Origin of the sequence: Streptomyces sp. NBC_00873 (genome assembly GCF_045207415.1) — a bacterium.
Taxonomy (GTDB): domain Bacteria; phylum Actinomycetota; class Actinomycetes; order Streptomycetales; family Streptomycetaceae; genus Streptomyces.
The window spans coordinates 4351533-4409203 of sequence record NZ_CP108803.1 but is presented as its reverse complement, the minus strand read 5'-3'; the positions used below and the strand labels follow the sequence as shown (position 1 = coordinate 4409203).

The 57671-nt window shown below is 70.2% G+C and carries 40 protein-coding genes, 1 tRNA gene, 3 rRNA genes, 1 pseudogene and 2 riboswitches (1 of these 47 only partly in view); of the genes and pseudogenes, 23 read left to right on the top strand and 22 right to left on the bottom strand.

The annotated features are described in order from the left end of the window. Nucleotides 1-456: 456 nt before the first annotated feature. On the bottom strand, nt 457-2088 hold the full coding sequence (locus OH809_RS20160; RefSeq protein WP_406421105.1) for an adenosine deaminase: 1632 nt from the start codon (nt 2086-2088) through the stop codon (nt 457-459). A 364-nt stretch (nt 2089-2452) separates the two neighbouring features. Continuing rightward, nucleotides 2453-6052 (bottom strand): cobaltochelatase subunit CobN, encoded by a 3600-nt coding sequence (gene cobN, locus OH809_RS20155; protein WP_406425091.1) that lies wholly within the window; start codon nt 6050-6052, stop codon nt 2453-2455. 92 nt (nt 6053-6144) lie between these two features. Next, nucleotides 6145-6220, bottom strand: a riboswitch (cobalamin riboswitch). A gap of 303 nt (nt 6221-6523) precedes the next feature. Between cobN and cobG the strand changes: the two genes are divergently transcribed. Genes cobG through OH809_RS20140 form a run of 3 tightly spaced genes read left to right on the top strand, consistent with a single transcriptional unit; the run spans nt 6524 to nt 10016 of the window. Beyond that, a complete protein-coding gene (gene cobG, locus OH809_RS20150; protein ID WP_406421106.1) occupies nt 6524-7816 on the top strand; it encodes a precorrin-3B synthase in 1293 nt (430 codons plus the stop codon). A 56-nt stretch (nt 7817-7872) separates the two neighbouring features. After that, the gene (locus OH809_RS20145) at nt 7873-8499 is read left to right on the top strand and encodes a precorrin-8X methylmutase (protein ID WP_266983401.1); all 627 of its coding nucleotides are present in this window, start codon (nt 7873-7875) and stop codon (nt 8497-8499) included. A gap of 2 nt (nt 8500-8501) precedes the next feature. Next, nucleotides 8502-10016 carry a precorrin-2 C(20)-methyltransferase gene (locus tag OH809_RS20140; RefSeq protein ID WP_406421107.1) on the top strand — a complete coding sequence of 505 codons (1515 nt, stop codon included), beginning with the start codon at nt 8502-8504 and terminating at the stop codon, nt 10014-10016. A 41-nt stretch (nt 10017-10057) separates the two neighbouring features. On the opposite strand, the gene OH809_RS20135 is transcribed toward OH809_RS20140, so the two are convergent. After that, nucleotides 10058-10804 (bottom strand): cobalt-precorrin-6A reductase, encoded by a 747-nt coding sequence (locus OH809_RS20135; RefSeq protein WP_406421108.1) that lies wholly within the window; start codon nt 10802-10804, stop codon nt 10058-10060. A gap of 15 nt (nt 10805-10819) precedes the next feature. On the opposite strand from OH809_RS20135, the gene OH809_RS20130 reads away from it, so the two are divergent. After that, nucleotides 10820-11935, top strand: a complete 1116-nt coding sequence (locus OH809_RS20130) for a cobalt-precorrin-5B (C(1))-methyltransferase (RefSeq protein ID WP_406421109.1) — start codon at nt 10820-10822, stop codon at nt 11933-11935. Between the two features lie 20 nt (nt 11936-11955). On the opposite strand, the gene cobM is transcribed toward OH809_RS20130, so the two are convergent. The 3 genes from cobM to OH809_RS20115 all read right to left on the bottom strand — a co-directional run bounded on the left by cobM (nt 11956) and on the right by OH809_RS20115 (nt 14644). Beyond that, the gene (gene cobM / locus OH809_RS20125; RefSeq protein WP_366134491.1) at nt 11956-12705 is read right to left on the bottom strand and encodes a precorrin-4 C(11)-methyltransferase; all 750 of its coding nucleotides are present in this window, start codon (nt 12703-12705) and stop codon (nt 11956-11958) included. Then, nucleotides 12702-13982 (bottom strand): precorrin-6y C5,15-methyltransferase (decarboxylating) subunit CbiE, encoded by a 1281-nt coding sequence (gene cbiE / locus OH809_RS20120; RefSeq protein WP_406421110.1) that lies wholly within the window; start codon nt 13980-13982, stop codon nt 12702-12704. Before cbiE ends, cobM begins: the two co-directional genes overlap by 4 nt. A gap of 254 nt (nt 13983-14236) precedes the next feature. Further along, nucleotides 14237-14644, bottom strand: coding sequence for an SSI family serine proteinase inhibitor (locus OH809_RS20115; RefSeq protein ID WP_406421111.1), 408 nt, complete (start codon nt 14642-14644; stop codon nt 14237-14239). A 257-nt stretch (nt 14645-14901) separates the two neighbouring features. On the opposite strand from OH809_RS20115, the gene OH809_RS20110 reads away from it, so the two are divergent. Next, a complete protein-coding gene (locus OH809_RS20110) occupies nt 14902-15504 on the top strand; it encodes a DUF5994 family protein (protein ID WP_406421112.1) in 603 nt (200 codons plus the stop codon). A gap of 45 nt (nt 15505-15549) precedes the next feature. After that, nucleotides 15550-16053: a DUF5994 family protein gene (locus OH809_RS20105; protein ID WP_406421113.1), complete on the top strand. Its 504-nt coding sequence runs from the start codon at nt 15550-15552 to the stop codon at nt 16051-16053. A gap of 129 nt (nt 16054-16182) precedes the next feature. Here the strand turns inward: OH809_RS20105 and OH809_RS20100 are convergent, their stop codons facing one another. Together OH809_RS20100 and OH809_RS20095 are read right to left on the bottom strand one after the other, a co-directional pair. Next, a complete protein-coding gene (locus OH809_RS20100) occupies nt 16183-16431 on the bottom strand; it encodes a hypothetical protein (protein ID WP_406421114.1) in 249 nt (82 codons plus the stop codon). A 73-nt stretch (nt 16432-16504) separates the two neighbouring features. Further along, on the bottom strand, nt 16505-17890 hold the full coding sequence (locus OH809_RS20095; RefSeq protein WP_406421115.1) for an FAD-binding oxidoreductase: 1386 nt from the start codon (nt 17888-17890) through the stop codon (nt 16505-16507). Nucleotides 17891-18428: 538 nt separating this feature from the next. Between OH809_RS20095 and OH809_RS20090 the strand changes: the two genes are divergently transcribed. Next, nucleotides 18429-19532, top strand: coding sequence for a sulfite oxidase (locus OH809_RS20090; protein WP_406421116.1), 1104 nt, complete (start codon nt 18429-18431; stop codon nt 19530-19532). 74 nt (nt 19533-19606) lie between these two features. Here the strand turns inward: OH809_RS20090 and OH809_RS20085 are convergent, their stop codons facing one another. Next, nucleotides 19607-20023 carry an SHOCT domain-containing protein gene (locus tag OH809_RS20085; protein ID WP_406421117.1) on the bottom strand — a complete coding sequence of 139 codons (417 nt, stop codon included), beginning with the start codon at nt 20021-20023 and terminating at the stop codon, nt 19607-19609. A gap of 195 nt (nt 20024-20218) precedes the next feature. On the opposite strand from OH809_RS20085, the gene OH809_RS20080 reads away from it, so the two are divergent. The 6 genes and pseudogenes from OH809_RS20080 to OH809_RS20055 form a co-directional block, all read left to right on the top strand. Beyond that, a complete protein-coding gene (locus OH809_RS20080; protein ID WP_327245217.1) occupies nt 20219-20440 on the top strand; it encodes a hypothetical protein in 222 nt (73 codons plus the stop codon). Between the two features lie 97 nt (nt 20441-20537). Continuing rightward, on the top strand, nt 20538-21740 hold the full coding sequence (locus OH809_RS20075; protein ID WP_406421118.1) for an SPFH domain-containing protein: 1203 nt from the start codon (nt 20538-20540) through the stop codon (nt 21738-21740). A 247-nt stretch (nt 21741-21987) separates the two neighbouring features. After that, a tRNA-Met gene (locus tag OH809_RS20070) sits at nt 21988-22061 on the top strand. A gap of 236 nt (nt 22062-22297) precedes the next feature. Next, nucleotides 22298-23452, top strand: a complete 1155-nt coding sequence (locus OH809_RS20065) for a PP2C family protein-serine/threonine phosphatase (protein WP_406421119.1) — start codon at nt 22298-22300, stop codon at nt 23450-23452. A gap of 260 nt (nt 23453-23712) precedes the next feature. Next, nucleotides 23713-23865: riboswitch (cyclic di-AMP (ydaO/yuaA leader) on the top strand. Nucleotides 23866-23876: 11 nt separating this feature from the next. Next, on the top strand, nt 23877-24995 hold the full coding sequence (locus OH809_RS20060; protein WP_406421120.1) for a M23 family metallopeptidase: 1119 nt from the start codon (nt 23877-23879) through the stop codon (nt 24993-24995). A gap of 88 nt (nt 24996-25083) precedes the next feature. Continuing rightward, nucleotides 25084-25230 (top strand): annotated as a pseudogene (locus tag OH809_RS20055) (aldo/keto reductase); the annotation flags it as partial. A gap of 7 nt (nt 25231-25237) precedes the next feature. On the opposite strand, the gene OH809_RS20050 reads toward OH809_RS20055, so the two are convergent. From OH809_RS20050 to OH809_RS20035, 4 genes are all read right to left on the bottom strand, one after another. Continuing rightward, entirely contained in the window at nt 25238-26800 is a 1563-nt protein-coding gene (locus OH809_RS20050; protein ID WP_406421121.1) for a PrsW family glutamic-type intramembrane protease, read from the bottom strand. A gap of 198 nt (nt 26801-26998) precedes the next feature. Continuing rightward, nucleotides 26999-27808, bottom strand: a complete 810-nt coding sequence (gene trmB, locus OH809_RS20045) for a tRNA (guanosine(46)-N7)-methyltransferase TrmB (RefSeq protein WP_406421122.1) — start codon at nt 27806-27808, stop codon at nt 26999-27001. Next, complete coding sequence (lhgO, locus tag OH809_RS20040; protein ID WP_406421123.1) at nt 27801-29057, bottom strand: L-2-hydroxyglutarate oxidase; 1257 nt, start codon at nt 29055-29057, stop codon at nt 27801-27803. Before lhgO ends, trmB begins: the two co-directional genes overlap by 8 nt. A 161-nt stretch (nt 29058-29218) precedes the next feature. Further along, nucleotides 29219-30745, bottom strand: coding sequence for a sporulation protein (locus OH809_RS20035; protein ID WP_406421124.1), 1527 nt, complete (start codon nt 30743-30745; stop codon nt 29219-29221). A 1034-nt stretch (nt 30746-31779) separates the two neighbouring features. Here OH809_RS20035 and OH809_RS20030 point away from each other — a divergent pair. After that, complete coding sequence (locus OH809_RS20030; protein WP_406421125.1) at nt 31780-33891, top strand: asparagine synthase-related protein; 2112 nt, start codon at nt 31780-31782, stop codon at nt 33889-33891. 374 nt (nt 33892-34265) lie between these two features. Beyond that, complete coding sequence (locus OH809_RS20025; RefSeq protein ID WP_406421126.1) at nt 34266-34466, top strand: BTAD domain-containing putative transcriptional regulator; 201 nt, start codon at nt 34266-34268, stop codon at nt 34464-34466. Here the strand turns inward: OH809_RS20025 and OH809_RS20020 are convergent. Together OH809_RS20020 and OH809_RS20015 are read right to left on the bottom strand one after the other, a co-directional pair. Continuing rightward, nucleotides 34453-36447: a sigma-70 family RNA polymerase sigma factor gene (locus tag OH809_RS20020; RefSeq protein ID WP_406515423.1), complete on the bottom strand. Its 1995-nt coding sequence runs from the start codon at nt 36445-36447 to the stop codon at nt 34453-34455. The genes OH809_RS20025 and OH809_RS20020 overlap by 14 nt on opposite strands. 462 nt (nt 36448-36909) lie before the next feature. Continuing rightward, nucleotides 36910-37776 carry a TetR/AcrR family transcriptional regulator gene (locus tag OH809_RS20015; protein ID WP_406515422.1) on the bottom strand — a complete coding sequence of 289 codons (867 nt, stop codon included), beginning with the start codon at nt 37774-37776 and terminating at the stop codon, nt 36910-36912. A 336-nt stretch (nt 37777-38112) separates the two neighbouring features. Between OH809_RS20015 and OH809_RS20010 the strand changes: the two genes are divergently transcribed. Continuing rightward, nucleotides 38113-39519 (top strand): NAD(P)/FAD-dependent oxidoreductase, encoded by a 1407-nt coding sequence (locus tag OH809_RS20010; protein ID WP_406421129.1) that lies wholly within the window; start codon nt 38113-38115, stop codon nt 39517-39519. 233 nt (nt 39520-39752) lie between these two features. After that, nucleotides 39753-41462 (top strand): SpoIIE family protein phosphatase, encoded by a 1710-nt coding sequence (locus tag OH809_RS20005; RefSeq protein ID WP_406515421.1) that lies wholly within the window; start codon nt 39753-39755, stop codon nt 41460-41462. Here OH809_RS20005 and OH809_RS20000 read toward each other — a convergent pair. Further along, a complete protein-coding gene (locus OH809_RS20000; protein WP_406516267.1) occupies nt 41456-42811 on the bottom strand; it encodes an MFS transporter in 1356 nt (451 codons plus the stop codon). The two genes, OH809_RS20005 and OH809_RS20000, sit on opposite strands and share 7 nt — an antisense overlap. A gap of 133 nt (nt 42812-42944) precedes the next feature. Between OH809_RS20000 and OH809_RS19995 the strand changes: the two genes are divergently transcribed. The 6 genes from OH809_RS19995 to OH809_RS19970 all read left to right on the top strand — a co-directional run bounded on the left by OH809_RS19995 (nt 42945) and on the right by OH809_RS19970 (nt 50543). Continuing rightward, nucleotides 42945-43502 (top strand): MarR family winged helix-turn-helix transcriptional regulator, encoded by a 558-nt coding sequence (locus tag OH809_RS19995; protein WP_376340257.1) that lies wholly within the window; start codon nt 42945-42947, stop codon nt 43500-43502. Nucleotides 43503-44227: 725 nt separating this feature from the next. After that, a 16S ribosomal RNA gene (locus tag OH809_RS19990) occupies nt 44228-45753 on the top strand. A 299-nt stretch (nt 45754-46052) separates the two neighbouring features. Further along, nucleotides 46053-49175 (top strand): 23S ribosomal RNA (locus OH809_RS19985). Nucleotides 49176-49254: 79 nt separating this feature from the next. Beyond that, nucleotides 49255-49371: ribosomal RNA gene (gene rrf, locus OH809_RS19980) — 5S ribosomal RNA — on the top strand. Together the 16S, 23S and 5S rRNA genes form the textbook arrangement of a ribosomal RNA operon. Before the next feature lie 100 nt (nt 49372-49471). Next, nucleotides 49472-50032, top strand: a complete 561-nt coding sequence (locus OH809_RS19975; protein ID WP_406421131.1) for a GNAT family N-acetyltransferase — start codon at nt 49472-49474, stop codon at nt 50030-50032. A gap of 82 nt (nt 50033-50114) precedes the next feature. Continuing rightward, nucleotides 50115-50543 (top strand): DUF5959 family protein, encoded by a 429-nt coding sequence (locus OH809_RS19970; protein ID WP_406421132.1) that lies wholly within the window; start codon nt 50115-50117, stop codon nt 50541-50543. A 29-nt stretch (nt 50544-50572) separates the two neighbouring features. On the opposite strand, the gene OH809_RS19965 is transcribed toward OH809_RS19970, so the two are convergent. The 6 genes from OH809_RS19965 to OH809_RS19940 all read right to left on the bottom strand — a co-directional run. Then, nucleotides 50573-52090: a type IV secretory system conjugative DNA transfer family protein gene (locus OH809_RS19965; protein WP_406515420.1), complete on the bottom strand. Its 1518-nt coding sequence runs from the start codon at nt 52088-52090 to the stop codon at nt 50573-50575. 1 nt (nt 52091) lies between these two features. Next, nucleotides 52092-53510: an ATP-binding protein gene (locus OH809_RS19960; protein ID WP_406421134.1), complete on the bottom strand. Its 1419-nt coding sequence runs from the start codon at nt 53508-53510 to the stop codon at nt 52092-52094. Between the two features lie 19 nt (nt 53511-53529). Beyond that, a complete protein-coding gene (locus tag OH809_RS19955) occupies nt 53530-55080 on the bottom strand; it encodes an SCO6880 family protein (RefSeq protein ID WP_406421135.1) in 1551 nt (516 codons plus the stop codon). Further along, nucleotides 55077-56462, bottom strand: a complete 1386-nt coding sequence (locus OH809_RS19950; RefSeq protein ID WP_406421136.1) for a hypothetical protein — start codon at nt 56460-56462, stop codon at nt 55077-55079. The genes OH809_RS19955 and OH809_RS19950 overlap by 4 nt, the downstream gene beginning before the upstream one ends. After that, nucleotides 56452-57330, bottom strand: a complete 879-nt coding sequence (locus tag OH809_RS19945) for a hypothetical protein (protein WP_406421137.1) — start codon at nt 57328-57330, stop codon at nt 56452-56454. The genes OH809_RS19950 and OH809_RS19945 overlap by 11 nt, the downstream gene beginning before the upstream one ends. A 189-nt stretch (nt 57331-57519) precedes the next feature. Continuing rightward, on the bottom strand, nt 57520-57671 hold the 3' end of the coding sequence (locus OH809_RS19940) for a hypothetical protein (RefSeq protein WP_037695745.1). It continues 163 nt past the right edge of the window; the window shows 152 of its 315 coding nt (coding positions 164-315); the start codon falls outside the window, past its right edge; it ends in the stop codon at nt 57520-57522.

Sequence of the window (57671 nt, the reverse complement as noted above, 5' to 3'; positions counted from 1 at the left end):
AGCAGGTGGCGGCGCCGGTAGAAGAGGCGCTGAGCGCGCGTCACGGCGTCCCTCCCAGCTGGGTGACGAGCAGGCGGAGACGCGCGCTTTCCGCTCGCTCCGCCGCCAGATCAGCGCGCAGCGTGGCCAGCTCGGAGCCGGCTGCTGTGCAGGATCGCGCCGCCTTGCGCGGGGCACTGCTGAGGGCGCCCTGGGATCTCGACGCGGAGGCCGCGGAGTGGATCGTTGACTCGGGAATCGGATACTTGACGCTGACTGTCTGAGGACGATCGTCAGAGCCTGCGCAATGCGGGAGCGGACGCCCTTGGACGGGGTGCTCGCGGACCCCCTGAGGCTGTCCGAGCCGGACGGGGCGCTCCCTCGTTGACGGGTACCCGCTACATGCGCGGGCGCTCTCCGGCACATCCGTGTGCCAGAGGGCGCCCGTGGCGTCCGGAGCGGGGTGAGTCCTGCCCGTCAGCCTGCCGCGGTGGTGGCGATCCGCCGTTCGAAGGCCGAGAACGCGGCTTCCTGGCGCCACTGGACCCGGGCCTTGGTGCTGGCGTCCAGGAGGCGTCGGCACTGCTGCCGGGGGTTGTGCGTACCGGGGATGTCGTGGCGGCAGGGGCCGGCGAGGCGGTAGCCGTCCCGGGTCGGGTTGCCCTGCCAGAGGCCGGCGCCCGGCAGGAAGGCGTACTCCAGGGAGGCCCGCGCGAGGTCCTTCAGGTCGCGGTAGCCGAGGTCGTACGTCGTGGCGGCGTACTGGTACTCGTGGCTGATGTCGATCCGGGAGACACCGGGGTCGTCGGTGGCCAGCACGACGGGCACGCCGTAGGAGCGGTAGGTGGTGAAGGGGTGGTCGGCGCCCTTGACCCCGAGGATCTGCGCGTTGCTGCTGAACGGGACCTCGACCGCGATCTGCCGGGCGGCCATGGTGCGGGCGAGCTGCCGCCAGTTGTCCTCGTGGACCAGGTCGACACCGTGGCCGATGCGCTCGGCGTGGGCGACGTTCACGGCCTCACCGATATGGAAGGTCAGGTCCTCGGGCTTGACCAGGCCCGGCCACAACTCGCCCGCGTGCAGGGTGATGTGCGCCTTGGGATACACGCCGTGCAGGTAGTCGAGCATCCGCATCTGGAGGCTGTAGTTCTGCAGGGAGCTGTCCCAGTCCTCCGGCTGCACCAGATTCACGGCGACGAACCGCTTGTCCCGTTCGGCGAGGCGCAGTCCCAGGTCCATCTGTGTGAAGACCCGCTCGGGCGAACTGCCTCGCGACACCTGGGAGATCCACCGCACCGGCAGCCGGCAGCCGGCCTCCGCGCGGGGCGTGCCGCACTGTGCTGCCGTGCGGAACTCCGCGTCGGACTCGTCCGTCTCCCGGCTCGCCTCGGCGACCAGCTTGTCGAGTTTGCCGTCGGCCAGCAGCTTGCCGTGCAGCTTTGCCAGGTCCGGGTCCCAGCCGACCTCGTCGGCCAGTTTCTTGGCGCCGTCCGACGCCGGGGTCACCATGGTTTCCAGATAGAACTGGTTCTGCCTTGCGACGGTGGTGGCCACTTCTGCGAGCATCTTGCCCCGGTGGCGCCAGGTGACTTCGCCGAACTTGCCGAACGTGTCGAAGAAGTGGTCGTGCCCGGACTGCCCCGGCGGGAAGTCCTGCATCGACCACGCCTGCAGCACCGAGCGGCGGAAGGGGCCATCGGACAGGGCGTCCGACGCCGGCCGCCGGCCCGGACCGCACGGCGGCACCACCGCGGTCAGCGTCGTCTCGTCGACGCACAGACCGTCTTCCGCGGCGAGCGAGATCAGGTACTCGGTCGAGACGGCGCCGGACAGGTGGTTGTGCAGGTCCCCTCCCTTCGGCAGTGCCGTGAAGAAGGCCTTCAGCGCGGCCGGATCGTGCCGGATCGCGGCGAGCCGCGCGGAGGCCAGGGACTCCCCGCGGGTGGGCGGGGGCAGGGGTGCGGTAGCGGGGAACCGAGTGGCGGCCACCGGCTGCGCGGCGGCGGCCAGCGAGCCCGGCAGCAGGGACAGGACGGCGAGGGCGCCGAGACCGATCGGGGCCAGGAGGCCACGCCGGCGGCGCACGGAGCGGCGGTTCACGGAGATCACCTGCGCATGATCCCGAGTTCCGCCGACGCTGAACGCGCGACGGGCGGTCACCTGGCCGGGACCACCCGGCCGAGTGATCACGTCGGACGTCCTGCTGTCCCTTCCCGGAGGTCCACGCGCGTCCGGCGCACGCCACAGTCCGTCGGCTGCCTGCTCCTCGGCCGGTGCGGGTCCGGTATTGCCTGTGCCCTCGCGGACGGTCGGCCGACCGTCCGTCGGGGGGATTGCCGGCCGGGCGGCTCACACATGACCGGCGGCGGTGCGGTCGGACCGGGCGCCGGGGAAGTCGACGAGAGGGCGGCGCCGGGTGGGTGTGGCGCCCCGTGCGGAACGGGGCGCCACACCCACGTACGCCTGTCGGCCCTCAGTCCTCGCCCTCCAGGTCCCCCTCCGTCTCCAGGAACGCCTGGCGCAGCGCCTCCAGTACCGCAGGGTCAGGCTTGGCCCACATGCCGCGGGACTCGGCCTCCAGGAGGCGTTCCGCGATGCCGTGCAGGGCCCAGGGGTTGGCCTGCTGCAGGAATTCGCGGTTGGTCGGGTCCAGGACGTACGTCTCGGTGAGCTTGTCGTACATCCAGTCGGCGACCACGCCCGTCGTCGCGTCGTAGCCGAAGAGGTAGTCGACCGTCGCGGCGAGTTCGAAGGCGCCCTTGTAGCCGTGGCGGCGCATCGCCTCGATCCACTTGGGGTTGACCACGCGGGCGCGGAAGACGCGGGACGTCTCCTCGACGAGGGTGCGGGTGCGGACCGTCTCCGGGCGGGTGGAGTCGCCGATGTACGCCTCCGGGGCCGTGCCGCGCAGGGCGCGGACCGTGGCCACCATGCCGCCGTGGTACTGGAAGTAGTCGTCCGAGTCCGCGATGTCGTGCTCGCGGGTGTCCGTGTTCTTGGCGGCCACGGCGATGCGCTTGTACGCCGTCTCCATCTCGTCGCGGGCCGGGCGTCCGTCGAGTTCGCGGCCGTAGGCGTAACCGCCCCAGACGGTGTAGACCTCGGCGAGGTCGGCGTCGGTGCGCCAGTCGCGGCTGTCGATGAGCTGGAGGAGGCCCGCTCCGTAGGTACCGGGGCGGGAGCCGAAGATGCGGGTGGTGGCCCGGCGTTCGTCGCCGTGTTCGGCGAGGTCGGCCTGGGCGTGCGCCCGGATGTGGTTCTGCTCGGCCGGTTCGTCGAGGGACGCGGCGAGGCGTACCGCGTCGTCGAGCAGGCCGATGGTGTGCGGGAACGCGTCCCGGAAGAAGCCGGAGATGCGCAGCGTCACATCGATGCGCGGGCGGCCCAGCTCGGCGAGGTCGATCGGTTCCAGGCCGGTGACGCGGCGCGAGGCGTCGTCCCAGACCGGGCGGATGCCGAGCAGTGCGAGTGCCTCGGCGACGTCGTCGCCGGAGGTGCGCATCGCGCTGGTGCCCCACAGGGAGAGGCCGACCGAGGTGGGCCACTCGCCGTTGTCGGTGCGGTAGCGCTCCAGGAGTGAGTCGGCCAGGGCCTGGCCGGTCTCCCAGGCGAGGCGGGACGGGACCGCCTTCGGGTCGACCGAATAGAAGTTGCGGCCGGTCGGCAGGACGTTGACCAGGCCGCGCAGCGGGGAGCCGGAGGGGCCCGCCGGGACGAAGCCGCCGTTCAGGGCGTGGACGGTGTGGTCGAGTTCGGCGGTGGTGGCGGACAGCCGGGGGACCACCTCGCGGGCGGCGAAGTCGAGGATGTCCGCGACCGGTCGGGGATGCGATGCCGTTACGGTCGCGACCGCCGCCGGGTCCCAGTCCGCGTCCTCCATCGCCTGGACCAGGGCGCGTGCCTGCTCCTCGGCCTCGTCGGCGGTGGTGCGGGTGGCGGCGGACTCGTCCAGCCCGAGTGCCTCGCGCAGGCCGGGCAGCGACGCCGTACCGCCCCAGATCTGGCGGGCGCGCAGGATCGCCAGAACCAGGTTGACCCGGTCCGCACCGGCCGGGGCACCGCCCAGCACGTGCAGGCCGTCGCGGATCTGGGCGTCCTTGATCTCGCAGAGCCAGCCGTCCAGATGCATGATGAACTCGTCGAAGCCCTCGTCGTCCGGGCGGTCGTCGAGCCCCAGGTCGTGGTCGAGCTTGGCGGCCTGGATCAGGGTCCAGATCTGGGCGCGGACCGCGGGCAGTTTCGCCGGGTCCATCGCGGCGATCTGGGCGTGTTCGTCGAGGAGTTGCTCCAGGCGCGCGATGTCGCCGTAGCTGTCCGCGCGGGCCATCGGCGGCACGAGGTGGTCGATCAGGGTGGCGTGGACGCGGCGCTTGGCCTGCGTGCCCTCGCCCGGGTCGTTCACCAGGAACGGGTAGACGAGCGGGAGATCGCCCAGTGCGGCGTCCGGGCCGCAGGCGGCGGACAGGCCCGCGTTCTTGCCGGGCAGCCACTCCAGGTTGCCGTGCTTGCCGAGGTGGATCATCGCGTCGGCCCCGAAACCGCCGTCGTCCTGCGCCGCCGCGATCCAGCGGTACGCGGCCAAGTAGTGGTGCGAGGGCGGCAGATCGGGGTCGTGGTAGATCGCGATCGGGTTCTCGCCGAAGCCGCGCGGCGGCTGGATGAGGATCAGCAGGTTCCCGCGGCGCAGGGCGGCGAGCACGATGTCGCCCTCAGGGTTGCGGGAGCGGTCCACGAACATCTCGCCGGGCGGCGGACCCCAGTGCTGTTCGACGGCGTCGCGGAGTTCGTCCGGGAGCGTGGCGTACCAGCGCCGGTAGTCGGCGGCCGGGATACGGACCGGGTTGCGGGCCAGCTGCTCCTCGGTCAGCCACTCCTGGTCGTGACCGCCGGCCTCGATCAGGGCGTAGATCAGCTCGTCGCCGTCGCCGGAGACCAGGCCGGGGAGTTCGTCCTCGGGCCCGAAGTCGTAGCCCTCGGCGCGCAGTCGCCGCAGCAGGGCGACGGCGCTGGCGGGGGTGTCGAGCCCGACGGCGTTGCCGATACGGGAGTGCTTGGTCGGGTAGGCGGAGAGGACGAGTGCCAGGCGCTTGTCCCCGGCCGGGATGTGGCGAAGCCGTGCGTGGCGTACGGCGATTCCGGCGACGCGTGCGGCGCGTTCGGTGTCGGCGACGTACGCGGGCAGCCCGTCCTCGTCGATCTCCTTGAAGGAGAACGGGACGGTGATCAGCCGGCCGTCGAACTCGGGGACCGCGATCTGGCTGGCCGCGTCGAGCGGGGAGACGCCCTCGTCGTTGTCCTCCCAGTCGCTGCGCGAGCTGGTCAGGCAGAGAGCCTGCAGGATCGGCACGTCGAGTCCGGTGAGCGCACCCGCGTCCCAGGACTCGTCGTCGCCGCCCGCCGATGCCTCGGCAGGCCGGGTGCCGCCCGCGGCGAGGACGGTGGTGACGATGGCGTCGGCGGCGCGCAGTTCGTCGATGAGTGCGGGTTCCGGGGTACGCAGCGAGGCGACGTACAGGGGGAGGGCGCGGGCGCCCGCGTCCTCGACCGCCCGGCAGAGCGTGTCGACGAACGCGGTGTTCCCGCTCATGTGGTGGGCGCGGTAGTAGAGCACCGCGATGGTCGGTCCTTCGGCGGTGCGCGCAGTGCGCTCCAGGGGCCCCCAGGACGGTGCGGGTGCCGGGGACTCGAAGCCGTGGCCGGTCAGCAGCACGGTGTCGGAGAGGAACCGGGCCAGCTGGTCCAGGTTGGTCGGGCCGCCGTGCGCCAGGTAGGCGTGGGCCTCGGCGGCGATCCCGATCGGGACGGTGGAGGCGGCCATCAGCTGGGCGTCGGGGGCCTGTTCGCCGGTGAGGACGACGACCGGCCTGCCGGTGGCGAGGACCTGGTCGAGCCCTGCCTGCCAGGCGCGGACACCGCCGAGGAGACGTACGACGACGAGGTCGGTGCCGTCGAGCAGAGCGGGGAGGTCGTCGAGCGGCAGGCGCGAGGGGTTGGCGTAGCGGTAGGTCACCGGACCGTCCGCGGCGCGGGCGCTGAGCAGGTCGGTGTCGGACGTCGACAGGAGCAGGATCATGCGGCGTCGGGCCTTCCTCGGGGTGTCCACGCCCCGGGCGGTGTCGGAATGGGGTCTCCCCTGCTCGAGCGGGGTCGAGAGCTCGGGGAAGGGAGTTCCTGACTCGCCCGGCCGCCCAGGCCGGACTCACAGTGGCGGGACCGCGCCGGACTCGCACCGGGCTTCCTCCCCTATCGCCGTCTCCGGCGATGCCGGGCCGGGTGGCCCGTTGCTAGGCATAGTAAGGGCCTGAGACCGGCCAGCAATTGGGGGGCGGCGTCACGGGGCTGGGGCACGCACCTCGCGGCGTTGTCGTCCATCACCAGGGCTCCTTCCCCAAGCTCTCGGCTTCGCTCGAGCAGGGGAGACCCCATCTGGCTCGATCCTCCGCCTTGCGATTCACGCACCCCAGCGCCGCTCCTTCACCCACCCCCCAATTGCCGGCCGGTCTTACATCGGATGGGATTCATACAGCTCAGAATGATGGTCGGTATGCTCGCCGCCATGTCCACTTCCGACACCCCGCCGTCGGCCCCGGGGGAGCCCGTCTCCCGTGACCGCGGCGATGCCTGCCCGGGGTCGCTGCGGCTCCACCGGGCGGACGACGGGGCGCTGGCGCGGGTCCGGATCCCCGGCGGCGTGCTGACTGCCCGACAGGCGGACGCGCTCCACGGTGCCGCGCGGGAGTTGGGCGACGGTGAGCTGCATCTCACTTCGCGGGGCAATGTCCAGTTGCGCGGCCTCGGCCAGGAGTGCGGCGGACGGCTCGCCGAACTCCTGGGCGGGGCGGGGCTGCTGCCGTCCCGGAGCCATGAGCGGATACGTAATGTCGTGGCCTCCCCGCTCTCCGGGCTCGACGGCCGGGGCCACCGGGATGTCCGGCCGTGGCTGACCGCGCTGGACGCGCTGTTGTGCGGAAGTGACAAAGCGGCCGGGCTGTCCGGCCGCTTTCTCTTCGCGCTGGACGACGGCCGTGGTGACGTCGATGCCCTGGGTGCGGATGTGACGTTGCTGGGGCAGAGCGACGGGAGCGCGCTCCTGCGGATCGGGGCTGCGGAGGCAGTGCTGAGGGTCTCCGGGGACGATGCGCCGCGCGCGGCGCTCATCGCCGCCGAGATGTTTCTGGAGGCGGCGCAGGAGACGGGCGCCTGGCGGGTTAACGAACTGCCCCTTGCCGCCGAAGAGTTGCTGGAGCCGGTGCGGGCGGCGCTGCGGGTGGCCGGTGCTGCGGAGCGCGTACCGCCGGCGACGGCGACGCAGGAGCCCGCGTACGGCGTCGTGGGCACCGCGGCCTGTGTGGGGGCGCCGCTCGGGCGGCTCACCGGTGCGCAGTGGAAGAGCCTGTCCCGCGTGGGCCGCGAGCTGCGGCTGACCCCGTGGCGGAGCGTCGTCGTGACGGGCGTGACGCCCGGCGACGCGGCTGCGCGGCTGTGCGAGTGGGGCGCGGCCGGACTGATCGTCGGGCCCCACTCCGCGTGGACGGGGGTCGGTGCGTGCATCGGCCGGCCCGGCTGTGCGAAGTCCCTGGCAGATGTGCGGGGCGACGCGGAGGCCTTCGTACGGACCGTTGGAGAGCCCGCTGCCGGGCAGCTCCCCGTCCACTGGTCCGGCTGCGAACGCCGCTGCGGTCACCCCAAGGGCGCCTGGGCCGACGTCGTCGCCGTTCCCGGCGGGCACCAGGTGGCCCAGGTCCGCGGCGGCGAACGGGGCGCTCCCGTGACGGTCCACGGCAGCCCGTCCGACCTGGCCACCGCGGTGAACGCCGCCCGCCGCACCCGTACCTGAACCAACGACCCGAGGGCGCTGCAGCCCGCCCACCGACCGGAGAGAGCGAAACCACCGTGTTCCAGTACGAGAAGGACGGACCGGCGATCTACCGCCAGTCCTTCGCCACCATCCGCGCCGAGGCGGATCTCGCGGGGCTGCCCGCCGACGTCAGCCAGGTCGCGGTCCGCATGATCCACGCCTGCGGCATGGTCGACCTCGTACGCGACATCGACTTCACCCCGGGGGTCGTGGCCGGTGCCCGCGCGGCGCTGCGCTCCGGTGCGCCGATCCTGTGCGACGTGGCCATGGTCGCCAGCGGGGTCACCCGCAAGCGGCTGCCCGCCGACAACGAGGTCATCTGCACCCTGTCGGACCCCACGGTCCCCGATCTCGCCAGAAAGCTCGGCACGACCCGCAGCGCCGCCGCGATGGAGCTGTGGCGGGACCGCATGGAGGGGGCGGTGGTGGCCGTGGGCAACGCACCGACTGCCCTGTTCCGGCTGCTTGAGATGATCGAGGAAGGCGCTCCGCGCCCGGCCGCCGTCATCGGTGTGCCCGTCGGCTTCGTCGGAGCCGCCGAGTCCAAGGACGCCCTCGCCGACCACCCGTCCGGTCTGGAACACCTGGTCGTACGGGGCCGTCGCGGCGGCAGCGCCATAGCCGCGGCCGCGCTCAACGCGATCGCCAGCGAGGAAGAGTAAGAGTGAGCGAGCAGAACACGGGCCGGCTGTACGGGGTGGGGCTCGGTCCCGGCGATCCGGCACTGATGACCGTACGCGCCGTGCAGACCATCGCCGAGGCCGATGTCATCGCCTATCACAGCGCCCGTCACGGACGGTCCATCGCGCGCTCCATCGCCGCCGAGCACATCCGCGCGGACCACATCGAGGAGAAGCTGGTCTATCCGGTCACGACGGAGACCACCGACCACCCGGGCGGCTACCGGGGTGCGATGGAGGAGTTCTACGGCGAGGCCGCGGCCCGGCTGGCGGTGCACCTGGACGCCGGGCGGACGGTGGCGGTGCTCGCCGAGGGCGACCCGATGTTCTACGGCTCGTACATGCACATGCACAAGCGGCTCGCCGACCGGTACCCCACCGAGGTGATCCCCGGGGTCACGTCGGTCAGCGCCGCCGCCGCGCGGCTCGGCACCCCGCTCGCCGAGGGCGAGGAGGTGCTGACGATCCTGCCCGGCACGCTGCCGGAGGAGGAGCTGACGGCCCGCCTGGCCGCCACCGACGCCGCCGTGGTGATGAAGCTGGGGCGCACGTTCCCCGCCGTGCGGCGCGCCTTCGAGGCCTCCGGGCGGCTGGACGAGGCGTACTACGTGGAGCGCGCCACGATGGCCGGGGAGCGCACCGGCGATCTCGCGGACACCGACCCGGACTCCGTTCCGTACTTCGCTGTTGCGGTGCTGCCCAGCCGGATCGACGCGCCCCGGCCGGAGGCGGCCGAGGACGCGGAGCGCGTGGGTGAGGTCGTGGTCGTCGGGACCGGTCCCGCCGGTCCGCTGTGGCTGACCCCGGAGTCCCGCGGGGCGCTGGCCGTCGCCGACGACCTCGTCGGCTACACCACGTACCTGGACCGCGTCCCGGTCCGCCCGGGACAGGCGCGCCACGGCTCCGACAACAAGGTGGAGTCGGAGCGTGCCGAGTTCGCCCTCGACCTGGCCCGGCGCGGACGCCGCGTGGCCGTGGTCTCGGGCGGCGACCCGGGGATCTTCGCCATGGCGACCGCCGTGCTGGAGGTCGCCTCGCAGGACGCGTACGCGAAGGTGCCCGTGCGGGTGCTGCCCGGGGTGACCGCGGCCAACGCCGCCGCCGCCCGCGCGGGCGCGCCGCTCGGCCACGACTACGCCACGATCTCGCTCTCCGACCGGCTCAAGCCGTGGGAGGTGATCGCCACCCGGCTGCGCGCGGCCGCGGTGGCGGACCTGGTGCTGGCGCTGTACAACCCGGGTTCGCGCACCCGCACCGAGCAGGTCGGCAAGGCCCGTGACCTGCTGCTGGAGCACCGTTCGCCGGATACGCCGGTGGTGGTGGGCCGGGATGTGGGCGGGCCCTCGGAGAGCGTACGCATCGTCACCCTGGCGGAGCTGGAACCGGCCGAGGTCGACATGCGGACGATCCTGCTGGTCGGTTCCTCGCAGACGCGGTCGGTGCGGCGGGGGGACGGTCAGCAGATCGTGTGGACGCCGCGGCGGTACCCGGAGGCCTGACGGCCTCCCCCGCGGTAGGGAGTGGCCTGAGGTCCGGCCTCTCAGCCGTGCAGGCCGGACAGCCAGTCCACGGCGAGTTCCGGCGTGGGGACCACGGGGACGCCGTCCGGGACCGGCGGCCGGCGGACCACCACCACCGGAACACCGGCCTCCCGGGCCGCGGTCAGTTTCGGGGCGGTGGCGTCACCCCCGCTGTCCTTGGTGACGAGGACGTCGATGCGGTGACGGCGGATCAGTTCGCGCTCCCCGTCGACGGTGAACGGCCCCCGGTCCAGCAGGACCTCCATCCGCGCCGGGCGCGGTCCGTCGGGGGCGTCCACCGACCGCATCAGGAACCACTGCGAGTCGAGACCGGCGAAGGCGGCGAGCCCCATCCGGCCCGTGGTCAGGAAGACCCGCTGCCCGAGCCCGGGCAGCGCCTGCGCCGCCTCGGCCAGGGAGCCGACCGGGTGCCAGCGGTCGCCGTCCGTGGGCACCCAGCCGGGGCGGCGCAGAGCGAGCAGGGGAACATGGGCGGCGGCGGCGGCCGACGCCGCATGGAAGCTGATCGTCCCGGCGAAAGGATGGGTGGCGTCGATGAGCGCGTCGACCCGGTGCGTACGCAGCCACGCGGCGAGCCCCTCGGCTCCGCCGAACCCGCCCACCCGCACCTCGCCGGGCGGCAGCTTCGGACTGGCCACCCGGCCGGCCAGCGAACTGGTGACCCGGGCCCCGGACGGGAGCGCCCCGGCCAGGTGCTCGGCGAGACGGCGGGCCTCCGTGGTGCCACCGAGGACGAGTACGTGCATGGGATCGGTCCAGACATGAGTGAGGCGAAGGGCGGGCGCAGCGCCCAACTCAAACACACCGGTCTGCGGCCGGGCTGGACGACCGGTGCCTGTGCGACCGCGGCCACGACCGCCGCGTACACCGCCCTGCTGACCGGCGACTTCCCCGACCCGGTGACCATCGTCCTGCCCAAGGGCCAGAGCCCGGCGTTCGCGCTGGCGGTGGAGGAACTCGCCGGGGGCCGGGCGACGGTCGGCGTGGTCAAGGACGCGGGAGACGACCCGGACGTGACGCACGGTGCGCTGGTACGGGCCACGGTGCGCCGACTGCCGCCGGGTTCGGGTGTGGTGTTCCGGGCCGGTCCGGGTGTGGGCACCGTGACCCGCCCCGGTCTGCCGCTCGACGTCGGCGAGCCCGCGATCAACCCGATGCCGCGGCAGATGATGCGCGACCACGTCGCGCGTGTGGCGGCGGACCACGGGGACACGGGCGACGTCGAGATCACCGTGTCCGTCGATCACGGCGAGGAGATCGCCCGTTCCACGTGGAATCCGCGCCTCGGCATCCTGGGCGGCCTGTCGATCCTCGGCACGACCGGGATCGTCGTCCCCTACTCCTGCTCGGCGTGGATCGACTCGATCCGCCGGGGCGTGGACGTGGCTCGCGCCGCGGGGCACACGCATGTGGCGGGGTGCACGGGGTCGACCTCGGAGAAGACCGTCGTCGCCGAGTACGGCCTGCCGGAGATCGCCCTGCTCGACATGGGCGACTTCGCGGGGGCGGTGCTCAAGTACGTACGCAGGCATCCGGTGGACCGGCTGACGGTCTGCGGCGGGTTCGCGAAGCTGTCGAAGCTCGCGGCGGGCCATCTGGATCTGCACTCCGCCCGCTCCCAGGTCGACAAGGGGTTCCTCGCCGAACTCGCCCGGCAGGGCGGCGCGGACGCGTCGCTGACCGCCGAGGTGGCGGACGCCAACACGGGTCTGGCCGCCCTTCAGTTGTGCGCGGCGGCCGGGGTCCCGCTGGGCGACCTGGTCGCGGTGGCCGCCCGCGACCAGGCGCTGTCGGTGCTGCGCGGGGCGCCGGTGGCTGTGGACGTCATCTGCATCGACCGGGCGGGCACGGTCGTCGGCCGCAGCGACGTGCGCTGACGCGGGCGGCGCCGCCCGCGTCAGCAGACGTGCCGGTCGCGCTCGGCCGAGTACAGGTGGCTGTCGCGGAACTGCTCGGCGCCCAGCGTGCGGCCGACCATGATGACGGCGGTACGGATCACCCCCGCGGCCTTCACCTGCCCGGCGATGTCACTCAGCGAACCGCGCAGGATCAGCTCGTCCGGGCGGGACGCCATGGCCACCACGGCGGCCGGGCAGTCGGCCCCGTAGTGCGGCAGCAGCTCCTCGACGACCCGGTCGACGTACCGGGCGGCCAGGTGCAGCACGATCAGCGCACCGCTGCGGCCGAGCGTGGCCAGGTCCTCGCCGTCCGGCATGGCGGTGGCGCGGTGGGCGATCCGGGTGAGAATGACGGTCTGGCCGACGGTCGGCACGGTCAGCTCCCGCTTGAGGGCTGCGGCAGCGGCCGCGAACGCCGGTACACCGGGCACCACTTCGTACGGCACACCTGCCGCGTCGAGCCGCCGCATCTGCTCGGCGACCGCGCTGAAGACGGACGGGTCGCCGGAGTGCAGCCGGGCCACGTCCTGCCCGTTCTCGTGGGCGCGCACCAACTCGTCGGTGATTTCGTCGAGGTTGAGCTGCGCCGTGTCGACGAGGCGGGCGTCCGGCGGGCATTCGGCGAGGAGTTCGCGGGGGACCAGGCTGCCCGCGTACAGACAGACCTGACAGGCGGCGAGCGTCCGGGCACCGCGGACCGTGATCAGGTCGGCGGCGCCGGGGCCGGCGCCGATGAAGTACACGGTCATCTGTTCTCTCCTGACGAGGACGGTATCGAGGGGGTGCCGACGGGCTTGCGCACGGACCACTGGGTGACCGGCATGGCCTGGCGCCAGCCGGTGAAGCCGCCGACCGGCACGGCGTGCGCCACCGCGAGCCGCACCAGCTCGCCGCCGTGGCGCCGGTACCGCTCGGCGAGCAGCGCCTCGGACTCCAGCGTGACGGTGTTGGCGACCAGCCGTCCGCCGGGGGGCAGTGCGTCCCAGCAGGCGTCGAGCAGCCCCGGCACGGTCAGCCCGCCGCCGATGAAGACGGCGTCCGGCACCGGCAGTCCGGCCAGTGCTTCCGGTGCCCGGCCGGTGACCACGCGCAGCGCGGGGACGCCGAGCCGGTCCGCGTTACGGGTGATGCGTCCGGCCCGCACCGGGTCGCGTTCGACGGTGACGGCACGGCAGGACGGGTGGGTGCGCATCCACTCGACGGCGATCGACCCGGAACCGCCGCCGATGTCCCACAGCAGCTCGCCGGGCGCCGGGGCCAGTGCCCCGAGCGTGGCGGCGCGGACATGCCGCTTGGTGAGCTGACCGTCGTGCTCGTACGCGTCGTCCGGCAGCCCGGGTACGGCGCCGAGCCGCAGCGCGTCCGGGTCCCGACGGCACTCGACCGCGATGACGTTGAGCGGATCGCCCGCCGGATGCGCCCACCCGTCGGCCGTACCCGTGACGCAGTCCTCGGCCTCGCCGCCGAGCTGTTCCAGCACCCGCATCGGGCTGGGTCCGAAGCCGCGTTCGCGCAGTAGCGCGGCCACGTCGGCGGGGGTTTTGGCGCCTGCGCTCAGCACCAGCAGGCGCCGGCCCTCGTGCAGGGCGGCGGCCAGGCGGGCGGCGGGCCTGCCCACCAGCGTGACGACCTCGGTGTCCTCCAGCGGCCAGCCGAGCCGGGCACAGGCGTAGGAGACGGAGGACGGATGCGGCAGGACGCGGAGGTTCCCGGCGCCCAACTCCTCGCAGAGGGCGCGCCCGATGCCGTAGAACATCGGGTCGCCACTGGCGAGTACGGCGATGCGGAGCCCCTGGTGCGCGGCCAGCAGACCGGGTACGGCGGGCCGGAGCGGCGAGGGCCAGGGCTCCCGCTGTCCTGCGCACTGCGGCGGCAGCAGCTCCAACTGCCGTGCACCGCCGATCAGCACCTCGGCGCGGAGCAGTGCCGTGCGTGAGGTCCCGGGCAGTCCCTCCCACCCGTCGGCACCGATCCCGACGACGGTGGGCGCAGGGGGCGGGGGTATTGCGGGCTCTGCGGGGATCACGGCCGGTACCTCGGTGTTCGGGGGGTTTGACGCAGCCGAAACTCTACTGTTCGCGCCGACCGCCGAGATCGTTCCGGGCGGGTGAGCATCGCCATACGTACGTCGGAACGCCTCGGGGCGGCCGACGCTTCTCCCTGGGCCGGCTGTCATGCACTCGCGCGTCGCGGATCGGATGGCTGTGGTGGCCCGCTGACCGCGGAAAGCCCCCTGCCCGGTCCGCGCGCCGGGCAGGGGCGTTGGGGGTCGGCGCCGGGTCAGAAGTCGAAGACGGGCCCCGCGGTCGCCTCCATGACGCAGGCGTTCGGGTAGGTGCGCTGCCAGTCCACCGTGGCGCCGTTGTACGTCCCCTGCGCGGTGACCGTGACGGGGTCGTGGATCAGCAGGCACGGGTGCGGGTTGCCGGGCAGTTCGTCGAGGTCGCCCCCGGCCTCGTTCAGGGCGGCGCAGGCCTCCGCCGCCTTCGGGTGGTGACTTGGGGAGGTGGGCGGACACTGGAGGCCGATGCCGCGGATCCAGGTGTTCTCGCTGCCGGAGACGGTCAGGAAGAGGCTGCTCTCCCGGGCGTCGGCGTGCGCCGCGGGAGCCAGGAGCAGGGGTGTGGCCAGGGCGGCTGCGGCCAGCGAGGCCGCGGCCAGACACCGGGCGACGGAAGAGATGATCATGGTCTGAGTAACGAACAGCCGGTCGCGAGGACACGAGCGGCGTCCTTTCCGGGCGGGGTGAGTGGAGGCTTCCGGCATGCCGTTCGATCCGTTGGGGACAGCTCATGTCCGCAGGGCCGCCGCACTCCGCCGGGTGCCGCGCCGGAGTAGCCTGGACCTACCGAGGACCTTCCGTACATGAGTTTCCGAGCCTGTGTCGTTCTCGGCGATTCACCACACCGGGCCGGTGTACACCGGCCCGGGGCAGGGTCCGCGCAATGACTGCGACCATTGTGTACAAGCCCGCGGTCGACGACCGGACCTTTTCTTCGTCCTCGTTGCCGCCGCGCCTCTCGCTGGCCCCGGCCGGCACCGCTCCCGCTCTGCTGGACGGTGCGTGGTGGCCGCGTTCCCGCGATCTGACGGCGGAACTTCCCGCGCTGACAGCGGTGCTCGACCCGCTGTGGGGGCGGATCACCCGTGTGACGGTGAACCCCACCGTCTGGCCCGTGATCCCACGGAAGGTGCCCGTCCAGGGGCATGTGGTCCACGTCGGCTGGTTCAAGCCCGAACAGGACCCGAACACGTTGCTGCTCCTCTCCTACACCATCGGCCGCTGGGACCTGCTGGTGATCCCGCCGCAGACGGCCCCGGGTACCGCCGCCTGGCTGCTGACCGCAGCCGCTGATCCGGCGCGGAGCCTCACCGCGAGCGGGCTGATGCGGGAGGCCGAACTCTTCCGGGCCGCGGCCGAGGCCGACTGGGACCTCGTCCGGGAGACGGTCTGGGACTCCGAAGGCGGCCACAGCGCCCGTCCGGCCTCGCGACGCCTTGTCGGAGCAGCCGTCGCCCGGGCGCCGGGCCCGACGGAAGGGATGTGAGGGCATGGTTTTCATCGACGTGCGCGTGCGGAGGAGTGGCTCGCCATGACGTCGGAAGCGCACGCCCATACCCGTACCGATGACGCGGCGCCGCTCCTGCTCCTCTCGGACACGAGCAGCCAGCCGATCGTTCCCGGGATCGCGGTGCTGCGGATGGAGACGACCTCCAACCGTGAGGGGACCTTCGACGGTGCGTGGTGGCCGCGTTCCCGCGACATAGCGTCCCAGCTGCCCTGCCTGATCGACGCCTTGGTCGCCCGGCTGGGACCCGTCGCGCGGGTCGGTCTGGACGCGAGCGCCTGGGACGATGGGCCGGGCCACCTGGTGATCGGTGGCCGGACCGTCCGTATCGACTGGTCCGCCGTCGACGACAGCACGATGATCGTCACGCGTGGCCATCAGGACCACTTCTCGTTCCTGGTGATCCCGCCACAGGCCACCGAGGCCGCTGCGCGCGCAGCGATGGCCTTGGCCGTGCAGGACGGCAACAGCGCGTCCGCGGAGCAGATCCTCATGGGCACGGGCATCGTTCCCGCTCCACCGAGCTGATGCGCACATGGAAGCGGCTCCGATGGTCTCGCCACCGGAGCCGGCCCTTCCAGGGCGCAACACGTGAGAGTGCGCGTCCCGCTATTTACGATACACCCATAATCCGGTCTTAATCGGGTCATTTTCGGTCTACTCCGCATTGCCGTGCCACTGCCCCTCGACACGGAACCAGAGCCCCGGCGCATAGATCGCATGGATGACCGGGGCTTCCCCCTTCGCCACCTGCAGGATTCTCAAAATTCCGCTCGGGAGCACGTCGTACTCGTAGACCATCTCGGAGTCGCCCTCAGTGATGTCCGCGTAGGAGATGTCCGCCACGCCCCCCTCCGCGTATTCCTTGGGGGGACGATTCTCCACCAACTTGATGAAAACACCCATGCTTTGACGGTAGGACCGCCGAAGCCGCCGCGCTCGCCGGGCGGCACCCGACGGCCGAGGAACCGGAGGGCGGTCAGTGTCGGCCGGCCGGCTTGATGTTCTGGTTGGTGTGGAAGAAATTGTCGGGGTCGTACGCCTGCTTGACGGCCGCGAGCCGGTCGTAGTGGTCGCCGTAGGTGGCCCGTACCCGGTCCTGGGACTCGTCCGCGCCCATGAAGTTCACGTACGTCCCGCCCATCGACTGCGGATGCAGTTCCTCCCAGTAGTCCACGCACCACTGCCGGATCGTCCCGGCGTTGTCCGGGTCGGGGTCGATGCCCGCGACGACGCCGGACCAGACGGCGTCCCGGTACGCCCAGGCAGTGTCGTCCGGGCCGGTCCGGTGAGCGGCCCCGTCGACCGGGTACAGGTGCGTCGTCGACAGGTCCGTGGGGAGGTTCTCGGCGTACTTGGCGTGGACGGCGATGGCATCGTCCGTGATCCGGTCGAAGAAGTTGCCCCGCCAGTACCACTGCAGTCCGCTCGGGAGCAGTGCGTCGAACATGGTCTGGAGCGCCGGATAGGGCATCGGCGAGGTGAAGCGGAAGGCGGGCGGGCCCGGTTCGTCCACGGCCTTCAGGGCGGCTTCGAGGAGCTCGGGGGCGCCGGTGCAGCACCAGACGACGCCGCACATCCTCTGGCCGTGGATCTCCTCCGGGAACGGCGGACCGGGCGGCACGGTGAGCGCCGCGAAGAAGCCGTTCAGGTCCTCGGGGGCCTGCGGCAGGAAGTCCCGGTACCACTCCAGGACTTCGCGGATCCGGTCGACCGGCCACACGGTGATCGCGACCCCCACGGTGTCCACCGGGTGCAGCTGGAGGTCGAACGAGGTGACGATGCCGAAGTTCCCGCCGCCGCCGCGCAGCGCCCAGAAGAGGTCGGCGTTCTCGGTCTCGTTCGCCGTGACGTGGCTGCCGTCGGCCAGGACGACGTCCGCCGTGAGGAGGTTGTCCACGGTCAGGCCGTACCTGCGGGTGAGATAGCCGTGGCCGCCGCCGAGGGTGAGGCCGACGACTCCCGTCGTCGACAGGATTCCGGAGGGCGTGGCCAGGCCGAACGCGTGGGCGGCGTGGTCCAGATCGCCGAGCAGGGTGCCGCCGCCGACCCGGGCGGTCCGGGCGGCGGGATCGATGTGCGCCCAGCGCATCGGTGACAGGTCGAGAGTGATGCCGTCGTCCACCAGGCACAGTCCGGCTCCGCTGTGTCCGCCGCCCCGCACGGCGAGTTCGAGACCTTTGCCGCGGACGAAGTCCACCGCGGCCATGACGTCCCCCGCGTCCGCGCACCGCACCACGGCCGCCGGGCGCCGGTCGATCATGGCGTTGTAGATCGTGCGGGCCTCGCGGTACTCCGAGTCCTGCGGGCCGATGACCGGACCGCGCAACGCGGCCCTCATCGCTTCGAGCGTGGCGGAGTCCATGGCCGTCTCCTAGCCGCGGGTGCAGCCCGCTGTCCTCTCCACGCTCCCGCCGGTCGGAGGGCCATGCAATCGGCAGGCGCGGCGCAAAGAGCGGGATGCGGTGTCCGGCAGGTGAGGAGCGGTGGTCGGGATGCCCGGACGGGAGCACCATGAATCCATGGACCGACCGTTCCTGAGCAGTGAGCAGGAGTGAGTCCTGCGCGCTGGCACGCCCGGAACGGTCTTGGGCGCACTGGTCGTCCGCTTTCGCAACCGGGCGGCGACACGGATCCTGTCCGTGGTCCGAGCCGGAAGGACGGAGTCCCTCACGACCTGGCCATATGGACGCGGCCAGAGGCGACGGGGAGGCCCTGAACCATCTCGCTGGTGGAGCAGGGGCCCCGCACGCTGGCACCGCACCCGGCGTCCCAGATCGCGCTGATCACATTACTCCGATCAGCCCAGACCACCACAAACCCACGAGCCGACCATCACACGATCGAGTTAAACCGTTCTCGTGCGCCACTCACCGGCAAGCAGTTACCGACCCCTTGGTGATGTGAGCCCGCCAGGGCGCCTCGCCGAGCCCGGCGAGGGCATCAGCCCGGAGGAACTCGCGCTCGCCGCCCGCAACCACGGTCTGCCGTTGGAGGCGCTGCGCTACGACATCACCCCGCCCGGACTGCACTACGTGCTGGTCCACTACGACATCCCCGAGATCCCGGACGGCTCCGCGCAGCTCACCGTGCACGGCAGGGTCCGGACGCCGCTGGCGCTGAACCTGGCGGCGCTGCGGTCGTTCCCGGCCGTCACGCTGCGCGTCACGATGGAGTGCGCGGGCAACGGCCGGGCCCGGCTCGTGCCGCGGCCGGTGAGCCAGCCGTGGCTGGTCGAGGCGGTCGGTACGGCGGAGTGGACCGGGGTGCCGCTGCGGCTGCTGCTCGCCGAGGCCGGGGTGGAACCGGACGCCGTCGAGGCGGTGTTCTGCGGGGCCGACCACGGTGTCGAGCGGGGCGTCGAGCAGGACTACCGGCGGAGCCTGCCGGTGGACGTGGCCACCGGCGACACACCGGAAGTGCTGGTGGCGTACGCGATGAACGGTGGTCCGCTGCCGCCGCAGCACGGCCATCCGCTGCGGCTGGTGGTGCCCGGCTGGTACGGCATGGCGCACGTGAAATGGCTTCGGGAGATCCGGCTCACCGAGACCCCGTTCACCGGCTTCCAGCAGACGACCGCCTACCGCTACCGGCAGGAGCCCGACGATTTGGGTGAACCCGTCACCCGGATCGCCCCGCGGGCGCTCATGATTCCGCCCGGGTTCCCGGACTTCATGTCCCGGACCCGTTTCGTACGCCCCGGCCGGGTGCTGCTCCGGGGCCGCGCCTGGTCGGGGGAGCCGCCGGTCACCCGGGTCGAGGTGAGCACGGACGACGGCCGCTCCTGGTACGACGCCGAGCTCGCCCCGCCGGACGGGGGCGGCAGGCACCCCTGGGCCTGGCAACGGTGGCAGGCGCTGTGGAAGGCGGTGCCCGGCACCCATGTCCTCAGCGCCCGTGCCACCGATGCCGGAGGCCGGGTCCAGCCCCTCACCCAGCCGTGGAACCGCGGCGGCTTCGGTAACAACCTGGTCCAGCGGATCGCCGTCCACTGCGGGCCGGGGTGAGCTCAGACGAGGAGTCCGGGGTGAGCTCAGACGAGGAGTCCGGGGTGAGCTCAGACGAGGAGTCCGGGGTGAGCTCAGACGAGGAGTTTCGTCTTCGCCCGCTGGAACTCCTCGTCCGTGATCGCGCCACGGTCCTTCAGCTCGGCAAGTTTCGCCAGGTCCTCGACGCTGCCGCCGCTGGGTTTCGCCGGGCCGGTCGTGTCACCGGTGGCGGCGGCTTCCCGTACGTACGCCTTGAAGGCGGCTTCCCGCTCCCTGGCTTCCTGGATGTCGCGCTTCCCCATGGATTTACCGCGTGCGATCACGTAGATCAGGACGCCGAGGTACGGCACGACCAGGGCCAGGATCAGCCAGCCCGCCTTGCCCCAGCCGCCGAGGTCGTCGCTGCGGAAGATGTCCGTGATGACCTTGAAGAGGAGGAAGAGCCACATGATCCAGAGGAAGAACCAGAGCATGGTCCAGAAGAGATTGAGCAGGGGGTAGTTGTCCACGATCCGCTCCCTGGTCGTCGCGTCGTTCGACTCGCCGCTTCGTCTCGGCGACACAGCCCTGAACGGCTGAATCGTAAATCAGTCATATCACTAGATTTCAGCCCTCGCTCGCTGTCGTGCGGACCGTTCTTCAGGGGCCGTTCCCGCGGAGGTGGCGCGGAGTACCGTGGAATGACCGAGGGAGGCGTGTGGCGTATGAGCGCCGCAGATGGGTCCGCCTGGAGCCCGATCGGGGCGGTCGGCCGCGTCACCGTGCCGATCCCGCCGAACGGCCCCGGCGAAGTACTGGTGGCCGTACGGGGTGGGTCGGAGGCCTACACCGCATGGTCGGCGACGTCGATCGACAGGGACGCACGCGTCGTTGTCGTCGACTCGGTCTCGGCACGGGGCGTGATCGTCGAACGCCTGCCGTCCTGAACCGGCAACCGACGCCGGGGAGCGACGTCGGGGAAGGCGATGTACGGCACCGCACCGGGACATCACGTCGAGAAAGGCGTACGGCAGGAGTCCGCTCATGTTGTTCTGGCACGTTCCCGCCCCCAACGAGGCGATGCTCATCTCCGGATCGAAATCGAAACGGCAGACCCAGGACACCCAGTTCCGGATCGTCACCGGTCACGGCAGCTTCGTCGTACCGGTGAAGCAGAAGGCGCGCATGCTCTCCCTCGCGCTGCGCGAGGCGGAGATCACCGAGGACTGCGTCACCCAGCAGGGCATCCGCCTCAACGTCCGCGCCGTCGCCGTCTTCAAGGTCGGTGACGACGCCGTCTCCATCGCCAACGCCGCCCGTCGCTTCCTGTCCGAACAGGACCAGATGGAGGAACTCGCAGGCCGGATCTTCGCCGGACACCTGCGTTCCATCGTCGGCGGGCTGACCGTCGAGCAGATCATCCGGGAGCGGAACCGGGTCTCCCAGGAGGTCATCGCGGGCAGCCACAGCGAGATGGAGAAACTCGGCATCGTCGTGGACGCCCTCCAGATCCAGGAGATCGAGGACTCCACCGGCTACATCAACAACCTCGCCGCCCCGCACGCGGCCGCCGTCGCCAGCCAGGCCCGGATCGCCCAGGCCAGAGCGGACCAGGAGGCGTCCGAGCGGGAGCAGCAGGCCGCGGCGCTCAAGGCCGAGTACGAACGGGACACCGCGATCAAGCGGGCCGGTTTCCTCGCCGAGACCGAGCAGTACAACGCCCGCGCCGCTCAGGCCGGACCGCTCGCCCAGGCCAGGGCCTCGCACGAGGTCGTCGAGGAGCAGACCGCGCTGGCCGAGCGGCAGGCGGCGCTGGCGGCGCAACGGCTGGAGGCGGAGGTCAGGCGTCCGGCGGACGCCGAGGCGTACCGGCAGCGCACGCTCGCCGAGGCCGCCCGCGACCAGGCGAAGTTCCAGGCCGACGGCAGTGCGTACGCCGAACGGGCCGTCGCCCAGGCGCAGGCCGACGCCAACACCGCGCGTGCCGCCTCGCTCCGGGACGGGAATCAGGAGCTGATCGCGGCCAACCGCATCGTGGAGAACCTGCCGGCCCTGGCCGACGCGGCCGCCCGCGGGATGTCGGGGGCCGACCTCACCGTGCTCAACGGCACCAACGGTGTCAACGAGATGGCGGCGGGCGTGGTCAGTCAGGGGCTGGCGATCCTCCACGCAATCCAGCGCGGTGCGAACACGGCGAAGCCGGCGGTCGACGCGAAGCGGGCCCCGCACATCACCGACTCGAACTGAGACCGACCGGCAATTGGGGGGTGCGTGCCCCAGCCCCGTGACGCCGCCCCCCAATTGCCGGTCGGTCTGAGCCGGGCTACTTCTCCGCCCCGGAGGGTGCGGCAGATACCTTGCGACAGAAGGCACTTCGTCGGCAGCTGCTTCTCGAATTCGGTGCCTTGGAGCAGTGGATGGGAGCGGATGGGCGCAGGCGGATCAGTAAATGGTCAACCGTCCGTCCCGGATGGCGTAGAGTTGTGTTTACCGACGCGGGGTGGAGCAGCTCGGTAGCTCGCTGGGCTCATAACCCAGAGGTCGCAGGTTCAAATCCTGTCCCCGCTACTGAAGATTCAGGCCCGGCATGCATAGAGCGTGCCGGGCCTGATTCGTGTTTTCGTGTTTCCGTCCCCCCTTCGGCCGATGCGGAGTCGCCGCGCGGCGCCGCTCCGGCAAGCCTGGGGGAGTGGGGTGCGGCACCGTCCGCAGCCAGGCGCGTACCGGGCAGGAGACCGCGGGGCGTATCGGGCAGGAGACCGCAGGAACCGCTGCGCGTACCGGGCAGGAGACCACAGGTGGGGATGGCGGAGAAGCTGCGCGGGGCGCGGGGCGGGGGCGGCAGACCTTCCCGGCGGTTCGTCGGCGCGCTGCCGGCGCTGCTGATCGCCGTCGGGCTCGTGTTCGACATCCTCACCCCGCCACCGTTCACCGCCGTGCCGCTGTTCGTGGCGGCCCCGCTGGCCGCCGCACCGTTCTTCTCACGGGCGGGCACCGTCCGTATCGGCGTCGCCTCGCTGCTCTCGATCCTCGTCCTGCGGAGCCAGAGCGGCGCGCTGCTGCAGGTCGTGCCGTCCCTCGAGGTCCTCACCGTGTTCACCGCCTCGGCCCTCGCCCTCTTCATCAACGGAGTCGTACGGCGTGGCAGTGAGCAGCTGGCTTCGGCGCGGGTCATCGCGGAGACCGCCATGCGGGCCGTGCTGCCGAAGCCGAACGACTGGATCGGCGGGCTGCACGTTGCCGCGCGGTACGAGGCGGCGCAGGCGGACGAGTTCGTCGGCGGCGACCTGTTCGCCGTGGTGGACACCCCGCACGGCGTGCGGCTGGTGGTCGGGGACGTGCGGGGCAAGGGGCTCGACGCGGTCGAGGCGGTGGCGGTGATCATCGGCGCGTTCCGGGAGGTCGCCGAGCACGAGGCTTCGCTGGAGGGCGTGGCGCAGCGGCTGGAGCGGGCGCTGGCGCGGGAGGGGGAGCGGCGCGGCGGGATCGATCCGGTCGAGGGGTTCGTCACCGCCGTACTCGCCGAGATCCCGCACGGTGCGGCCGAGGTGCGGATCGTCAACCGCGGCCACCCCGAGCCGCTGCTGCTCCACCCCGACGGGGGGGTGGAGGTGCTGGTGCCGAGCGTGCCCGCGCTGCCGCTCGGCATGGGTCTGGGGGTGTGGCCGGACCTGGCCGACGTCTGGAGTCTGGCCGCCGGGGCCACGCTGCTCGTCTACACCGACGGTCTTTCCGAGGCGCGCGACAGGCGTGGGGTGTTCTACGACCCGGCGGCCCGGCTGCGCGGGCGGATCTTCCCCGGGCCCGAGGAGCTGCTGTCCGCGCTGACCGATGACGTACGGCTGCACACGGGCGGCAAGTCCACCGACGACCTGGCGCTGGTCGCGGTCGTACGGCCCGCGGAGGGGCAGCCGGAGCGGCGCAGGACCGTGAAGATCGTGGGCCGCCGGCAGGAATGAGGCGCGGCGGCGGTGAGCACACGAGGACGATGCCACCGTGTGTAATCGAAGAGTGCCGCTCTGCATAACGTTTGACGCAACGTCAGAAAGACAGTAGTGACTGAGTCCGGGTCAACTCGCCCGATTCCACCCGGTTGTGTCCCGTAAAGTCCAGGCCAAGACCGTGAACGATCAGAGGGAACAGCTTGGAATCAGGCCCGTGTGTCTATTAACGTTCGATAACGCAGCGCGGTCGTCCCAGCCGTCGTCAGTGGCGGCACCGTGCGCGAGCGCCGAATTCCGCAAGGGAACCGGGGAACCACCTACATGGGGTGAATCGGACATCTGTGTCTCGTGAGAGGCAGAGGGATCCGTAGGAGACCTTCCTGCTCCGAACCCGTCAGCTAACCCGGTAGGCGAGAAGGAAGGAAAGGAGTGCGCCCCCGTGGCGTCCAACAAACCTGCCCCCGAAGCCCCTTCCCGGTTCGGCTCCGACTTCACCACTGAGTACGGATCCGGGACGGACACCGAGTTCGCCACCGGGTTCACCACCGAGTCCGGGACCGAGGGCTTCGGAGAGACCGACCGGGCCCGGGAGGAATGGAACCCCACCGAGGAGTCCGTCCGCCCCGTACGTGGCAGGCACCGCGTCGCCAAGCAGCGCAATGGGCTCGCCCGTAGTTCCACGGTTCTCGGCGTCGGTGTCATCGCGGCCGTCGGCGCGGGCGGTATGGCCACCGCGCAGAGCAAGCCGCCGGTCTCCATCTCCCTTCCCGATTCCATCGCCGACAAGCTCCCCGACGCCAACTCCCTCCCCGGCGTGGGCGCGCTGCTCTCCGAGGAGTCCGCCACCGACCAGGCCCAGGCCAAGACCGCCGCCGCCCCGCTGACCAGCGCGGGCATCACCACCGCCGAGGCCGAACAGGGCGCCACCGACGCCGGCGAGGCCCTCCGCGCCCGCATCCTCCAGCAGGCCGAGCAGCAGCAGAACGCCGCCGACGCGGAGGCCAAGGCGGCCGAGGAGAAGGCCGCCGCGGAGAAGGCGGCAGCCGAGGCGAAGCAGAAGCAGGACATCGCGGCGGCCAAGGCCGAGGCCGAGAAGAAGAAGGCGGAGGAAGCGGCGAAGGCCAAGGCCGAGGCCGAACGGCTCGCCAAACTGGCCGCCAGCTACGCCATCCCCACTTCCTCGTACACGATCACCTCGACCTTCGGCCAAGCCGGTTCGATGTGGTCCTCCGGCCACCACACCGGTCTCGACTTCGCGGCGCCGACCGGCACCCCGATCAAGGCCATCCACACCGGCACCATCAAGTCGGCGGGCTGGTCCGGCTCCTACGGCTACCGCACGGTCCTGGAGCTCGAGGACGGCACGGAGCTGTGGTTCTGTCACCAGTCGTCGATCGACGTCAGCGCCGGCCAGAAGGTCACCACCGGTGAGACCATCGGCCGCGTCGGCGCCACCGGAAATGTGACGGGTCCCCACCTCCACCTGGAGGTCCACACCCCGAGCGGCACGGGCATCGACCCGATGACCTGGCTGCGCGACAAGGGCCTCACGGTCTGACCCGATGAACGCGGGCCGCGGCCCGCCACCGATCCCCGGCAGTCCTGACGCTCACCCCCCGACGTCAGGGCTGCCGGTCCGTTTGGCCGTCGCCCTGGCCCGGCTCGCCGCCCGTCCGACCGTAGCCGCCCCGATCGCCTCGGCCCGCACGGTCGAGCAGCTGCCCGCACTGGTGGCCGTCGCCGGCCTCCGGCTGACCGAGCAGGAGCCGGCGGAACTCACCGAGGCGTCCGCCCGACCCGTCACCAGGGATGCCGGGGCGGCCGGTTCCCGTAGATCTGCTGTCCGTGGGGCGGCTGGTGATACGGCTGCCCAGGGGGCGACAGGTACGGGTTGTGACCGCCGTACGGCTGGTACCGCCGCGGAACCGGCGCCGGGGCCATGGAGTGCGGGCGCAAACGGCCCGTCGCCTGTGCCGCGTACGCCAGGGCGGGGGCGGCCACCTCCCGGCGCTGCCAGAGATGGTGCAGCAGTTCCAGTTCACGTGCGGTGAAGTCCGGTTCCGCCGCCCCGCGGCCTGCCTGGCGGCGCAGGAACGCCAGGGACGTGGCGAACGACTCGTACTCGGCGACCGCCCGCGCCGCAGCCTTGCCGCGCGCCCTGGCCTGCGCCTTGGCGTGGCTCCGTATCTGCGACGCGATCCGGCTGTGAGCGCCGTGGGCGGGGCCGTAGGCAGGGGCGTACCCGTAACCCGGGGCTCCGTACCCCGCTTGCGCGTGCTGCCGGCGCGCCACGTCCCGGGCCAGGCCTCGGGCCCGCATCGAGGAGAGCGCGAGCGGCTCGGCCGGGGTCAGCCAGCCGGCGGCCGCGTACGCGGGCAGCTCGGTCGCCAGGGTGCGCAGCTCCCGCTGGCGCGACCAGATCGCCAGCCAGGTGACCAGTCCGAAGACCGGGACCATGAACACCCCGTACACGACATAGAAGCCGTACGGACCGAACGTCCCCGAGCCGTTCCACAGGGCGTGCGTGCCCATGGCGAGGATCAGTCCGAGCAGCGGCAGCGCGATGCGGCGGATGCGGTGGCGGCGTGCGCTGAGCGCCGCGAAGCCGAAGCCCAGGCCGGTCAGCACGGTGAAGAGGGGATGCGCGAACGGCGTCATCACCCCTCGTACGAAGAAGGTCGCGGCCGTCACCGACGCCAGGCCCGAGTTGCCGATCTGCTGGTCCTCGCCGAACGCGTTGCCCAGGTAGAGGATGTTCTCGGTGAAGGCGAAGCCCGTCGCGGTGAAGCCGGCGACGACGACGCCGGCGACGACACCGCCGAAGTCCCGTCGCCGGAACAGGAAGATCAGCAGGACGGCCGCCGCCTTCGCGCTCTCCTCGACGACCGGCGCTATGACCGTGGCCCCGAGGGTGTCCGCGCTCGCCGGGTCCGCGGTGGCCGTCGCGATCCAGCGGGTCGCGAACGAATTCGCGATGATCGCGACCAGGGCGGCGGCGCATGCACCCCAGGCGAAGGCGAACAGCAGATTCCGCCAGGGTCCGGGTTCGACCCGGTCCAGCCAGCGGAACGCCGTCATCAGGAGCGGGACGGGCAGCACGGCCAGACCCAGCCCGACCAGGAACCCTTCGGTGCCGGTCTGGGCGCGGACCAGGGCCAGGATCACCAGCCCGCACAGCGCGAGCACCGTGAAGACAGCAGCGATACGGAACGTCTTGCTCCGCCAGACCATGCCGACGCGGCGCGGACGGTAGCGCCACTGGCCCCGCTCCGGCACGGCCGCCAGGATCTCGCCGACCCGCTGCTCCTCGAGGAGCGGGACGGCCGGCTGCGACTGTTGCTGCTGGACAGACCCGTCGGACACCCCATGACCCTAACCAGGGGGACTGACAGCTGACCATGGGGCGGCGAGGTGCGCGTACCGACCCATCAGGAAATCTGCAAGCTCGGAGGCTGTCGGGCTACCTTCGATCGGGAAGCGCGCGTGCCAGGGCACGACTGCCCGATCAGAGGTGGCCCGACAGCCTCTCAGCCACGGGTGAGGACCCACGCGGTGGAAAGGTCAGCTGCGGAGGAAGAGCAGGTCGTGCACGACATGGCCCTTGTCCAGGCCCTGCCCCTCGAACCGGGTCAGCGGACGGAACGCGGGCCGCGGTGCGTAGCCGCCGTCCGCCGCCGTGTTCTCGAAGAGGGGGTGCGCGGTGAGCACCTCGAGCATCTGCTCGGCGTACGGCTCCCAGTCGGTCGCGCAGTGGAGCACGGCGCCCGGCTTCAGCCGCTGCGCCGCCAGGTCGAGGAACTCCGGCTGGATCAGCCGCCGCTTGTGGTGGCGCTTCTTGGGCCACGGGTCGGGGAAATACACCCGCAGCCCGTCGAGTGCGTCCGGCGGCAGCATCTCGCGCAGCAGGATGATCGCGTCACCGTTGGCCACCCGGATGTTGGACAGTCCGTTCCGGTCCGCGAGACCGAGCAGGTTGCCCTGGCCGGGGGTGTGCACATCGACGGCGAGTATGCCGGTGCCCGGGTCGTCGGCCGCCATCTGCACGGTGGCCTCGCCCATCCCGAAGCCGATCTCGAGCACGACCGGAAGCCCGTCGAACAGCTCGGGCAGGTCGAGGACCGACTGCCCGTCGATGTCCAGGCCCCACTGGGGCCAGAGCCGCTGCAGCGCGTCCTCCTGGCCGGGCGTGACACGGCTGCGGCGCGGCTGGAAGCTGCGGATCCGGCGCTCGTGGTGTGACCCGGCCGGGTCGGCGGCGGGTCCGCCGGGGAAGCGCGGCTCCTGACGCAGCCTGCGCTGCCGCTCGAAGGCTGCGGCGCGCAGATCGTGGGCCTCGTCGGTCTCGGGGGCGGGGTTCAAGGACTCAGACACAATGCCCCGATTCTACGGCGGGCGGCTTCCACCCCGTTCCCTGTGCCCGGAGCAGCGCCCTGCGTGCCACCTCCCGCCCGATGGGCAGCGAGGCCGTCGCGGCGGGCGACGGGGCGTTCAGCACGTGCACGGTGTGCGGGGCCTCGCGGATCAGGAAGTCGTCCACCAGCGTGCCGTCGCGCATTACCGCCTGGGCCCTGACACCGGACGGGGCGGGGCGCAGGTCGTCCTCCGTGACCTCGGGCAGCAGCCGTCGGACGGCCGCGGTGAATGCGCTCCTCGACAGCGAACGGTGCACCTCGCCCGCCCCGTACCGCCAGTGTCTGCGTGCGATCTGCCAGGAGCCCGGCCAGGTCAGCGTGTCCGCGAGCTCACGCGGGCGTACGACCGGCCAGCCGTACCCCTCGCGGGCCAGCGCGGGCACCGCGTTCGGCCCGACGTGGACGCCGCCGTCATGGCCCCGGGTCAGGTGCACCCCGAGGAACGGGAATGCCGGATCCGGCACCGGGTAGACCAGCCCGCGCACCAGCTCCGGCCTGGCCAGCTCGTAGTACTCACCGCGGAAGGGCACGATCCGCATGCCCGGCTCGTCGCCCGCGAGCCGTGCCACCCGGTCGCAGTGCAGCCCCGCGCAGTTGACCAGGACCCGGGCCCGCACGACGCGGCCGTCCGCCGTCCGCACCGCCACACCCCACGGGCGGCGGTCGATCGCCGTGACCTCCGCCCCGAACCTGATCAGCCCGCCCGCGCCGCGCACCTCGGCCGCGAAGCGCTCGGCAACCGCCTTGAAGTCGCACACACCGGTCGTCCCGACCCGGATCGCCGCGAGCCCGCGCACCTGCGGCTCGTACTCCGCGATCCCCGCGGGCCCCAGCTCCCGCACCGGCAGCCCGTGCTCCCGGCCGCGCTGCACCAGGGCGTGCAGCCGGGGGAGCTCGGACCGCTCGGTCGCGACGATCAGCTTGCCGGTCACCGCGTGCGGAATGCCGTGCTCCGCGCAGAAGCCGACCATCTCGGCGGCGCCGCGCACCGCATAGCGGGCCTTCAGCGAACCGGGGCGGTAGTAGATGCCACTGTGGATCACCCCGCTGTTGCGCCCCGTCTGGTGGCGCGCCGGGCCCCACTCCTTCTCCAGTACCGTCACCCGCGTGCCCGGAGCGGTCCGCGTGAGGGCATACGCCGTCGACAGGCCGACGATCCCGCCGCCGATCACCAGCACATCGCAGTCGTACGCCGCGTGAGTCATCATCACGCCACCTCCCTCCCCGATAGTGCACTGACCCACTGACATCGCACTCAAACCAGCGGAGGCCAGCGTGGCGCCCGGAATTCCGCCCCCGGCCGCCTGCGCGTCGCCCGGAGGACTCCGCGCGGGCATCCGAGAGGTGCGGGCGCCCCCCGGGGAGGCCGCTACGCCGGCGCCACCAGCAGCGGCCGTGCCCGCTCGCGCAGCTCGGCGACGCGTGGCTCGTCCCCGTACGGTTCGAGGCGGTGCAGCAGGTCCCGTACGTACTCCGTGGTCCGCGCCGACGAGATGCGGCCGGCCACCTCGACCGCCCGGGTGCCCGCCGCGCAGGCCGCGTCCAGGTTGCCGGACTCCAGCTCGGCGACGGCCGAGACCACCAGCCGCAGCCCGTGCGAGCGCACGAACTCCTCGGTCGGCCGGGACAGCGCCTGTTCGGTGAAGTGCCGCACCTGCCGCGGGGCCTTCAGATCGCGGTAGCACTCCGCGGCGTCGGCGGCGAACCTGTCGTACGAGTAGAAGCCCAGCCACGACGGGTCCGCGTCGCCGTCGCGGGAACGCTCCAGCCAGCTCTCGGCGGCCTTCAGCGCGGCCCCAGCGGCCGGGGCGTCGCCCGCCTTCGCATGGGCCCGGGCCTCCACCAGCCGGAAGAAACTCATGGTGCGGGCGGTGGCGAGCCCGCGGTTGCGTTCGACGGCCGCCTGCGCGAGGTCGACCCCCTCGTCGGCGAAGCCGCGGTAGGTCGCCTGAAGCGACATCGACGCGAGGACATAGCCGCCGAGCGGCACGTCGGCCGCCGCCCGCGCGAGCCGCAGCGCCTGGATGTAGTACCGCTGGGCGGCCTCCTGCTGCCCGGTGTCGAACGCCATCCACCCGGCGAGTCTGGTCAGCTCGGCGGCGGCGCCGAAGAGCGCCCGGCCCACCTCGTCGCTGTACGAGCCGAGGAGCAGCGGTGCCGCGTCCACCCGTAAACACTCCGGGACCATGGAGGAGCGCCAGTCGCCGCCGCCGTACTTGGAGTCCCAGCGGCGCGCGTCCTGGGCCGCCTCGCGGAGTTTGGTCACATCGCTGTGGCCGACGCGCAGCGGCGAGATGTCGTTCATGGAGTCCGGTCCCGGCTGTACGGGAATGCCGGCCGCACCGCCCGGCGCACCCGGCGGTGGCGGTGTACCGTGCGCGCCCTGCGTGCCGAGGATCGCCGCCTCGGCCGCCGACGAGTCGCGTGCCACCGACGGGTCGGCGGGGGTTATCAGCCAGCGCGACGCGGGCGTCGCGTACGCGCTCACCGAGAACGAGCCCGCCAGCGACTGCCAGATCCCGCCGCTGCCCGCCCGGCGCCCGGCCAGATCCAGCCGGTACAGCTCGGTCGCCGAACGCACCGCCTCGCCCACGTCGCGCGGGAAGGCCAGGCCGACCTCCGGCGCCGGATCCGCGTCCGCGAGCCCGATCTCGTGCAGCGGGACCGGCCGGCCGAGCTTGGCGCCGATCGCCGCGGCGATGAGATGGGGTGCGGCACCCTGCGGCACCATGCCCTTCGAGACCCATCTCGCCACCGAGGTCTTGTCGTAGCGAAGTGTCAGCCCGCGCTGCGCCCCGAGGTCGTTGACCCGCCGGGCGAGCCCGGCGTTGCTGATTCCCGCGAGGGCGAGAACGGTTCCGAGCTTCTCGTTCGGTCCGCGTTGCTCCCTGGACATGCGCCACCCCTCGACACACAGACGGCAGCCGCGTCACCGAGGAGGCGCGCGGCATTCGTACCGTGTTCTCCCCAGGGACGGGCCCCGGCACTCCGGCCGCACACGCATGTGGCCGAGCCCCGAGGAATATGCCGCCTGCAGAGAACCTCAGTAAACCCAGCGTAGTTCGTCGCATCCCTACCGTTAAGGGGCAGACGTCCGTATGGCGGGATTGTTGTCCGTGCGGACGGTCGGCGTACGGGGGGGGCGGTCCCACCGTGACGATCCGGTCGCTCTGCCGGACTCGCCGGGACGCCGCTCCGGACCCGCCGGGCGAGCCCCCCACGTGCTCCTGTCGTGTGGCCGTGCGCCCGGCCGTGCGCTCTGGCCCGGTCGGCGGGGGAGCACTTCCATGGGTGCTGCGTGGGTCGGCCCACTGCACTGGACTCAGTGGGCCGGGGGACACTGCCGCCTCATTCCCCGCAGGCGGCGGACCGGTCCGGGAGGCGAACCACGTCTCCCGGACTGTGCGTTCGGCGGGCCGCCGGAGCGGACCGGGGCCGGTACGGGAGCGGCGGGGGGTCGTCGCGGAGCCGGTCAGGCAACCTCGTGGCAAAGCGGGATGAAATGGAACATCGTGCGTGCGGGGGAATCGGTTCCGACGCTTGCTGTGCTCTCCGAGAATGGCCGAATGGCGTCGGTCCGTGGTGGTTGGGCCGGGCGATTCGCGGACACCCGGCGGGTTACCGGCCCGCGGTCGGCGGGCAGTTCGGGAGGTGGCCGGATTTCGGCCGGTACGACCCGGGGTGACGGGGAAGGCAAGAAGCGGAGCCTATAAGTCCGTTGTGGCGTCCCGCAGTGCGCGGGGATCGGGCGTCCCCGGCCCGCCCTCCGGCTTTTGCCAGGGGCGCATGCGCTTCCGACGTGCGCCCTCCGTAGCCACTCCTGCGCGCCGTTGTCGTGGCAGCATGTTCCGCAACGGCGCCGCGTGTTTTCGCAGTTCTCCCGATATGAACCAGGTGCGCCGTTTTTGTCCACAGCCTGTGGAGGCGGCGATGCGTTGGTTGGTGGGGTGGAGCAGTATCGCCGCGAGCTTCGGCACGGTCGGCGCGGTCGGCGGAGCCGACGAGGGACGCACCGTGCACCCTGTGGGCTCCCAACTCCTTTGGGGCGATCCGGATCCGCTCTGGGCGGTCGGCGACTGGCGCCCCGACGAGATCCGGATCGCCTCGGTCGAGACCGCCGAAGGCGCACCCACCGCCCGCCTCGCGGTCCTCGGCTGCTGCAGCGCCACCGACGAGCAGCTCCGGCTCGGCCTCCTCGCCGCCCGTGGCGGCGCCCTGCGCCATCTCACCGCATGGCCGGGCAGCTACACAGCCGTCGTCCGGATCGGCCGGAGGATCACCGTCGTCGGGGACCTCGCCGGAGCCCGCCCGGTCTTCTACACGCCCTGGGCGAGCGGTACGGCGTACGCGACCGCCGCACTCCCGCTCGCCGACCTCATCGAAGCGCAGCTGGACATCGGCCACCTGGCCGCACTGCTCGCCTGCCCCGAGACGCCGGAGGCGCTGCGCGACGGCACTCCGTACGTGGGTGTGAAGCGCATCCCGCCGGGACACGCGCTCATTCTCCGCGAGGGCTCCCGCGAGATCACCGGGTACGAGCCGGTCGCCTCCCTCGCCGTCGCCGCCCCCCAGCTCGACCCGGTGAGCGCCGTGGACGGGGTGCGCGACGCGCTGCTCGAAGCGGTACGCGCCAGGCTCATGGCCCCCCGCCACGCGCCCGAGACCCTGCCGCCCGACCCCGGACCGGTCCCCGGCATGGGGCCCGCCGAACGCCGCGCCGCCCGCGGCGCGCCCGTCCCCGGCATCGGCGCCGACCTCTCCGGAGGCAGCGCCTCCGCCACCCTTGCCCTGCTCGCCGCGGGCCTGCCCGGACTGCCCGGCACCCTCCTCGGCCACGGCACGGGCGCGGGCGAGCGGCTGCTCGCCGTCACCTTCAACGACCTCACCACCCGCGACCACGAGGACGAACTCGAACGCGCCGCGGTCATCGCCGCCAACCCGCGGCTGCACCACGTCGTCGTCGCCGCGGGCGAGGAGGCGCTGCCCTACGCCGGCCTGGGCAGCGGCCCGCTCACCGACGAACCGGCCCCGTCCCTCGTCGTTGCCGAACGCCACCGCAGACGCCTTGCCGCGGGCAGCGCCGACCACTTCGTCGGCGACGGCGCCCGGCAGGTCCTCGACGCCCACCCGGCCCGCCTCGCCGACCTCCTGATGGACCGCCGCCGACGGCACCTGCTGCGCCCGGTCGCCGCCCTCGCCAGAGCCGAAGGGCCGTCCGCACACTCGCTGTTCGTACCGCTGACCGTCTACCGCGCGGCCCGGCGCCTGGCCCGTACGTCATACCGGACGGGTCTCGAAACGGCAGCCGACCGGCTCCCGGACGCCAACCGCCGCACGCCCGACCTCGACACCCCCGCCGACGCCTCGCTCGCCGCGCTCACCTGGTCGCGGCCGGGGCCCGCCGCCCGCTGGCTGACCGGGGAGGCGCTCGCGGAAGTGTCGGTGCGCCTCCAGGAGGCGGCGATCCGCCCCACTTCGGTCCAGCGTCCCGGCGAGGCCCGCGCCCGCGCCGCGCTCGCCCGGCACGCCGCCGACCACCGGATCCTGGAACAGGCCGCCGAGATCCGCAGCCAGCGGCTGCACGCCCCGTTCCTCGACAACCAGGTGGTACGCGCCGCCCGCGCCCTGCCCGAATCGCTCCGCGTCCAGCCGGGCGCCCGCGCCGCCGTCCTGCGCCGGGTTCTCGCGGGCGCGGGCATCCACGAACTGCCGCCGGGCTGGGGCACCCCCTCCCAGGCGACCTCGACCGCGGTCGGCCGCACCGGTCTGCGCACCGCGCTCCCCGACCTGATCGCCCTCTTCGACGCACCGCTGCTCGCCGACGCGGGCCTGATCGAGGCCCGGGTCGTGCGGAAGGCCCTGCGCGCGGCCTCCGAGGGCGAACCGCTGCCCCTGGATGGCCTCGCCGACCTGGCCGCCACGGAGCTCTGGCTCCGCCGTCTCGTCTCCCGCCGCGGCACCTGCTGGACGGGCACGGCGGCGCCCCGCCGGCGCGCGGTGGCGGGCGGAGTGGTCCCGGCCCGCCGCACCCTGCAACGCTGACCGCCACCCGATACCCGACGCCGCTCCCGGCCGCCGGAATCCCGGCGCACGCGGCCGGTGCCGCAGTCCACAATGACCGGGTGCGGTACCTGATCCTGGGCGTCACCGAGTCGTGAGACGAGCACGGTGGCACGCTGCCCGTCGGGGGCACGCGGCTGCGCGCCCTCCTTGCCGCGCTCGCCCTGCGCAAGGGCCGCCCGGTCCCGGTCGCCGATCCGGTCGACGACGTATGGGCGGGCGATCCTCCGTACGACGCGTCCGCCGCATTCCAGGCGCTGGTCGGCCGGCTGCGCCGCGCACTGGACCGGGGCGCCGTCACCAGCACTCCCGGCGGCTACCGCCTGGCAGTCGCCCCCGACTACATCGACCTGCATGTGTTCGAGCAGCCGTCCCAGCGGGGAGCGGCCGAACTGGAGTCCGGGGATCCCGAGGCGGTCGCCGCGACGCTCCGTACGGCGCTCGCTCTCTGGCGCGGACCCGCCCTGGCCGACCTCCCCGGCGCCGGGGGGAGCGGCCCGGATCCCCGCATCGGTTCCGACGGGAACAGCCCTGGCCCCCGGATCAGCGGCAGCTGATCCTCGACTCCGCCCAGTCGGCCAGCGCCGCCCCGCCGAACGGGGCCGCCGGTTCCACGACGAGCCGGATCCGCTGCTGCCCCGCGATGCCGACCCCCATGGGTACGGCCGGATCGGTGCCGTTCATCAACGGGGATTGCCACAGCTGCACCCCGGCATCGGTGAACACGGAGAAGCGCACCGAGCCGAGCCCCGCCGTCAGATCGTCGACCCCGACCATCGCCTCGTAGCGGGTGCATGCCCGGTTCAGCTCGATGGTGACCGACGAACGGCCGTGCACGGTCACTCCGTGCGCGTAGCGCGTGCCGCCGATCGACAGGCCTGAGCGCCGCCAGACCCAGCTGCTCTCACCCATCGACACCTCCGGCTCCGTGTGGTCGCCGAGGAAGGAGTTGCGCAACTCGCTGACCTGGTAGACGACGGTCGGCGGCGCGGGTGGCGGAGGTGTGGGCGTCGGTGTCGGTGTCGGTGTGGGCTTCGGCGGCGCAGGGACCGGCGGCTTCGGCTTCGGCTTGGGCGTAGGCGTAGGCGTAGGCATGGGTGTGGGTGGGGGTGTCGGTGTCGGTTTCGCCCTCGGCGGCGGAGTCGGCGTGGGCGCGGGCGGTGCGGGCGCGCTCGGAGGTTCGGGCTCCGGCGCCGGCTTCGGGGGCGGTGGCGACGGCACCGCGGGTGCCACCACCGGCGGTTTGGCCACGGGCTCGGCCTCCGATTTCGGCTGCTCGTCACCGACCAGCGCCCAGACCAGACCGGCCGCGGCAGCGACGGCCACCGCCGCCGCGATACCGGCCTTGACCGGAGCGCCCAGCCCCTCCGAGGCCACGGCGCCACCGGCCGCACCGCCGGACGAACTCCCGCCCGCCGCCGCGGCACCCGCCGCACCGCCCGCCACGATCCCGGCGGCCTTGAGCGCGTACCCGGCGGCGAACCAGCCGACGACCGCGACCGGGAGCAGCGCCGGAATCCCGGCGTTGACATGTGCCAGCTCGCCCGCGGCGACCCGGCACTTCGCGCACTCGTCCAGATGCTTGCGCAGCCCGCGTTCGGCCCGCATCCGCAGGCCGCCCCGGGCGTAGGCGCCGAGCCGGTCGGCATAGCGCGCGCAGTCGCCGCCCGAGGTGAGCGACTGGTTCACATGCGCCTGCAGATACGCCTGCTTGAGCCCCTCACGGGCCCGGCCGGCCAGCACCGCCGTGGCGTTGGCGGTCAGCCCGAACAGCGGCGCGATCTCGCTCGGCGACTCCTCCTCGACGGTGGTGTGCCACAGCACCGCCTGCCAGCGCTCCGGCAGACTGTGGAACGCCTGCATGGCCATCGACTGCTCGGCCTCGCGCATCGCCATGACGTCCGCGCCCAGATCCATCGTGTCCGCGTCCGGCACCCCGGAGTAGCGGGACGCCTGCACGGCGAACACCGCGAAGTCATCGACCAGCTGCTCCCGCTTCGCCGTTTTCGTCCAGGCGGCTGCGACATGCCGTACGGCCGTCATGAGGTACGCCCGCACGGCCTCCTCCGGTCCCTTGCCACCCCGTACTGCCTGCAGAGTGCGGGCGAAGACCTCGGCCGTCAGGTCGTCGGCGGTGTGGGCGTCCCGGCAGCAGCTCCTGGCGTAGCGCCGCACACTGCCCGAGTGCCGCCGGAACAACTCCTCGTACGCGAGATCGTCCCCGGACCGCATGCGCTGGATCAACTGGGCGTCGGAGAGCGCGAGTCCGGCGGACCCGGCGCTGCTCCCGCCGTCCCGCTGCATCGGTACGGCGGCCTCGGACCCGACCGCGGAATCGGCGCCGACGTCGGCATCGCGGCCCGCCGACGCGGACGGCCAGGGTCCGGTCAGCACGGTTCCGCCCTCGGCGTCACCGCCCGACCGCCCGGGGCCGGCCTGGCTCGGGACCTGCCGGAACGTCGGCTCACCGGCCTCCGCCCGCTCACCCATGACCGGGACGCCGTCGAGCGGTTCTTCCTGCTGCCCGTCACCGCTCATCGCGGAAGCCCCCGTATGCGCTTTCGGACCCGAACACCGGGCCAGAGTGCCACACGGCGCAATCACGGCGAACGTTCAATCCCGGGAACCACTCATCCGGGGTGTTTTCCCGAATATGGGCACTAGCGGGCACTCGAATGGGGAAGGATCAACGAGCCTCCGGCGCAGCCGAGTTGCCGAGTGTACCCCCCCGCACGAGGACGACACCGACCCCTCACGCCACCGTCACGGACCCGATGCCCCCGCGCACAAGCCCGACGGCGCCCGACCGCCGGGCTCACGGCCTGCCCCGCGCCGTCAGGCGGATCGAACCACGGCCCGAACGGCCACAGCCCGGCCGACCGAAGGTCCGCCGAGCTGCCCGCAAGCCCGAGCCCACGGGCAAGCCCGAGTCCACCCGCAAGCCCGGGCTCACGCACACCCGAGCTCACCCGTCATGCGGTCCCGCTCATGCGGTCCCGGTCACGCAGGGCGCGAGCGCAGCCCCTCCAGCAGGATGTCCAGCAGTCGGGCCGAAGCGGCAGCCTGCTGAGCCGCATCCGGCAGGGCGGGCGCCGCCGTCGCGATGACCAGCAGCACGTCCGCCACCGTCACATCACGCCGCAGCTCACCCGCCGCCCGCGCACGGTCGACCAGCCGGCCCACGACCCCCAGAAGCTCGGCCGTGCCCGCGTCCTCGTCCGAGAGCCTGTCGTCGTCGGCCGGGTGCCGGCCGACGACCCGGAGGTCGGCCTGCCCCGCCCCCTGCCGCTGATGAGGAACCCGCGCCTCACCCAGGACATCCAGGACATCGCCGGAGCCCGCAGCCGAGGCCGCGCCCACGTCCTGCGCAACTCCTGTGTCCCCGACCACCGTCGAGTCGTCGGCATCGACCCCGACCCGCAGCACCTGCGGCGGCAGCAGCCGCCCCGCGCCCGAGGCCACGGAGGTCCGCAGGAAGCGCGAGAGCGCCGACCACGGCTCGTCCTCCTGCCCCAGCGCGGTCCGCGCCTGGTCGGTCAGCCGGGAGGTCTCCTCCTCGGCTATCCGGCGCACCAGCACGTCCTTGCTCGGGAAACGCCGGTACACCGTGCCGACCCCGACCCGGGCGCGGCGTGCCACGTCCTCCATCGGAGCCCCGTACCCCAGCTCGCCGAACACCTCGCGTGCGGCCCGCAGTACATGCTCCAGATTCCGCTGCGCGTCCACGCGCAGCGGCGCCGAGCGGCCCGCGGTGGAGCTGGAGCCGGTAGTCACTCCCACCGTGCTCACCGTACCGACTGTGCCGATTTGTCCGTTTCTTTCGGGCGAGACAGCAGCAGTCTGCCCATGCGAATCCTGAATGTGCATAACTTCCCCCGTTATGACGTCTCCCCCCGGAGACTTCCCGCCGTGTCGGTCGGGGAGTGGATCATTATCCCAGCCCGACACCCCGACGACATACGAACATAGTTGAGCCTGCGTCAATTCAGAAGGGGGCAGTTCCGCACGGTAGGCCCCCGATCGGAGCAAGGACCGGTTGATTCCTGATTCCGCCCCTCTTCGCCACCCCCACTGCGACGTCTGACCTGCACAGCTTCCGTATTGCCCCGGTGTCCGGCCCCAGCGGCCCATCCAGAACCTCCGGTCACACAATTTGCCGGGGCTGTGGACAAATACCTGAGCACGTTGCGTCATGGGGAGGTGATGGCTTCAGATTCCCGGGGGACACTCCCCGGCCCGCCGCCGGGTGTGCGCATCCTCGTCATCGGCGGCGGCTACGTCGGGATGTACACAGCGCTGCGTCTCCAGCGGAAGCTGAAGCAGAGACTCAAGTCCGGCGAGGCCGAGATCGTCGTCGTCACGCCCGAGCCCTACATGACGTATCAGCCGTTCCTGCCCGAGGCGGCCGCAGGCTCGATCTCGCCGCGCCATGTCGTCGTACCGCTCCGCCGCGTGCTGGCGCAGTGCACGATCGTCATCGGCGAGGCGCGGCGCATCGACCACGCCAAGCGCACCGCGACCGTCACCACGCTCGCCACCGGCGAGGACGGCACCGGCGCCCTGGAGATCCCGTACGACGAGATTGTCATCGCACCTGGCTCCGTCTCGCGCACCCTCCCGATCCCCGGCCTCGCCGACCACGGCATCGGCTTCAAGACCATCGAGGAGGCCATCGGCCTGCGCAACCACGTCATCGAGCAGATGGACATCGCCTCCGCCACCCGCGACCCGGCCATCCGCGACGCCGCCCTCACCTTCGTCGTCGTCGGCGGCGGCTACGCGGGCGTGGAGGCGCTCGCCGAACTCGAGGACATGGCCCGCTACACCTCGCGGTATTACCACAACATCAAGGCAGAGGACCTGAAATGGATCCTCGTCGAGGCGTCCGACCGGATCCTGCCGGAGGTCGGTGACGTGATGGGCAAGTACGCCGTACGGGAGCTGCGCGGCCGCAATATCGACGTACGCCTCGGCACTCGGCTGGACTCCTGCGAGGACCGGGTCGCCGTCCTGAGCGACGGCTCCCGCTTCCCGACCCGCACGCTCGTGTGGACCGCAGGCGTCAAGCCTGCCCCGATCCTCGCCGCCACCGATCTGCCCCTCACCGAACGCGGCAGGCTTCGCTGCACCGCGCAGCTCGCCGTCGAGGGCGCCGAACACGCCTGGGCCGCCGGGGACGCCGCGGCCGTTCCCGATCTGACGGCCGGTGAAGCGGGCAAGGAGACCGCGCCCAACGCCCAGCACGCGGTGCGCCAGGCCAAAGTCCTCGCCGAGAACATCCTCGCGGCGATCAGCGGCGAACCGCTCAAGGACTACCGGCACAGCTACGCGGGCTCCGTCGCCTCGCTCGGCCTCCACAAGGGCGTTGCCCATGTCTACGGACGCAAGCTGAAGGGCTGTCCGGCCTGGCTGATGCACCGTGCGTACCACCTGAGCAGGGTTCCGACCTTCAACCGGAAGGCCCGCGTCCTTGCCGAATGGTCCCTCGCCGGACTCTTCAAACGCGAGATCGTCTCCCTCGGCTCGCTGGAACACCCGCGCGCTGAATTCGAACTCGCCGCCGGGGGCAGACGCACCGGGGACGACGGTCCGCCCAAGCAGGATGGCTGACTGTCAGTACGGTCCGTCACACTGGACGTGTGACCATAGGTTGGTCCACACCTGCACAGAGTGACCCGGCCGACCGTGACCAACAGTGACCACTACGACGAGGCCCGGCTGCGCCTCACCGGGGGTCCGGCCCCGGTGCCCCCGACCCCCTGCGGAAGAGAGCCGGTAGCAGAACCGGCAGAGGAAGCAGCCCGCCCGAGCGGACCAGACCGACACACGAGGCCAGAATTTCCGTGAACTTCACGCGTTGGAGCGCCCGCCTACCAGGAACGCAGCGTCGCGCCGCCGCCCGGGACGACCGCAGTTCGGTGCCCGCGGCCCGCGGCGAGTACGCCGGGGCCGGGCCAGGGTCCGCCGCACCGGACGGAAACACCCCCAAGGCCTTCGGAGAGGTCTCCGGACCGGCCTCCGGACCCGCGCTGGAGGATCTCCCCGCCCGCGAGCTCCTCGGCCGGCTGCCCGCCCCGGTCGCCTTGGTGTACGGCCCTGACCACCGCATCGCGTACGTCAACGACGCCTACGTCACAGCCTTCGGTCCCCGCCCCACCGGCGCCACGGCGGCCGACGCGATGCCGGAGCTCGACGAGCTCAGCCTGCTGCCCCTCATGGACCAGGTCCTGCGCAGCGGCACGCCCCGTACGGTCAAGTCCCGCAAGGTCCGCAACGGCAGCTCGTACACCGTGACCTGCACCCCGGTCGCCACGCCCGCCGCCCACGGCAAGAAGGGCGGCAGCGGCAGCGGCAAGGGGAGCGAGGGCGGTGTTCTCGTCTACGCAGCCGACGTCACCGACCACGCCGAAGCGGCCGAGCGCCTCCGCGCCAGCGAGCGCCGCCACCGCGAGACAGCCGTCACCCTCCAGCGCTCCCTGCTCCCGCAGGAGCTGGAGCACCCCGACGACCTGCGGATCGCCGCCACGTACCAGCCGGGCGGCACGGACGCGGCGGTCGGCGGCGACTGGTACGACGTCATCACCCTCGGCGCGGGCCGCACCGCGCTCGTCATCGGGGACGTGATGGGCCGCGGGGTGCGTGCCGCCGCGGTGATGGGCCAGCTCCGCACCGCCGTCCGCGCCTACGCCCGCCTCGACCTCCCGCCGCACGAGGTGCTGCAGCTGCTCGACGGTCTCGCCGCCGAGATCGACGCCAGCCAGATCGCCACCTGCGCCTACGCGGTCCACGATCCGAACGAGGGCCGGCTCGTCTACGCCTCCGCCGGCCACCTCCCGATCCTCGTCCGCGACGAGGACGGCTCGGTGCGCCGCGCCGAGGACCCGACCGGACCGCCGCTCGGCACCGGAGGCTGGATCCACACGTCGGGCACGATCGCGCTGCCGCCCGGCTCCACCGCCGTCCTCTACACGGACGGTCTCGTGGAACGCCGCAGCGAGGACATCGACGAGGGGGTCGCGGCCCTGGAGCGCGCCCTCTCCGGCGCCAAGGGATCACCGCAGGTGGTCTGCGACCGTCTCATCCGCTCCCTCGGGGTCACCGCCGAACATGACGACGACGTGGCGGTGCTGGTGGTCCAGCACCCCGCCCGCACGGGGGCGAACGCGGAGCTGTTCCACAACGCCTCGCTCGATCTCCTCGGCGGCATCGAAGCGGCCCCGCGTGCCCGCGCCTTCGCCACCGGCGTCCTGACGTCGTGGCGGTTCCCGGTGGAACTGTGCGACCTGGGCGTCCTCGCCGCCGGCGAACTGGTGGCGAACTCCCTCCAGCACGGCACCCCGCCGACGCGCCTGGGCCTGCGCCGCACCGACCGCCGCCTGATCATCGAGGTGACCGACGGCGACGACCACCTGCCGCGCCGCCGCCGCGCCGAGCCGGTGGACGAAGCGGGCCGCGGCATCTCCATCGTCGCGACGATCGCCTCGTCCTGGGGCAGCCGCCGCACACCCGGCGGCGGCAAAGCGGTCTGGTGCGAGTTCGCGCTGCCTCAGTGAGCGGCAGCAGGAGCCGCGGCTGAAACCGCAGGAGCCGCAACGGGGGCGGTCGCCGGCTCGGCCGTCGCTGTGGCTGTCGCTTCGGCTTCCGGCACCGACGCGGCCACTACCCGCGACGGCACCACTACGAGCGAAGGCTGATCCTGTACGGGGGTGAGCCGGCGCCCCAGCCGCAGTGCGAGCACCGTGATGCCCAGTGAGAACAGCACGAACGTCACGATGTACGGCCCGTGCAGCGAGGCCCCCATCGGCCCGCCCACGGCCGGACCGACCGCCAGCGCGAGCTGCTTGACCAGGGCGAAGGCCGAGTTGTACTGACCGACCATCGACTCCGGCGCCAGATCGGCGACCAGCGGCGCGACCGTCGGCGAGAGCATCGACTCACCGAGTCCGAACAGGGCGTACGTGGAGATCATCGCGGCCGTCGCCATGGTCTGGCTGCCGTGCCCGAGCCCCGCGTACCCCGCCACGATCCAGGCGAACGCCCAGATCAGCCCGACCGCGGCAATGACCCGGCTGCGCTTGCGGCGCTCCACCAGTCGCAGCACGACGAACTGCGCCACGACGATGACCGCGGTGTTGGCGGCCAGCGCGATGCCCAGCGTCGAGGGCTCGATACCGGCAGCCTCGGTGCCGTACGCCGCAAGACCGGACTCGAACTGTCCGTAGCAGGCGAAGAACAGCACGAAGCCCAGCACACACAGCTGCACCATCGCCCGGTGCGAGAGCAGCATCCGCAACCCGCCCTTCGCGGCGGACCCGTCGGTGGGCCTGGCGTCCGCGAACGCGGGGGAACGAGGCATCCGCACCGTCACGGCGACGACGCCGAGCACGATGAACATCGCCGCCTCGATCAGGAACAGCAGTGTGAAGGTCTCCGGCCGGCTCGTGTCGACGATCTGCCCGCCGACCAGACCACCGATGCCGAGCCCCAGGTTCTGCAGGAAGAACTGCATCGCGAAGGCGCGCGTACGGGTGGCGGCGCCGGAGCACTGGACGAGCATCGTGGCGAGCGCCGGCGACATGACGGCCGTGCCCGCACCGAGGACGGCGGCCGACAGCACGGCGGTCGACACGTTCGACGAAAGTCCGAGGGCCGCCGCGCCGACGGACGCCACCACGGAGGCGACGATCAGTACCGGCAGCGGACCGCGCCGGTCGATGGCCCGCCCGGTGAACGGCAGGACTGCGAGCGCTGCCATGGCGAAGACGGCCAGCACGACTCCCGCCGTACCGGCGCCCAGATCCCGCACCTGTGCCACATAGACGTACAGATACGGAACGGTGAACCCCACACCGAACGCGCTCAGCGCGCTCCCCAGCTGGATCCGCCGCAGCGCTGCGCCCATTTCCCTGGTCACACTCACCTACCTCAAGCTCACGAAGGACTCACGCCCAAAGACTTCAACAGTAAAGTTAGAACCTCAACAGTACAGAACGAAGGACTTCGACGCCAATGAAAGGCGTGCCATACTGCCCGCCATGTCTGACACCACCGAGCCCTCCGGCCTCCAGGAGCCGAGCCTCGACGAACAGATCGCCGCCTATCAGCGCGAGTTCCGCGACCTGGATCCCCAGGTCGAGCAGGTCGTCTCGGCCCTCGGCCGGCTGAACCGCCGGATGAACGTCGGGTACGGACGCCAGCTGGCCGACCTCGGCATCAGCAACGCCGAGTGGGAGGTCCTCAAAACCCTCGTCGTGGCGGGCTCCCCCTACCGGCTGGGCCCGGGGGAGCTGGCCAAGCGCCTCGGTCTCACCCCGGCGGCGATGACCCACCGCATCGACCGCATGGCGAACGAGGGTCTGGTCACGCGGGACAGGGACGAGAACAACCGCGTACGCGTCATCGTCGAACTGACCGATGAGGGGCGCACGAAGTGGCTGGAGGCGATGCGCATGGCATCCGCCTTCGAGGAGGACCTGCTCCAGGACCTCTCGGGCGAGGAGCGCGGAGCCCTCGGCGAGATGCTGATCCGCCTCCTGCGCAGGGTCGAGCACACCCAGCCGGACGCCGGTGGCCGCCTCACGGACCTGGACTGACCTGCACCGGACGGGGACACGCAGGGCAGGGGACACACCGGAAAACGGCTTGACCTGGCGGAGTTGACACGCCCGCACCCGATCCGTAAGGTTCTTCGAGTTGTCACGGAGCCGGAACGGTTCTGCGACAGCCGATCCCGCCGCGAATGCGGCAACTCAAACTCAGCACGATCTCCCACTCGGGACGATTTCGGCATGCCGGAATTCATTTCGAAGGCTCGATTATGAGCCGCCGGGAAAATCCGCTAGAGTTTGGACGTCGGAACGGCCCAACAGCCGGGAAGGCAAACCCCGCTGACTGGGAATCAGGCCCGAAAGGATCTGATAGAGTCGGACTCGCCGGAAAGGGAAACGCGAAAGCGAAGAACTGGAAAGCGCAGTAACAAATCTTCTGCTTCGCAGAGGGCCCGCTTCGACCGGGAATCGGACACGAAAGAGTCTGATAGAGTCGGAAACGCAAGACCGAAGGGAAAGCCCGGAGGAAAGCCCGAGAGGGTGAGTACAAAGGAAGCGTCCGTTCCTTGAGAACTCAACAGCGTGCCAAAAGTCAACGCCAGATATGTTGATACCCCGGCCTGCTTCGGCAGGTTCGAGGTTCCTTTGAAAGTCCTGCCGGGCCTCACGGTTCCGGTAGGCAATTACACAGCGAGGACGCTGTGAACGATCGGTCCTATTCCGACCGGTCGTTCCGCTCTCGTGTGTGTCATCCCGATTACGGGAGAACATTCACGGAGAGTTTGATCCTGGCTCAGGACGAACGCTGGCGGCGTGCTTAACACATGCAAGTCGAACGATGAAGCCCTTCGGGGTGGATTAGTGGCGAACGGGTGAGTAACACGTGGGCAATCTGCCCTTCACTCTGGGACAAGCCCTGGAAACGGGGTCTAATACCGGATAACACTCTGTCCCGCATGGGACGGGGTTAAAAGCTCCGGCGGTGAAGGATGAGCCCGCGGCCTATCAGCTTGTTGGTGGGGTGATGGCCTACCAAGGCGACGACGGGTAGCCGGCCTGAGAGGGCGACCGGCCACACTGGGACTGAGACACGGCCCAGACTCCTACGGGAGGCAGCAGTGGGGAATATTGCACAATGGGCGAAAGCCTGATGCAGCGACGCCGCGTGAGGGATGACGGCCTTCGGGTTGTAAACCTCTTTCAGCAGGGAAGAAGCGAAAGTGACGGTACCTGCAGAAGAAGCGCCGGCTAACTACGTGCCAGCAGCCGCGGTAATACGTAGGGCGCAAGCGTTGTCCGGAATTATTGGGCGTAAAGAGCTCGTAGGCGGCTTGTTGCGTCGGTTGTGAAAGCCCGGGGCTTAACCCCGGGTCTGCAGTCGATACGGGCAGGCTAGAGTGTGGTAGGGGAGATCGGAATTCCTGGTGTAGCGGTGAAATGCGCAGATATCAGGAGGAACACCGGTGGCGAAGGCGGATCTCTGGGCCATTACTGACGCTGAGGAGCGAAAGCGTGGGGAGCGAACAGGATTAGATACCCTGGTAGTCCACGCCGTAAACGTTGGGAACTAGGTGTTGGCGACATTCCACGTCGTCGGTGCCGCAGCTAACGCATTAAGTTCCCCGCCTGGGGAGTACGGCCGCAAGGCTAAAACTCAAAGGAATTGACGGGGGCCCGCACAAGCAGCGGAGCATGTGGCTTAATTCGACGCAACGCGAAGAACCTTACCAAGGCTTGACATATACCGGAAAGCATCAGAGATGGTGCCCCCCTTGTGGTCGGTATACAGGTGGTGCATGGCTGTCGTCAGCTCGTGTCGTGAGATGTTGGGTTAAGTCCCGCAACGAGCGCAACCCTTGTTCTGTGTTGCCAGCATGCCCTTCGGGGTGATGGGGACTCACAGGAGACTGCCGGGGTCAACTCGGAGGAAGGTGGGGACGACGTCAAGTCATCATGCCCCTTATGTCTTGGGCTGCACACGTGCTACAATGGCCGGTACAATGAGCTGCGATGCCGCGAGGCGGAGCGAATCTCAAAAAGCCGGTCTCAGTTCGGATTGGGGTCTGCAACTCGACCCCATGAAGTCGGAGTTGCTAGTAATCGCAGATCAGCATTGCTGCGGTGAATACGTTCCCGGGCCTTGTACACACCGCCCGTCACGTCACGAAAGTCGGTAACACCCGAAGCCGGTGGCCCAACCCCTTGTGGGAGGGAGCTGTCGAAGGTGGGACTGGCGATTGGGACGAAGTCGTAACAAGGTAGCCGTACCGGAAGGTGCGGCTGGATCACCTCCTTTCTAAGGAGCACTTCTTACCAAGCCTGCTTGGTCAGAGGCCACTACGTCGGCAAATGTTCGACGGTGGTAGCTCATGGGTGGAACGTTGACTATTCGGCACGGTTCTTCAGGATCATTAGTACTGCTTCGGCGTGGAACGTGAATCGTGAGGGGTCGTGTCGGGCACGTTGTTGGGTATCTGAGGGTACGGCCGTCATGGTCGCCTTCAGTTGTCGGCCCCAGTGAACTCACCTGATAAGGGTGGGGTGATGGGTGGCTGGTCGTTGTTTGAGAACTGCACAGTGGACGCGAGCATCTGTGGCCAAGTTTTTAAGGGCGCACGGTGGATGCCTTGGCACCAGGAACCGATGAAGGACGTGGGAGGCCACGATAGGCCCCGGGGAGCTGTCAACCGAGCTTTGATCCGGGGGTGTCCGAATGGGGAAACCCGGCAGTCGTCATGGGCTGTCACCCGCTGCTGAACACATAGGCAGTGTGGAGGGAACGAGGGGAAGTGAAACATCTCAGTACCCTCAGGAAGAGAAAACAACCGTGATTCCGGGAGTAGTGGCGAGCGAAACTGGATGAGGCCAAACCGTATGCGTGTGATACCCGGCAGGGGTTGCGCATGCGGGGTTGTGGGATCTCTTTTTCACGGTCTGCCGGCCGTGAGACGAGTCAGAAACCGTTGATGTAGGCGAAGGACATGCGAAAGGTCCGGCGTAGAGGGTAAGACCCCCGTAGCTGAAACATTGACGGCTCGTTTAAGAGACACCCAAGTAGCACGGGGCCCGAGAAATCCCGTGTGAATCTGGCGGGACCACCCGCTAAGCCTAAATATTCCCTGGTGACCGATAGCGGATAGTACCGTGAGGGAATGGTGAAAAGTACCGCGGGAGCGGAGTGAAATAGTACCTGAAACCGTGTGCCTACAAGCCGTGGGAGCGTCGCATGCAAGCTTGCTTGCATGTCGTGACTGCGTGCCTTTTGAAGAATGAGCCTGCGAGTTTGCGGTGTGTTGCGAGGTTAACCCGTGTGGGGAAGCCGTAGCGAAAGCGAGTCCGAATAGGGCGTTTTAGTAGCACGCTCAAGACCCGAAGCGGAGTGATCTAGCCATGGGCAGGTTGAAGCGGAGGTAAGACTTCGTGGAGGACCGAACCCACCAGGGTTGAAAACCTGGGGGATGACCTGTGGTTAGGGGTGAAAGGCCAATCAAACTCCGTGATAGCTGGTTCTCCCCGAAATGCATTTAGGTGCAGCGTCGTGTGTTTCTTGCCGGAGGTAGAGCACTGGATAGGCGATGGGCCCTACCGGGTTACTGACCTTAGCCAAACTCCGAATGCCGGTAAGTGAGAGCACGGCAGTGAGACTGTGGGGGATAAGCTCCATGGTCGAGAGGGAAACAGCCCAGAGCATCGACTAAGGCCCCTAAGCGTACGCTAAGTGGGAAAGGATGTGGAGTCGCAGAGACAACCAGGAGGTTGGCTTAGAAGCAGCCACCCTTGAAAGAGTGCGTAATAGCTCACTGGTCAAGTGATTCCGCGCCGACAATGTAGCGGGGCTCAAGCGTACCGCCGAAGTCGTGTCATTCCAGCGTATAGGGCCAACGCCTGCTGGGATGGGTAGGGGAGCGTCGTGTGCCGGGTGAAGCAGCCGCGGAAGCGAGTTGTGGACGGTTCACGAGTGAGAATGCAGGCATGAGTAGCGATACACACGTGAGAAACGTGTGCGCCGATTGACTAAGGGTTCCTGGGTCAAGCTGATCTGCCCAGGGTAAGTCGGGACCTAAGGCGAGGCCGACAGGCGTAGTCGATGGACAACCGGTTGATATTCCGGTACCCGCTTTGAAACGCCCAATACTGAATCAGGCGATGCTAAGTCCGTGAAGCCGGCCCGATCTCTTCGGAGTTGAGGGTAGTGGTGGAGCCGACGAACCAGACTTGTACTAGGTAAGCGATGGGGTGACGCAGGAAGGTAGTCCAGCCCGGGCGGTGGTAGTCCCGGGGTAAGGGTGTAGGGCGTGTGGTAGGCAAATCCGTCACACATGAGTCTGAGACCTGATGCCGAGCCGATTGTGGCGAAGTGGATGATCCTATGCTGTCGAGAAAAGCCTCTAGCGAGTTTCATGGCGGCCCGTACCCTAAACCGACTCAGGTGGTCAGGTAGAGAATACCGAGGCGTTCGGGTGAACTATGGTTAAGGAACTCGGCAAAATGCCCCCGTAACTTCGGGAGAAGGGGGGCCATCACTGGTGATTGGATTTACTCCATGAGCTGGGGGTGGCCGCAGAGACCAGCGAGAAGCGACTGTTTACTAAAAACACAGGTCCGTGCGAAGCCGTAAGGCGATGTATACGGACTGACGCCTGCCCGGTGCTGGAACGTTAAGGGGACCGGTTAGCTGACTTTCGGGTCGGCGAAGCTGAGAACTTAAGCGCCAGTAAACGGCGGTGGTAACTATAACCATCCTAAGGTAGCGAAATTCCTTGTCGGGTAAGTTCCGACCTGCACGAATGGCGTAACGACTTCTCGACTGTCTCAACCATAGGCCCGGTGAAATTGCACTACGAGTAAAGATGCTCGTTTCGCGCAGCAGGACGGAAAGACCCCGGGACCTTTACTACAGTTTGATATTGGTGTTCGGTTCGGCTTGTGTAGGATAGGTGGGAGACTTTGAAGCAGCCACGCCAGTGGTTGTGGAGTCGCCGTTGAAATACCACTCTGGTCGTGCTGGATGTCTAACCTGGGTCCGTGATCCGGATCAGGGACAGTGTCTGATGGGTAGTTTAACTGGGGCGGTTGCCTCCTAAAGAGTAACGGAGGCGCCCAAAGGTTCCCTCAGCCTGGTTGGCAATCAGGTGTTGAGTGTAAGTGCACAAGGGAGCTTGACTGTGAGACCGACGGGTCGAGCAGGGACGAAAGTCGGGACTAGTGATCCGGCAGTGGCTTGTGGAAGCGCTGTCGCTCAACGGATAAAAGGTACCCCGGGGATAACAGGCTGATCTTCCCCAAGAGTCCATATCGACGGGATGGTTTGGCACCTCGATGTCGGCTCGTCGCATCCTGGGGCTGGAGTCGGTCCCAAGGGTTGGGCTGTTCGCCCATTAAAGCGGTACGCGAGCTGGGTTTAGAACGTCGTGAGACAGTTCGGTCCCTATCCGCTGCGCGCGTAGGAATATTGAGAAGGGCTGTCCCTAGTACGAGAGGACCGGGACGGACGAACCTCTGGTGTGCCAGTTGTCCTGCCAAGGGCATGGCTGGTTGGCTACGTTCGGAAAGGATAACCGCTGAAAGCATCTAAGCGGGAAGCCTGCTTCGAGATGAGTATTCCCACCCCCTTTGAGGGGTTAAGGCTCCCAGTAGACGACTGGGTTGATAGGCCAGATGTGGAAGCCTGGTAACGGGTGGAGCTGACTGGTACTAATAGGCCGAGGGCTTGTCCTCAGTTGCTCGCGTCCACTGTGTTAGTTCTGAAATAACGAACGGCCGTGTTGTTGCCCGGTGTTGGTTAATTTCATAGTGTTTCGGTGGTCATTGCGTTAGGGAAACGCCCGGTTACATTCCGAACCCGGAAGCTAAGCCTTTCAGCGCCGATGGTACTGCAGGGGGGACCCTGTGGGAGAGTAGGACGCCGCCGAACAATTATTCCGGGAAAGCCCCGCACCTCTGGTGCGGGGCTTTTCTGCGTTCACGGGCCGAATTCGATTGCTCGAGGCGGAGCGGTCGGAGAGGATCGGTGTATGGACTATGTGATTCGCCCTGTACGCGCCGAGGAATGGGCGCTGGTCAAGGACATACGGCTTGCCGCCCTGCAGGATCCCGCGGCTCCGGTGGCGTTCCTGGAGACGTACGAGCAGGGCGTGGCTCAGCCCGACGAGTTCTGGCAGGGGCGCGCGGCCGGTGGGGCGGAGTCCAGTGGCGACGAGGCACGTCAGTTCATCGCCGAGGCACCCGACAGGAGTTGGGCCGGCACGATCAGCGTGCTCATCGAGCGACCGGACGGGGACCTGCGGTTCGGTGAGCCCGCCAAGGTTCACCAGGCCCATGTGGTCGGGGTCTTCATACGACCCGAGGCGCGCGGAGCCGGGCTTGCCGAGCAGCTGTTCCAGGCCGGGGTCGACTGGGCGTGGTCACTGGGCGAGCCGCGGATCCGGCGCGTACGCCTCTATGTGCACGAGAACAACCCGCGGGCCGCAGCCTTCTACCGCCGGTTCGGTTTCGCGCCGACCGGGCAGACCCTCGCCGTACCGGACGATCCGACGGCGCTGGAGCTGGAGTACGAGATCGTCCGGCCCGCCTGATGCCCACGGGAGTGACTCCCTGAAGGACATTCATCCCTGACAGGGAGACGGTCTCTCTGCACGCGCCAGTGAAAGGGCACCCATGGCCGATGTCGCACCGAGTGAGCTTGTCTCCCTTGCCGATGACGAGGGGAACCGCGTCGCTGTCAACGTTCTGGGCCGCCAGCCCGGATGGGCTGCCGGACTCGCTGCCGAGATCGTCGTCAGGACGCCCTTCGTGTCCGGCCGTATCGACTTGGTGCTGTCCGTCTCGAAGCTGGAAAGCTGGGGCGACGCGCTGAACAGGCTCGACGCCGGCGAGGATGCCGCCTGGATGGAGTGGGACAGGGGGCCGTCCCTCTCCGTCCAGCTCAGTGGCGAGCGTGACTGCCCGGAGGTAGTCGTCGAGGACGAGGGGTCCATGGTCATCGTGCGCGTGCCGCTCATCCCTCCGGACGGCTGGATTGCGGATCACCGGCAGCGTCTGCATCAGGTGACAGCGCACTGGGTTCCGATGCTGTCGGAGCGGTGAAGCAAGCCGTCGCCGGCAGACGAGGGGGCTCAGAGGGGGGACGACCAGCGGGCCCGGGCCTGTTCCTTCGAGCGGAGCAGGACGAGCGTGGGCAGGCCCTGGTCCTGGCCGGTCGACAGCAGTTCAGGGAGTTGGGGGAGCGGTGCCACAGCCGCGACGTCGTCGAGGACCAAGGCCATTGGTGGGTCGAGCCGACCGTCGGTTGACCGTGCGGCCATGCGGCGGCCGTGCTCGACCACGTGTGAGGCGAGGGCGGTGAGCAGGGGCATCGCACCGGGTGCGGAGCGAGGATCCTCGATGGGTTCACCGACCACATAGAGCGTGCCCCCTTCGCCCGCAAAAGATTCCAGCACCAGCGAATCGGCCCGGTTCGGTGTACAGGCCTCGCGGATGTGGACCGAGGAGAGTGCGGCGAACGCCCGTACCGTCAGCTCCTGGGCCATCTCCCGGCGTTCGGGGTGACCGGTGAGCGCGGACTCCAGCAGGCCGGCGAGTCCGGAGGCCGCCTTGGGGTGGGTGCGGAGCAGGCGTACGGGTTCATGGGCGTTGCCGCCGAGTGCCCAGCGATGGACCTGGCGGAACGGGCGACCGTCTATGGCGGCGGCGTGCAGCCAGCACTGGAGCAGGGTCTCCGCGGTCTCGGCCGTCATCGCGTCGATACGGGCCTGCGGCCGGACCGGGGCGAGGAGCGCGGCGGCGCGGGCGGCTGCCGTATCGGGCTGTTCGCATCCGGCGGTGGGGGACCAGTGGAGGCGGGCCGGGGTGTCGCAGAGGTGGCCGGGGTCGTAGACGAGGACCGGGCCGAGTTTGGCGCGGGCGTCCTTCGTCTCCGCCCAGACGGTGGGGTCCGAGGTGACGACGAGGGCGGGTCCGTCCGCCTCCCGGATGGCCTGGACGACCGTGGGCCGGCGGGTGGCGGCCGGGCCGTAGACGACGAGAGGTGTGCGGGGGGAGGGGACGGCCGGGGCGAGGAGAGGGGGCGCGAGGAGAGGGGGCGCGAGGTCCTCGACGGATTCGGCCGGTGCCGGGGTGGCTGTGGGCGTGGGCGTTGCCACGGGAACGGGGGCGGGGAGCGGCGCGGGGGCGGAGACTTCCACCCCGGCGGGCTCCTCGCGCCTCGGGTGCGCCGTGTGTCGCGCGTAACGCTCCTCGAAGCGCTCATTGCGACGCTCTTCCCGCCGATGTGCTCGTACCGCGCGCCAGCGGGCCACCACGCCCATCACGAACACTGTCAGCACCATGAGCACCATGAGTTCGCCTATGAACAGGCCCCAGAACAGCCCGTACCCGGAGAGCTCGTCCGCCGGTGTGCCGGGCCAGGCTGCCGGCATGTCGTGCGGGGCCGCCGCGAGCCGGCGCATGGCGAGCGGCGTCTCGGTGAAGGTGACGCCCTTCGGCCACGCGCCGTGCGCGAACAGCCCGGACAGACCGGTGGCCGTCCAGGCCAGGAGGGCCAGCCCGAGCAGGAAGCCCAGCAGGCCCACCAGCAGACCGTCCGGGATGCCGCCGGTGCTCGGACCGGTCTGCTGCTCTGTACGCCCTGCCATGTCATGCCACCGTTGACTCGGACGACTCGTTCAGCCGTTGTTGGTGCTCGATGCGTGCCGCGCGCTGTTCGGTCTCCAGTTCCGCGGCCCGTACGTCCTCCGGCAGCAGATCGGCCGTGGACGACTCGGTCATCGCACGGTCGGTGAAGACCAGTGGTCGTTCCGCCTCGGTGATCAGGTGTTTGACGACCTGTACGTTCCCGTTGACGTCCCATACCGCGATGCCGGGGGTGAGGGTGGGGATGATCTCGACCGCCCAGCGGGGCAGGCCGAGTACGCGCCCGGTCGCTCTGGCCTCGTCGGCCTTCTGCGCGTAGATCGTCCGGGTCGACGCCATCTTGAGGATCGCCGCCGCCTCGCGAGCCGCGGCCCCGTCGACCACGTCGCTGAGGTGGTGGACGACGGCGACGAACGACAGGCCGAGCCGCCGGCCGAACTTCAGCAGCCGTTGGAAGAGCTGGGCGACGAACGGTGAATTGATGATGTGCCAGGCCTCTTCGACCAGGAAGATGCGCTTCTTCCGGTCGGGCCTGATCCAGGTGTGTTCCAGCCAGACGCCGACGATCGCCATCAGGATGGGCATCGCGATCGAGTTCCGGTCGATGTGCGAGAGGTCGAAGACGATCAGGGGCGCGTCCAGGTCGATGCCGGCGGAGGTCGGGCCGTCGAACATGCCGCGCAGGTCACCGTCGACGAGCCGGTCCAGGACGAGGGCGACGTCGAGGCCCCAGGCGCGCACGTCGTCTATGTCGACGTTCATCGCCTCGGCGGACTCGGGTTCCGGGTGGCGCAGTTGCTCGACGATGTCGGTCAGTACGGGTTGCCGGTCGTTGATCGCCTGGTTGACGTAGGCGTGCGCGACCTTCAGCGCGAAGCCGGACCTCTCGTCGAGGCCGTGGCCCATCGCGACTTCGATGATCGTACGGAGCAGGGCGAGCTGGCCGGTCGTGGTGATCGACGGGTCCAGCGGGTTGAGCCGGATGCCGCCGTTCAGGGCTGCGGTCGGGTCGAGGCGGATGGGGGTGAGGCCGAGCTCCTGGGCGATGAGGTTCCACTCGCCGACGCCGTCCTCGCCCTGGGCGTCGAGGACCACGACCTGGCGGTCGCGGAAGCGGAGCTGGCGGAGCACGTACGTCTTCTCCAGCGCGGACTTGCCGTTGCCCGACTCGCCGAGCACCAGCCAGTGCGGGGCGGGGAGCTGCTGCCCGTACAGCTGGAAGGGGTCGTAGATGTACCCCTTGCCGGAGTACACCTCGCGGCCGATGATCACGCCGGAGTCGCCGAGACCGGGCGCGGCGGTGGGGAGGTACACCGCCTGGGCCTGGCCGGTCGAGGTACGCACGGGCAGTCTGGTCGTCTCCACCTTCCCGAAGAGGAAGGAGGTGAAGGCATCCGACAACGCGGACAGCGGATCTCGCATGGCGTGACTGCCCTCTCGGTTAGCGACGGATGCCGGTGGCGAACGGCAGGGTGTTCACAAAGGCGCGATGGTGCTCGCGGTCGCACCACTCCAGCTTCAGATACGACTTGCCGGCCGAGGCCCGGATCGTCCGCTTGTCACGGGCGAGGGACTCGGGTGATCGCGACGACACGGTGATGTACCCCACGAGGTTCACTCCGGCCGCGCCGCTCGCGAGATCTTCACCCCGCTGGTCGAGCCTGCCGTGGGCGGCGATGTCGCGCGGGTCGACGGTCCGGTTCATCTTGGCCTGACGGCTCGCCTCGGCCTCGTCGTTCGTCTTCTCCGTGAGCATCCGCTCGATGGCGATCTCGGTCGGTTCGAGGTCCATGCAGACCGCGACCGTACGGATGACGTCCGGGGTGTGGACGAGCAGCGGGGCGAGGAAGTTGACGCCGACGGGCGTCATCGGCCATTCCTTCACCCACGCCGTGGCGTGGCACCAGGGCGCGCGCGTCGTCGACTCGCGGGTCTTGGCCTGCAGGTACGTCGGCTCGACCGCGTCCAGTTCGGCGGGCCAGGCGTTGCGCTTCGTCATCGCCTGGATGTGGTCGATGGGGTGGTCGGGGTCGTACATCGAGTGCACGAGGGAGGCGAGCCGGCTCTGGCCGAGCGGCTGGCGCACCCGGATGTCGGCCTCGGCGAGACGGGCGCAGATGTCGGTCAGTTCGCGCGCCATGACGACGGCGAGCCCCGCGTCCCGGTCGAGCTTGCGGCCTGCCTGGGGACGGGCGGCGCGGGCCATGACGTTCGCCTCGGCGGCCAGCTCGCGGTTGAAGTGCATGCACGCGACGAGGTAGGCGCGGTGCTGCTCGCTGGAGGTGGAGACCATCGACTGGAGCTGGTCGTACGACTCCTGCAGCCAGCCCGGGGCCGTCTTGTCGCCGCGCTGGGCGACGTCCTTCGCATGCGCGTCGGGGTCGGCGGGCAGGGTGCGGGCCAGCATCTGAATACGGGTCACGAAGCCGTCGCCGTTGGCCACATGCTTCAGCAGTGTGCCGAACCGGTCGACCAGCGCCTCCTGATCCTCGCTGTCGCGGAGTCCGACACCGGGACCCTCGATCTCGATCGCCGCGGTGACGGTGCGGCGGTCGGCGTGCAGCAGTACGGCGATCTCGTCCGGGCCGAAGGGGGCGGCGAGCCAGTTGATCCGGCCGATGCCCGGGGGCGGTCCGATCTCGACCTCACGGCCGTCGCCCCGTACGCCCGCTTCCATGGCGGTGGAACGGTAGGTGGCGCCGCGGCGCACGGACCGCTTGAAGCTGCGGTTGATTTCGAACCATTTGTAGAAGGTGCGGTGCTTGTACGGGACGTACACGATCGCCAGCGCCAGCAGCGGGAAGCCCGTGAGCAGCACGATCCGCAGGGACAGGACGGGGACGATCAGCCCGCTCATCATGCCGAGGAACGCGCCGACGATGATCAGCGCGATCTCGCCGGTCTCACGGTTCTTGCCGACGATCGCGTTCGGCCGGGCCCGGCCGATGAGATACGTACGGCGGGGCGCGACCGGATGGGACTGGGTCGTCAACGCCCTCCACCTCCTGTGCTGTTGTTACCTGAACTGCCTGTACCGCCGCTCCGGCCGGTGCGGCTGCTGTGGGGGGTGCCGGAGGTGGGTCCCGATCCGCTGCGGGGCGGAGGTGCGGCGGAGGGGACAGATCCGCCGCCGACCCCGCTCCCGCCGGTGTTGCGGGAGCTGTGCGCGGCCACACCTCCGCTGACCGGGTTGGCGGGCCTGCCGCCGCTGTTGCCGCCGCCCTGTCCGCCGTTGTCGCCGCCGCTCCGGCTGCTGTGGGTCTTGATGCCCTGGGAGACGAGGGCGGCGGGGGAGCTGATCAGGGCTGCGGCCTGGGCGCCGTCGGTGGCCTGCTTGCGGTTGGTACGGGCACCCTGGATCTCGTCGCCGAAGCCGGGGACGAAGCGGTAGATCATCGCCGAGGCGAAGATCGCCAGGAGGATGATGGCGAGCCCGGAGACGACGGCGGAGGACGCGTTCGGTCCACCGTCGGAGGAGAGCGCGCCGGCCAGCCCGAGCACGATGACGATGACCGGCTTCACCATGATCACCGCGATCATGATGCCCGCCCAGCGGCGGACATGGCCCCACATGTTCTTGTCGACGAGCCCCGAGTAGACGACGACGCCGAGCAGCGCGCCGACGTAGAGCAGGGCGGCCCGGATCACGAGCTCCAGCCAGAGCACGCCCGCGGCGAGGATCGACACGAGCGAGACGACGATCAGCATGATTGGCCCGCCGCCGATGTCGGAACCCTTGCTCAGCGCCTCGGCGAACGAACCGAAGAAGACATCGGTCTGCCCGCCGGAGGACGACGCGATGACGTCCGTGACCCCGTCGGTCGCCGAGACGACCGTGTAGAGGATGAGCGGCGTGAACGCGGACGCGAGGACGGTCAGCCAGAGGAACCCGACAGCCTCGGAGATCGCGGTGGCCACCGGAACGCCACGGATGGCGCGCTTGGCGACGGCGAGCAGCCAGAGGACGAGCGTGAGGACGGTGGAGGCGGCGAAGATGACCGCGTACTGCTGGAGGAACTTGGGGTTGGTGAAGTCGACGTTCGCGGTGCCCTTGACTGCCTCGCTGAGCTTGCCGACGATCCAGGCCGCGGCGTCGGCGCAGCCGCGGGCGAGGGAGGAGAGGGGGTCGAGGGCGTTGGCGGCGTCGTCGGGGGAGATGGTTTTGGGGTTGCCTGCGTCGCCGTTTTCGCAGTAGCTCCTGGCCGGGCCTCGGATCAGATCGCAAGCGTTGTTGCTCTTGCTCGGCGACGGACTGGGCGACGGACTGGGTGATGGCGCAGCGGACGCGCGGCTTGCCAGCAGCACGGCAGCGACCTGCAGGCTTGACGTCGCTGCTGCCAGCGAGAAGGCACGGCGAGATCGTTTACCGGGCATACGTGAACCCTCCGAACTGTTCCACGGCGTCGGCCATCTCCTGGGCGGGGGAGGCAGCCTGGTCACGGCCCACCGGGACGGGGCCGTCCTTCTGCGTGAAATCCGTGACCTTCCAGTCCCCGTTGATCCACGCCAATTCGAAGGTGTTGGTGAACCAGCTCTCGGACACAGGGTTCTTGGAGCCTTCACCAGCCAGTCCGAACAGAGCGGAGTACCAAACGGCGACGCTTGCGGTATTGCCGCCGAACTTCTCGACTTTGGTGCCGACAGGGTTGGAGCGCGAGATGAACGTCATGCCGCTCGGGGCAGTGCCGTCAGCGTTCAGTCCGATGCTGGTGAGGAATGCCTCGCCGGAATACACCTTGTCCAGGTCGCCCTGACGGGCAGCGGCGACGTCAGGCGCGTACACAGCGTTCACGATCTGGCGGCGAGCGTTCGCCTCGAACATCTCGGCAGAGCCGAGCGCCACCGAGTAGTTCGCCGCCGCACTCTGCGCACCCTGCTCATCGTTCGCGAACCCCGACGCGATCGAGCCGTTCTTCCCCGTCACCGGCTTCGTGCCCGTCGCCGCCGTGGGCGCGGAGCCCGCCTTGTCGCCGCCGTTCCCTTCCGGCGCCCCGCCGTCGTTCCCGCCCCCGCCCATGTTCGCGAACGCGATAGCCGCGATAAGCAGGACGACCACGCCGACCACCGTGATCAGGGACCGTGAACTGCGGGCCGGCCGACGGGATCCGTCGTAGCCGTCGCCGCCCTCGCCGTCGGGGAATCGTGTACGGGTCTGGCGCGTTCCGCCGATGGTGCTGTATCCATCATCCGTACGGCCTGAACCCGAGTCGCTGCCGTAGCCGTGGTCGTCGCCGAGACTCATGCTGCGTAGGCCCCCTCAACCGTGTGCGATTCCGCGTAGTACGACGGTAGCCGTGCTGGTTCCCGCGCGGGCGCGGTGTGGTGACTCGACATCAGGGAGACGCAACCTCTGCCGTTGGGCACGACGGACGGATGGGGTGGAAGGGGAACGGGGGCAGCGGCAGCCTTCCCCGGGCAGGCTGACGGAGGGTTAGATGGCCATCCCGTAGACGATGGTGAACAGCGTTCCCAGTGATCCAATGATGAACACACCAGTCAGACCGGCAACGATCAGACCCTTGCCCTGTTCTGCGCTGAACGTGTCGCGCAACGCCGTCGCGCCGATGCGCTGCTTGGCTGCTC

What these genes read in the sequence shown, in the direction of transcription:
- cobN (WP_406425091.1), bottom strand. Translation starts at nt 6,052, where the DNA reads ATGATCCTGCTCCTGTCGACGTCCGACACCGACCTGCTCAGCGCCCGC.
- cobG (WP_406421106.1), top strand. Translation starts at nt 6,524, where the DNA reads ATGCTCGCCGCCATGTCCACTTCCGACACCCCGCCGTCGGCCCCGGGG.
- OH809_RS20135 (WP_406421108.1), bottom strand. Translation starts at nt 10,804, where the DNA reads ATGCACGTACTCGTCCTCGGTGGCACCACGGAGGCCCGCCGTCTCGCC.
- OH809_RS20130 (WP_406421109.1), top strand. Translation starts at nt 10,820, where the DNA reads ATGAGTGAGGCGAAGGGCGGGCGCAGCGCCCAACTCAAACACACCGGT.
- cobM (WP_366134491.1), bottom strand. Translation starts at nt 12,705, where the DNA reads ATGACCGTGTACTTCATCGGCGCCGGCCCCGGCGCCGCCGACCTGATC.
- OH809_RS20115 (WP_406421111.1), bottom strand. Translation starts at nt 14,644, where the DNA reads ATGATCATCTCTTCCGTCGCCCGGTGTCTGGCCGCGGCCTCGCTGGCC.
- OH809_RS20110 (WP_406421112.1), top strand. Translation starts at nt 14,902, where the DNA reads ATGACTGCGACCATTGTGTACAAGCCCGCGGTCGACGACCGGACCTTT.
- OH809_RS20105 (WP_406421113.1), top strand. Translation starts at nt 15,550, where the DNA reads ATGACGTCGGAAGCGCACGCCCATACCCGTACCGATGACGCGGCGCCG.
- OH809_RS20100 (WP_406421114.1), bottom strand. Translation starts at nt 16,431, where the DNA reads ATGGGTGTTTTCATCAAGTTGGTGGAGAATCGTCCCCCCAAGGAATAC.
- OH809_RS20095 (WP_406421115.1), bottom strand. Translation starts at nt 17,890, where the DNA reads ATGGACTCCGCCACGCTCGAAGCGATGAGGGCCGCGTTGCGCGGTCCG.
- OH809_RS20080 (WP_327245217.1), top strand. Translation starts at nt 20,219, where the DNA reads ATGAGCGCCGCAGATGGGTCCGCCTGGAGCCCGATCGGGGCGGTCGGC.
- OH809_RS20075 (WP_406421118.1), top strand. Translation starts at nt 20,538, where the DNA reads ATGTTGTTCTGGCACGTTCCCGCCCCCAACGAGGCGATGCTCATCTCC.
- OH809_RS20065 (WP_406421119.1), top strand. Translation starts at nt 22,298, where the DNA reads ATGGCGGAGAAGCTGCGCGGGGCGCGGGGCGGGGGCGGCAGACCTTCC.
- lhgO (WP_406421123.1), bottom strand. Translation starts at nt 29,057, where the DNA reads ATGATGACTCACGCGGCGTACGACTGCGATGTGCTGGTGATCGGCGGC.
- OH809_RS20035 (WP_406421124.1), bottom strand. Translation starts at nt 30,745, where the DNA reads ATGTCCAGGGAGCAACGCGGACCGAACGAGAAGCTCGGAACCGTTCTC.
- OH809_RS20030 (WP_406421125.1), top strand. Translation starts at nt 31,780, where the DNA reads ATGCGTTGGTTGGTGGGGTGGAGCAGTATCGCCGCGAGCTTCGGCACG.
- OH809_RS20020 (WP_406515423.1), bottom strand. Translation starts at nt 36,447, where the DNA reads ATGAGCGGTGACGGGCAGCAGGAAGAACCGCTCGACGGCGTCCCGGTC.
- OH809_RS20015 (WP_406515422.1), bottom strand. Translation starts at nt 37,776, where the DNA reads ATGCACATTCAGGATTCGCATGGGCAGACTGCTGCTGTCTCGCCCGAA.
- OH809_RS20010 (WP_406421129.1), top strand. Translation starts at nt 38,113, where the DNA reads ATGGCTTCAGATTCCCGGGGGACACTCCCCGGCCCGCCGCCGGGTGTG.
- OH809_RS20000 (WP_406516267.1), bottom strand. Translation starts at nt 42,811, where the DNA reads ATGGGCGCAGCGCTGCGGCGGATCCAGCTGGGGAGCGCGCTGAGCGCG.
- OH809_RS19995 (WP_376340257.1), top strand. Translation starts at nt 42,945, where the DNA reads ATGTCTGACACCACCGAGCCCTCCGGCCTCCAGGAGCCGAGCCTCGAC.
- OH809_RS19975 (WP_406421131.1), top strand. Translation starts at nt 49,472, where the DNA reads ATGGACTATGTGATTCGCCCTGTACGCGCCGAGGAATGGGCGCTGGTC.
- OH809_RS19970 (WP_406421132.1), top strand. Translation starts at nt 50,115, where the DNA reads ATGGCCGATGTCGCACCGAGTGAGCTTGTCTCCCTTGCCGATGACGAG.
- OH809_RS19965 (WP_406515420.1), bottom strand. Translation starts at nt 52,090, where the DNA reads ATGGCAGGGCGTACAGAGCAGCAGACCGGTCCGAGCACCGGCGGCATC.
- OH809_RS19960 (WP_406421134.1), bottom strand. Translation starts at nt 53,510, where the DNA reads ATGCGAGATCCGCTGTCCGCGTTGTCGGATGCCTTCACCTCCTTCCTC.
- OH809_RS19950 (WP_406421136.1), bottom strand. Translation starts at nt 56,462, where the DNA reads ATGCCCGGTAAACGATCTCGCCGTGCCTTCTCGCTGGCAGCAGCGACG.
- OH809_RS19945 (WP_406421137.1), bottom strand. Translation starts at nt 57,330, where the DNA reads ATGAGTCTCGGCGACGACCACGGCTACGGCAGCGACTCGGGTTCAGGC.